Here is a 56,167-nt window from a genome sequence, read left to right as displayed (position 1 = left end):
ACAGCCACGCGGAATCCGCTACTTTAACCACCGCTGGCTTAACCGCTTGGCGGGCACTGGTCGTCGATGGTGGCATTAAAGCGGGCGACAGCGTGCTGGTGCTGGGCACCGGAGGGGTATCCATTTTTGCCCTGCAGTTTGCTCGTTTGATGGGCGCGCGGGTAATCGCTACGTCTTCATCGAATGAAAAGCTGGCGCGGCTGCGTGAGATGGGTGCAGAGCACACCATCAACTATAAAGAGACGCCTGATTGGGGTAAGCGGGTTAAAGAGCTGACCAACGGCGAAGGCGTTGATCATATCGTCGAAGTCGGCGGGCCAGGTACGCTGCCGCAATCCTTTGATGCGATCAAAATCGGTGGGCATATCGCCTTGATTGGTATCCTCACTGGGCGTGAGGGTGAGTTGCCGACGGCCAAGTTAATGGCCAAACAGGCGAACTTGAAGGGCTTGATTGTGGGCAGTCGTCGCCAGCAGATCGAGATGATCCGTGCGCTGGAAACATTCGATATGCACCCGATCATTGACCGTGAATTTCCGCTTACCGAGATCGCCGACGCTTTCCGCCATCAGGAATCTGGCCAGCACTTCGGCAAAATCTGCCTGACGTTCTAACACCTTAGCAGCAAAATAAAAGGCAGTTTGCACGCCTTGTCCTGGTTGCAGGGCGTGCAAGAGTACTACTCAGGCAAGCGGCTGTAGACCACACCCTTCACTTCAAGCTCTAATATCTCGTCGTAGGGAACAGTGACGCCTTCGACATCTCCTGGCGTTTTGTGACTGTTCTTGATCTCCGATTCAGGAATCACCTTTACGCCCATTAGTCCCACATGCTGGATTCTGGCGCTAAAGCGATTGCCCTCATGCTCAATCAGTAGCCGCTCACCGGCAATGCACTTCTCGAGCTTGGCGTGCAACTCTGCTTCGCTAACATGGACAACACTCATCGCTTTCTCCTTTAGCTTTTGCCATTGCTTTGGCAATAAAATAATAGTCCGTTATGTGCGCTAACTACTGTCTATAAAGACTTTATTTTAGACCATAAGTTCGCCTATGAGAGTAGAAGCTGGGCACACCGTGTTAAAGTGAGCGCTTATCGCTAGCCATAGGGGCAATGTCATGGGGGAGCAGTCATCATCAGCCAACACGCCGCTTTGGGCGGTCGTTGAGCTTGAACACTTTCATACCCCCGAGCAGACCCAGGCAAGCCAGTGGCGGCGTTCGCTACGCTCGGTCTCGTCGTGGCTGGGGGGCAAAAACGACGCTGAGCAGCAAGTAAAAGACGAGAGTGAGTTACGGGCACTACCTGAGGTTAGGCTAGCGCATTTAGTACCTCCCATCGATTGGGCGCCCGCCGCAACAGCGTTAGCACATCAGCTAGAAGGCCAGGACGCGCCAGTTACTTTCTTTATTACCACGCCCTACAGCGGCCATGCCTCGGTGGTAACCCATTGGGCTGAAAAGCACCATATCACTTGCTTAGCGCCGCCCACACTTAGCGAGCTCGCCGAGGGAGACACAGAGTGGGTAGAGCAGTGTGTCAATCAACGCGAATGGGCAGTGCCAGCCCTGGAACGCTATTTTTTGCGCCACACCCAGGGTATTCAGGGCATTCGAGAGTTTCTTGAGCGCGCCTTAAGTGGTCGCTTGGGGCAGGGTGTGATTGGCTGTGATAGCTGGACCTATGCCTTTCTTCAACGTGTTATCGGTATTGATGGCGTGCCGGTGTTTACCCTTCAATCCATGGAAGGTGAGCAGCTGTCGCGCTATTTTGCACAAATTGCGACCCATAAGGGCCAGCCCCCGAGTGTTTACAGCACGCGAACAGGTAAAGAGGTACTACCTGACTCACCATTTAAGCAAAACGATAAAGCCCCGAATAAAGAGCTCCAGCGCTTAGCGGCCAACTGCCGCGGTCATATTGGCCTTGCTTGGCACTACTGGCGCGAGCGGCTGCGTGAGCCAAAAGCAGAGGGTGAAGATGAGCTGTGGCTGGTGGATGCTCTCGCCGAGGCGGAACTTGCCGTTGATACCGGAGATGTTGCCACGCTGGTGCTGCATGCGTTATTGGTTCATGGCGGTCTGGATGACCACTCTTTAGGAGAAGTGCTGCCTTTCTCACACCATGAAGCACTGAATGCCCGTTTAGCCCTGCAGCGTAAAGGCATTGTTTCAAGCTGCGAAGGGCGTTGGCAGATCGCACCGTTAAGCTACGCGAGTGTTCGTCAGTTATTAGAGTCGCGTAATTATCTAGTCGATCCGCTCTAGGACGCTATAAGTGACAGGCCCGTGGAGGGCAACCCATGGAAGAACAAAAGAAGTACGCGCGACTGTTTAACGATATCGATAGCCAGGCACTGATTACCTTGGGCCTAGTTTTGCTAGCGACCATTGTGCTGATTATTGTCAGCCAGCGGGGGCTGAACTGGATCGGCAACCGAATGCATGGCCAAGTACGTTTTCGTATTTTTGCCCTGGTGCCGATAACGCGCTTGCTGATATTGATCACTGCACTCGCCATCATCGTCCCCACTATTATTGAGCCGTCGCTCCGTAACATGGTGACCCTGATGGGCGCGCTGGGATTGGCCATTGGCTTTGCCATGAAAGATTACGTGAGCAGCCTGATAGCGGGCGTTGTTTCAGCGGTAGAGCTGCCGTATCGGCCCGGCGATTGGGTACAAATCGAAGATACCTACGGCGAGGTCAAGCACGTTGGCTTACGCACCGTCGACATCCAAACACCTGACGATGATTTGGTTTATGTGCCGCATTTAAAGCTGTGGGATCACGCCGTTTATAACGCCAACAACGGCGGTACCAGCCTGCAGTGCGTGGCGAGCTTTTATCTACACCCTGAACACGAGGCAGGCTGGGTACGTAAAGCGCTGCGTGACGTAGCGCTTACCAGTGCCTACCTAAAATTCGACCAGCCGATCATTGTGGTCGCTGAGGAGAAACCCTGGGGCACCCACTACCGCATACGCGCCTATCCGGTGGATCCCCGTCAGCAGTTTCTGTTTATTACCGACCTCACTTTACGCGGCAAAAAAGTATTGAGTGCTGCGGGTGTGCAGTCAGCGATGTTGCCACCGGATGCGGCCTTGGATACCCGCAACGCGGTGGGATCAGCTTACTCAAGAGGTAATGATTAGCTATCACTCTCTTCGGGTAATTCACCGCTGTGATAGACGTTTTGTACATCGTCCAGCTCATTGAGCATGGCGAGGAATTTTTCAAACATCGCCACGTCGTCGCCTTCAACCGGAGTAGTGGTTTGCGGCAGGAATTGGATCTCGTCAGCCTCAAAGTCAATCTCGCCGAACGCATCCAGCAGCGCTTGTTTGGCTTTGGCGTAGTCGGTATGCGGGGCGAAAACGGTGATGCGCTCGCCCTCTTGCTCAATGTCGGTGACATCCACATCGGCTTCCATCAGCGCTTCCAGCACGGCCTCTTCATCGCTTCCGGCGAAAGAGAAGATAGCGCAGTGGTCGAACATGTGACTGACGCTGCCGGGGGTACCAATTTTGCTCTTGGTTTTGGTGAAGCAGCCACGTACATCGCCAAAGGTGCGGTTGGGGTTGTCGGTTAAACAGTCGACAATCACCATCACATTGCCAGGGCCGAAGCCTTCGTAGCGCGCGGCGGAGAAGTCTTCACCACCGGCGCCGCTGGCTTTGTCGAGTGCTTTATCAATAACGTGAGAGGGTACCTGGTCTTTCTTGGCCCGCTCCATTAAGCCGCGCAGCGCCAAGTTGCCATTGGGGTCGGTGCCGCCCGCTTTAGCGCAAACGTAAATCTCGCGTCCATATTTGCTGTAGACCTTGGTCTTTGCATCGGCCGTTTTGGCCATGGATTCCTTACGGTTCTGAAAAGCCCTGCCCATGTTGCCGTCCTATGTTTTCAAGTCCTAGGTTTTCTAGACTTATGTCTTCTATATGCCCCACGCATTGAGCGGTGGGGCGTGTGTATCTAAAAGAGTGAAAAAAGTGCGAAGAGTCGCATAGAGCGAAAAGAAGAAATTTTACCCAACAGCGTACCATGCTAACAGCGTTATTTAAGGCACTTACCGAAGTGTTGCTTGGCTTAGCGTATACTGGCCGTCAGCCCACACACCGTGATATCGACTCTTCAAGGAGAAACAGGCATGCCGTTGACACTCTGGCTATCACTCGCCGCGATTTGTGCCATGGGTGCTATGTCGCCGGGGCCGAGTTTGGCACTGGTGCTGCGCCATACGTTAGGCGGCGGGCGTTTTATGGGGGTGACTGCAGCCATCTTCCATGCCTTTGGAGTGGGCTTTTATGCGCTACTGACCGTTTGGGGGCTTGGCGCTTTAATCGCCAGTTTTCCGCTACTGTTTCAACTGATTACCTGGTGCGGTGCGGCTTACTTGGCGTGGCTGGGGGTTAAAGCGCTGCGCGCCGGGAAAGCCGGTGCCTTAGAGCCTAATGCGATTATCACTAGCCGCGGGCAAGCAGCCAAAGAGGGCGTGTTAGTGGCGTTAGGCAACCCGAAGCTGATCCTATTTTTTGTCGCGCTACTGAGCCAGTTTGTAACCCCGGAGATGAGTGGGTTGGCCAAGGCTATCATTGTGTTAACGGCGATGATTATTGACGGGGGCTGGTACGTCCTGGTCGCGGTGGTGCTTTCCCACTCGCAGATTCTACCCTGGCTGCAACGGCGTGCCCACTGGATTAACCGCATCACCGGCTTACTGCTAATTGCGCTGGCGCTTCGTGTGGTCGCGGGACCGCTGGTGTAAAAAGCATAGCCGTGGCATGGTGATACTATGCCGTTTGGGGTTTCGTGGGGCTGATTAATGCAAATTTATGACCAAGATTGCTATACCCACCAAGGGCTGCCGTTTAACTTGCGGGCGCTGCGCGGCCAAGTGCTGCTGGTGGTTAACGTTGCCAGCCAGTGTGGTTTTACCCCGCAGCTAAGCGAGCTTGAAACCCTGTTTCAGCGCTACCGGGATCGTGGCTTCACCGTGCTCGGTTTCCCGTGCAACCAGTTTGGCCGTCAATCGCCGGAGAGCGCTCAAGCGTTTTGCCAATTTGGCGAACAGCAGTTTGGCGTCAGCTTTCCGCTACTGGAAAAGGTCAATGTCAATGGTAGTGGTGCCCATCCACTGTTTGTTCTGCTCAAGCGTGAGGCGCCTGGCGTGCTGGGCACACAACTGATCAAGTGGAATTTTACCAAGTTTCTGGTGGGCCGTGATGGCAAGGTGATTGCCCGCTTTGGGCCGCGCGACCACGGGCGCCCCCTGCGGCTGGCGTTGGAAGCAGCCTTGGATCAAAGTTACCCTTAGCTTTGACACACGCTCTATCTATAGCTGCTCGCCCCGTGCGACTGCCACGCGGCTCATGAGTGCGTTCCAGCGGTGACGCACCATCATGGTCGTTAAACCTGAAAACAGTGCCCAGCTTTTGCGGCGCCAGCCCTTCAAACGCATGTTGTGATTGACCAACTGCTTCATCAGCTTATAGTCGTCAAATTGTCGCCACTCGCTGGCAATCGAGAGCTGATGGCGAGACATCACAGGCGCCATCTCCAGCCGGAACATCCACTCAAGCTCATTAAGGGTCATGTCATAGCGTTCTACGACCTCGACCATACGCACGTAATCGCGCTCGCTGGGTTCACGATCCAGCCACAGCGGGGCAAGCGCCAGCCAAAGATCGCCGCGTTCATCTACTAGCTGCTGCGCATTCATGGTCGCCTCATTAGGGAAGTTGTTGCTTAAGCGGTTATCGTGACGCGAAAGTGGCTGCATCTCAATGGTAGACAGTAGCTCAAGAGCGGACAGGGCGCACGTGGACCGCTAGAATAGCCCCACTGAGTCATGACATTGCTATGTCAAAAACCATGTTAAAAACTATGGCAAAACGATATTGCTAGTTATGATGTCAAAAGCAAAATCAATCCGATAAAGAGGTTCTCTGTGATTATTAAACCCAAAGTACGCGGCTTTATTTGTACCACTACTCATCCCATCGGCTGCGAGCAGAACGTCCGCGAGCAGATTGAAGCGACCCGTGCTCGCGGTTTGGATAAGCAGGCTGGCCCAAAAAAAGTACTCGTCATTGGGGCTTCAAGTGGCTATGGCTTGGCCGCGCGGATCACAGCAGCGTTTGGCTACGGTGCCGACACTCTGGGTGTGTTCTTTGAAAAGCCTGCTACTGATAAGAAACCCGGCACCGCAGGCTGGTACAACAGTGCCGCCTTCGATAAGTTTGCCAAGCAGGAAGGGCTATATAGCAAGTCGATTAACGGCGATGCGTTCTCCCATGAAGCACGGGAAAAAGCCATTGAACTGATTAAGCAGGACATGGGTGAGATTGATCTGGTGGTTTACTCACTGGCATCACCTGTTCGCAAACTGCCGGATAGCGGCGAACTCAAGCGCTCGAGCCTCAAGCCAATTGGCGAAACCTACCGCGCCACCGCTATCGATACTAATAAAGACGCGATTATCGAAGCAGAAGTAGAGCCAGCCACCCAGCAGGAAATTGACGACACCATCACCGTGATGGGCGGCGAAGATTGGGAACTGTGGATGGAAGCGCTTGACCAAGCAGGTGTGCTGGCAAAAGGTGCACGTAGTGTGGCGTTTAGCTATATCGGTACTGAAATCACTTGGCCAATCTACTGGCACGGTGCGCTGGGTAAAGCCAAGGAAGACCTTGACCGCGCCGCCGCGGCTATCGACGCCAAGCTGAAAGAGACCGGTGGCGGTGCCAATGTGGCGGTACTCAAGTCGGTGGTCACCCAGGCGAGCGCTGCCATTCCGGTAATGCCGCTGTATATCGCCATGGTCTACCGCATCATGAAAGAGCAGGGCCTGCACGAAGGCACCATCGATCAGTTAAACCGTCTGTTCGGCGAGCAGCTCTACTCACCCCAAGGTAAGCGCGGTGAAATGGTAACTGATGAGGTAGGGCGATTGCGTTTGGATGACTGGGAACTGCGCGACGACGTTCAGCAAGCGTGTCAGGATCTGTGGCCGGAAGTGACGACCGAAAACTTATTCGAGATTACCGACTATGCTGGTTATAAGCACGAATTCTTGAAGCTGTTTGGCTTTGAGCGTGACGACGTAGATTACGATGCCGACGTCAATCCAGAGGTTACGTTTGATGTCGTGAATCTGTAAGCCATTCACAGAGGCGGAAGCGCCGCCGAATTCGACCGGAACGCGGGAGGTGTTTATGGATACTAGGGAAAGCAAAACCCCGGAAGAAGAGAAGCAGCATATTATCAATGAGCGGATACCAGAGGATTATGAAACCTCAAAACCGCATCTACAGCCCGAAGCTAAGCAGCGACCGGGCGGTTTATATAAATTACTCCCTCTGGTGGTCATCATTGTCGGGGTGATTGTGGTCAGTATCATCGTGTTAGGCATTATTAATCGGGGTAATTAGTGCTTAACCGTGCTCTCTTTTTGCCGGGCCCTGCGCCCGGCAAATTGCACTCATGCGTCACGTTTTTGCTGCAATGGTCATAACGCTGCGATCCTCTACGCAATTGGGTAAGATAGTCGTTTACCCACGGCGGATTTTTATGCAGCGCAGTCAGTTATCATGCAGCCCAACCCGTTAACCTCTCAAACAGGCACTCCCCGTCGGCGAGTGGCCTTTCTGCTGCTGCCGGGGTTCTCGTTATTGACCCATGCCAGCGCACTGGAACCGCTGCAAATGGCTAACCAGCTGAGTGGGCAGATGCTTTACCACACCGTCACATTAAGCCTCAACGATGAGCCCGTCCGTAGCAGCGCCCAGCTTTCGCTGATTGCCCAGCACGCATTAGGTGCCGCCTTAGGTCCGCTCGACCTGCTGTTGATATGCGCGCCAACGCCGCTGCCGTATACGCTGCCCGCAAAGCTGAATGAATGGCTGCGGGGGCATCAGGGGCGCGGTGTGGCATTGGGTGGGTTAGCCGGGGGAACTGAGGTATTGGCGCGCTGTGGGTTGCTGGAAGGCTATCGCGCGACGCTGCCCTGGCAGCGGTTTGAGGCTTTTTCTCAGGCCTACCCGCAAGTGACGCTTTCTCAACAGCTGTTTGAAATTGATCGCGACAGACTGACCTGTGCGGGCGGTACCGCGGCCATGGATCTGATGCTCACGCTGATTGGCCAGCATCATGGTCCCCGCTTGGCAGAGCAGGTGTCGGAGCAATTTGTTTGCGACCGTATTCGCTTGGCAGATGAGCGCCAACACGTGCCCCTGCGTAGCCGCCTGGGCCATGCGCCGCAAAGCCTGGTGGATGCCGTCACGCTCATGGAAGCCAATATTGAAGAGCCACTCTCGACCCTGGAGCTTGCCGAGCATCTAGGCATCTCCCGGCGTCAGTTGGAGCGGCTATTTAAGAAGTATCTACAGGCGGTGCCTAGTCGCTACTACCTGGATTTACGCTTACAAGAGGCGCGCAAACAACTGCGCGATAGTGACCGGCCGGTAGGCGATATTGCGTTTGCCACGGGATTTTCCTCGGGCGCGCATTTTTCTACCGCCTACCGTCACCATTTCGGTATGACACCGCGAGAAGAGCGACTTGGTTAGAAGGATAAGGTTAGAAAGATAAGTTTAGAAGCATAAGCTTAGAGGGCTCAGGTTAACGTATCCACGATGCCACCTTCCACGCGTAGTGCCGCCCCGGTGGTGGCACTGGCTTGGGGGGAGGCGGCGTAGACGCTCATGCTAGCGACCTCCTCTGGGGTTGCTAAGCGCTGAATGATGGAGGAGGGGCGGTTCTCTTTTACAAAGCGCTCTTCCATCTCTTGCTGGGAAATACCCTCTTTTTCCGCCATTTCCCCAATCATCTTGAGTACGCCTTCAGAGCGCGTCGGTCCAGGTAGAATGGCGTTCACAGTAACCTGGGTGCCGCTAAGCACTTTCGCTAGCCCGCGTGAAACAGACAGCAGCGCCGATTTAGTCATGCCGTAATGCACCATTTCGCTGGGGATGTTGATCCCTGACTCGCTGGAGATAAACTGAATACGACCCCAGTCGCGTTCGCGCATACCTTGGGCGTAGTGACGGGAAAGCCGCACTGCGCTCATGATATTAATATCGAAAAATTGCTGCCAAGTGTCGTCGTCAACGTCGAAAAAGTCCTGCGGGCCGAAAATGCCTACGTTATTGATCAGGATATCCGCGCTGGGCTGCTGTTTGATAAGCGTTTGGCAGCCTTCAGAGGTGCCAAGATCTGCAGCAACGCCTTCTACTTTGGCATTGGGAGAATCTTTTTTGATCGCGGCGATGGCTTCGTCAACCCGCGACTGGGTGCGGCCTGTTACGACCACGTTAGCGCCCGCATTGGCGAGCCCTTGAGCAATCGCAAAACCGATGCCTGCCGTCGAACCGGTGATAATGGCGTGCTTACCGTTTAGATCAATCTGCATGCGTTGGTCTCCTCTCATCCTGAGTGTCGCTGCTCATCACTATGCAACTCAACTCATCGAATAACCGCATAGCTTGCTAATAAGTATGGGGCTCTTTTAGAGTTCTTCAAGGCGGTTTAGTGGTACGCCGATAAGTCGCTATTCATAATTTGCCGTCCCATTGCTGAAAGCACGTGGACTCTTTGCCACCTTATACTGTTGTCACTACTTTCCTCCACTGGAGCTAGCGTCCCATGAGTCATATCCCAAGCCGTCAAGATTACGACCACTACATGACGCCCAACTACTCACCGCAGCAGGTCATTCCCGTGCGTGGTGAAGGTAGCCGCTTGTGGGATCAACAGGGGCGTGAATATATCGATTTTGCCGGGGGCATCGCGGTTAACTCTCTTGGCCATTGCCATCCGGTACTGGTCAATGCGCTCAAAGAGCAGGGCGAGAAGCTGTGGCACCTCTCCAACGTGTATACCAACGAGCCAGCGCTGAATTTGGCCAAGACGCTGGTCGAGCGCACCTTCGCCGATAAGGTGTTCTTATGCTCTTCCGGTGGTGAAGCTAACGAAGCTGCGCTTAAGCTTGCTCGCCGCTGGGCGGTGGATAATCACGGTGAACATAAAGATAAAATCATCTCGTTCTACCAATCTTTTCATGGTCGCACCTTCTTTACTGTCAGCGTGGGTGGACAGCCTAAGTACTCTCAGGGCTTTGGCCCGGTGCCGGGCGGTATTCTCCACGCCGATTTCAACGACCTAGAAAGCGTGCGCAAGCTGGTGGGCGACGACACCTGCGCGATTATGGTTGAACCCATGCAGGGCGAGGGCGGTATCGTGCCCGGCACTCAAGAGTTCCTCCAAGGGCTGCGCGATCTATGCGACGAGCACAATGCGCTGCTGATTTTTGACGAAGTACAAACCGGCGTTGGTCGTAGCGGCGAACTCTATGCTTATAAGAACTACGGCATTACACCGGATATTCTTACCAGTGCCAAATCCCTGGGCGGCGGTTTCCCCATTGGCGCCATGCTGGCAATCGACTCGGTTGCTAAATCACTGGTGGTTGGCACCCACGGTTCTACTTACGGCGGCAATGCGCTGGCATCAGCCGTTGCCCTGGCGGCGGTGGAGCTTATCGATACCCCTGAGGTGCTCGAAGGCGTTAAGCATCGCCACGACCTGTTCCGCGAGCACTTAGAAACCATCAACCGCAAGCACGGCGTGTTTAAAGAGATTCGCGGTATGGGCTTATTGATCGGTGCGCAAATGTCAGATGCCTATGAAGGCCGCGCCAAAGACATTCTCCCGCTCGCTATTGAAGAGGGCTTGATGGCACTGATTGCCGGGCCGAACGTGCTGCGCATGGCACCTTCTCTGGTCATTCCTGAAGCCGATATCGCCGAGGGCATGGCGCGCTTAGAGCGTGCGATTGAGCGGTTAGTTGCGGCAGGATGAGTGAGCAACAGGCTGCGTCAGTCGTGTTAAATGAAGAGGGGGCGTCGAGGATGCTGGTAGTTCGACCCGTTAAAGCGTCTGATCTCACGGCGCTTGAGCAATTAGCCGAGCATGCAGTGCCGAAGCTGACCAACTTGCCCGCCAACCGTGAGCGGCTTCAGGAGCGCATTGCACGCTCCCAAGACGCCTTTAACGGCGACGTCGAGTTTCCAGAAAACGAGCACTATACGTTTGTGCTGGCTGACGATTCACGCGAGGAAGTGCTCGGTACGGCCACCATTCGCGCCCAGGCGGGAGCCAATGAGGCTTATTACACCTATCGCCAGGAAACGCTGATTCACGCTTCTCAGCAGTTGAACGTACGCCGCGAAGTTCAGACGTTGGCGCTTTCCCATGAAGTTTCGGACGCCACCCTGCTGTGCGCCTTTTCGCTTAATCCCCGCTATAAAGGCACCAGCGCCGAGAGCCTGCTGCGCCGGGCGCGGCTGATGTTTATCGCCCAGTATCCCGAGCGCTTTTCGCGCATTCTGGCGGTGGCGTTTCCCGGCTATCTCGATATCCGCAATGAGTCGCCGTTCTGGGAGAGCGTCGGGCGGCACTTTTTCGCTCGCAGCTTCCAGGATATGAATCATATTGCCGGGGTACGCTCGAAAAGTTTTATCGCCGAAGTCATGCCCCAGTTTCCACTCTATTTGCCGCTGCTAACGCCCCAGGCACGGGCGGCGATTGGCCGAGAGCACCCCGCCCACGAAGAGGCGCTGGAAGAGATGCTGGCGGAGGGCTTTGTGCGCTCGCGACATGTGGATATTTTCGACGCCGGGCCGATTGTTAAAGCCGAGCGCGAACGGCTGGAAACCTTCCGCAGTGCCGCCTGGCACCCGGTACGCATTCGCCCTGAACACGCGTTGCCCGATGCCGAGCCCGCGCTGGTTGCCAATCAAAAGCTGGGCGAGTTTCGTTGTATCGTTGCGCGCTACGCGCTGTCACCCACGGGCCAGTTGATGCTCTCCGCGGAGCACGCCGAGCGGTTGGGCGTCACGGAAGGGCGGGCGGTGCTTGCCGCGCCGCTGACGCTACCCAGCGTGGTAGACGCGCTCGACGAAGGAGAAATGTAATGCGCATTCGACCCATTGCCCGGGATGATCTGGATGGGCTTCAGGCGCTTGCGCAGCAGGCAGGGGTTGGTTTTACCTCGCTGCCGGATAACCGCGAGTTTCTAGCCGGTAAGATTGAAGCGGCTGCCAGTGCCTTTGAAGAGCGCACCCCGGTGGATGACCGGCTTTATTTCTTTGTACTGGAGGATGAAATAAGCGGCGAGCTGGCGGGCTGCTGCGCCATTGAGGGGCAGGTTGGCCGTGAAGTGCCGTTCTACAACTATCGTCTGGGCACTTTGGCCCATTCCTCGGTTCAGCTGGATCTGCACCGCACCATCGATACACTGTTTTTAAGCTCCGACCATACCGGTGACGCTGAAGTGTGCTCTTTGTTTCTGCGACCAGAATACCGCGGCGAAGCCAACAAGCATTTGCGCAACGGCGCGTTGCTCTCCAAAGCACGCTGGCTATTTATTGCCCAGTTTCGGGACCGTTTCCCCGAAAAAGTATTAGCGGAAATGCGCGGGGTGTTTGATGAGAACAACACCAGCCCTTTCTGGGAGAGCCTGGGCAAACACTTCTTCCCTATGGATTTCAGCGAAGCTGACCGCCTAACCGGCCTGGGGCAGAAGAGCTTTATCGGCGAGCTGATGCCCAAGTTCCCCATTTACACCACCTTTATGGCCGAAGAGGCGCGGGCCTGCATTGGTCAGGTGCATCGTCATACCCGCCCGGCGTTGGAAATGCTTAAGAAAGAGGGGCTGCGCTGGGAGGGCTATATCGATATTTTCGATGGCGGCCCCACGGTGGAAGCTTACATTGACGACGTACGCGCCATCCGCAACTCACGGCTTTGCCAAGTGGAAGTATCTGCCGGGGCAAGCGAAGAGAGCGTCAGCCGCTGGCTGGCCGCTACCACCCAGATGCTGCACTTTACCGCCAGTTGGATAGGCCGCGCGCCCACTGAAGACAACACTATCGTGCTTAGCGAACAAGAAGCGAAGCGCTTAGGCGTTGTCACCGGCGATAGCCTACGGCTACTCGAGACCTAAGGAACCTCTGATTAATGTGATGAGCGCAGGCCAGACAAGGCAAAAATCAACGAAAAAGCGGAGTTTACGGGGTGTAAATGAGCATTTTGAGGCGATTTTTAACGCAGTATGGCCAAGCGCAATAGTTAATCAGAGGTTTCCTAGGCGATGTTTACAGGAGAGTTTTTATGCACGCCCAACAGCAGCAACTGATCAATGGCGCCTGGGTCGCAGGCGACGCAGAGCCTTTGAGCAAGCACGACCCTGTTTCTGGCAAGTCGCTATGGCAAGCAGCGACGGCTAGCTCTGAGCAGGTCACGGCCGCTGTGAAAGCCGCCCGCGGTGCCTTCCCCGGCTGGGCGCGCACACCTTTTGCCGAGCGTCAGGCGCTTGTCGAGCGTTTTGCCGAGGTGCTGAAAGCTCGCGGTGAAGACTTGGCCGTGGCGATTGCGTCTGAAACCGGCAAACCGCTCTGGGAAGCACGCACCGAAGCGGGCGCTATGGTGGGTAAGGTGGCGCTGTCGGTTAAAGCGTATAACGAGCGCACCGGCGAACGGGAAAAAGCGGTGGGTAGTGCAAACGCGGTGCTGCGCCACCGTCCTCATGGTGTGATGGCGGTGTTTGGCCCTTACAATTTCCCTGGCCACCTGCCCAACGGGCATATGGTGCCTGCGCTATTGGCGGGTAACTGTGTGGTCTTCAAACCCAGCGACCAGACCCCGCTGACCGCGGATTTGACCCTTCAGTGCTGGCTGGAAGCCGGGCTTCCTGCAGGCGTCATTAACCTGGTGCAGGGTGGTGTGCCGGTAGGCCAAGCGTTGGCAGGTAACCCTGATATTGATGGTCTGCTGTTTACCGGTAGCGCCAAAGTGGGTGGCATGCTGCACCAGCAGTTTGCCGGACAGCTGGATAAAATCCTTGCGCTGGAGTTAGGCGGCAATAACCCGCTGGTGGTGAAGGATGTCGACGACGAGCGTGCCGCGGTGTTGGCCATTCTGCAGTCGGCGTTTCTCTCCGGCGGCCAGCGCTGCACCTGCGCGCGGCGCTTAATGGTGCCGGAAGGTGCCGTCGGTGATCGCTTGATCGATGCGCTTTCAGAAGCAATCACTAAGCTACACGTGGCAGGCCAGTTCGAAGAAAACCCTGCCCCATTCTATGGTGGCTTGGTCAGCGTAGCGGCGGCGGACGGCCTGCTTAAGGCGCAAGATGAGCTGGAGTCTATGGGCGGCACGGTGATCAATCGCATGCAGCGCCTGGAAGAGAACACCAGCCTGTTAAGTCCCGCACTGATTGACGTGACCGGTCTTGATGTGCCGGACGAGGAGCACTTCGGCCCGCTGCTGAAAATTCACCGCTATCGCGATTGGGATGAAGCGCTTGAGCTTGCCAATAACACCCGCTATGGGCTCTCCGCCGGTTTAATCGGCGGCGATCGAGCCGATTGGGACGACTTCCTGCTGCGTATTCGCGCCGGAATCGTCAACTGGAATCGCCAAACCACCGGCGCATCCGGCGATGCACCATTTGGTGGTGTGGGTGACAGCGGCAATCACCGTCCCAGTGCTTTTTATGCGGCAGACTACTGCGCCTACCCGGTGGCCTCCATGGAAGCCGACAGCCTGGAGATGCCCGAGACCCTGCCGCCGGGAGTCAGCCTATGAGTACCGTCGACATCAGCAGCGTTAGGGAAGTCAATTTTGACGGACTAGTCGGCCCAACCCACAACTACTCTGGGTTGGCCGTGGGCAATGTCGCATCCATGAGTCACGGTGGTCTGGTCTCCAACCCAAAAGAGGGCGCGCTGCAGGGGCTGCTTAAGATGAAGTCGCTGATGGACGCAGGCTATGCCCAGGGCGTGCTGCCGCCCCAACAGCGCCCGGACATTGGCGCACTTCGCGATTTAGGTTTTAGCGGTAGCAACAGTGAAGTGATGGCACGCGCCGCTAGTGAGGCCCCACAGTTGCTGCGGGCGGTATGCTCGGCTTCCAGTATGTGGACGGCTAACGCGGGCACTATTACCCCCAGCATGGATGCACCCGATAGCCGGGTACACTTCACCCCAGCCAATCTACAGTCCAGCTTTCACCGTTACCTGGAGCCGCAAACGACTGGCCGCGTGCTGCAGGCAATCTTCCGTGACGAACAGCACTTCTCTCACCACCCAGTGCTGCCCGCCACCCCAGCTTTTTCAGATGAAGGTGCGGCCAATCACACCCGACTATGCGGTGAGCACGGCGAACCCGGCGTTCATCTGTTTGTGTATGGCCGCCAGACGTTTGGTGACGTGCGTAGCGGAGAGCGCGAACCCCAGCGCTTTCCTGCTCGGCAAACCTTGGAAGCTAGTCAAGCGGTGGCCCGCCAGCATGGGTTAACGGAGGCACAAACGGTATTTGCCCAGCAGCACCCGGATGCTATCGATGCGGGTGTATTCCATAACGATGTCATTGCAGTGGGCAATGGCCCCGTGCTGCTCTACCACGAAATGGCGTTTCTGGACGAAGAGGGCACGCTTGACGAACTTCGTGCCAAAATGACCAGCCCGCTGATACCGGTGCGCGTGCCCTTGGAAGCGGTGAGCATGGAAGACGCAGTGGCCTCATATCTCTTCAACTCGCAGCTGCTATCCAACCCCGACGGCACTATGACCCTAGTGGTACCCGGCGAATGCCAGGAGCGAGAATCAGTATGGCGCACTATTCAAGACCACTTACTGGCGGGCAATAACCCGATTAGCGAAGTGGTCGTCAAAGACGTCAAGCAGAGCATGCGCAACGGCGGCGGCCCCGCCTGCCTGCGCTTGCGCGTGGTGCTAACGAACGCCGAACGTGCAGCGCTCACCGGCCGTGTGCTGCTCACCGATGCTCTGTACGCTGATCTGACCGCGTGGGTGGAGCGCCACTACCGCGAACGCCTTGCCCCGGATGATTTGGCCGACCCACAGCTGGCGGAAGAGTCGCTGGTTGCTCTGGATAAACTGACGCAGTTACTGCAGATTGGTTCGGTCTACCCGTTTCAGTTGGGGTAGGCTGTGAGAACTGATGAAGGCGTCCTTCGGTAGCTACACATTCTCGTTAAGTCTGCAATAAGCAGTAAAAAGCGTTAGCTAGCAACACAAGTGCCCGTCCGTAGTTTAAGAATATCTAGTGCATCCTCTAGGCGGCCGATACCACTGATGCCTCCGCTTTCAGCGAAATTGCACGCGGCGTCTATTTTTGGCCCCATAGAACCAGCTGGCAGGTTCAGCTTGCGAGCTTCATCCAGCGTTAATTTATGGATAGGTGTAGCGGTGTCCTTACCGAAGTCACGGTAGATGGCGTCCACGTCAGTGAGAAGGAGCAAAGCGTCTGCGCCCAGCTGGCTGGCCAGAAGCGCGCTGGCGGCGTCTTTGTCGATCACGGCTTCGATGCCGATCATGCTGCCGTTCTCTCGGCGAAGAACGGGGATACCACCGCCTCCGGCGCAGATCACCACAACGCCCTGTTCCAGCAGCAGCTGGAGCACCCTCATGTCGGGTATCTCCAAGGGCTTGGGCGAAGGCACTACCCGCCGCCACTTGTCACCATCCTGGGCGATGTGCCAACCGGCGGCTTCGGCTTTGGTCTCAGCTTCTTCCCTTTCGTAAACTGGCCCGACAAACTTAGTGGGATTGCTGAAGGCGGGGTCATCCTTGTCGACCAGAACCTGGGTAAGCAGGGTGGCCACAGGTCTGTTATGGTCCAGGGCGTTTTCCAGTTCCTGCTCGATGATGTAGCCGATCATACCTTCTGTTTCAGCGCCCAGTACATCCAGGGGATAAGCTTCGTCCGGCTTATAGGCGGCGCCCTGAAGCGCCAGCAAGCCTACCTGGGGGCCATTGCCGTGAGTGACTACCAACTGGTGGCCGGCGCGGACGATTTCGGCCAATGATTCGGCGGCAATTTTCACGTTGGCGCGCTGGGCCTCGGCGGTCAGGGGCTCTCCTCGCCGTAACAGGGCATTGCCTCCCAGAGCTGCTACTACAAGCATGTCATGCTCCTCGAATCAGTTTCCAAGAGTGGCGACGAGCACCGCCTTAATGGTGTGCATTCGGTTCTCCGCCTGATCAAATACGATAGAGGCGGGACTTTCAAAGACGTCGTTGGTGACTTCCATGGCGTCGATGCCGAACTCGGCCTGTATTTCCTTGCCTATGGTGGTCTCGGTGTTATGGAAGGCCGGCAGACAATGCATGAACCTTACGCGGGGGTTGCCGGTTTTCTCCATCAGGGCAGTATTGACCTGGTAGGGTTGTAACAGTTTGATTCGCTCTGCCCACTTTTCCTTCGGCTCACCCATGGACACCCACACATCGGTGTAGACAAAATCTACGCCTGCCACCGCAGCATCAATGTCTTCCGTGATCATGATTCGTGCGCCGGTCTCACTGGCAATGGTCTGTGCTTCATTCTGAATAGCCTCGCTGGGCCAACAGGCCTTGGGCGCACACAAGCGCACATCCATTCCCATCATGGTGCCGCCGATCAGCAGGCTGTCGCCCATGTTATTCGCAGCGTCCCCGATAAATACAAAGGCAACATCCCGCAGCGGCTTTTCCACGTTTTCCTGCATGGTCAGGAAGTCTGCGAGGATCTGTGTGGGGTGGAATTCATTGGTCAACCCATTGTAAACCGGCACTCCGGCATATTTCGCCAGCTCCTCAACCACCGTCTGGCCGAACCCCCGGTATTCGATGGCATCGTAAACGCGGCCGAGCACACGGGCGGTATCTTTGACGGATTCCTTGTGGCCGATATGGGTGCCCGTGGGGCCCAGATAGGTTACTCGGGCGCCCTGATCAAACGCTGCAACCTCAAAGCCTACGCGGGTTCGGGTTGAGTTCTTTTCAAAGATCAGCGCTATGTCCTTGCCCTGCAACTGCGGTACTTCGGTGCCGGCATACTTGGCTGTTTTCAGGTCGGTGGAAAGCTTGAGCAAAAAACCGATCTCTCGGGGCGTAAAGTCCCTCAGGGTCAGGAAGTGCCGGTTCTTGATATTGAAAGCCATGGTTCTGCTCCTTCCTTGTCAGACTGTATCTCGTATTGTCGGGCAGCTCATGCAACGCCCACCGCCCCGGCCCCGGCCCAACTCCGCTCCGGGTATGGCCAGTACCTCTATGCCAGCGGCTTCCAGCGCAGCATTGGTATCGTCGTTGCGGTCATAACCGATGACGACCCCCGGACTCAGTGCTAGCACGTTATTGCCATCATTCCATTGTTCTCTCTCCCGTTCGGCAGGGGTATCGCCACCCGTGGCGACCACTTCCAGGGACGGGTAACCAAGTACATCGGCAACAACATCAAACAGCGGGCGACTATCCTGGAAGAACGACAGGTGCTTGCTGCCTTCCCCCGGACGCAGGTCGTAGCAAACCATTTCATCTGCGACTTCCTTGAAAGTGGTCACTACATTGCCGCCACAGAAGGTAAACACGGTATCCAGGTGCATGGCAGAACGGGTCTTGGGAATCTGGCAGGCAATTATCCGTTCTGCAGTGCCGTTAGCAAAAAGCGTCTTGGCCAGCTGGCCAATGGCTTGCGGTGAGGATCGTTCCCCCATTCCCACCAGCACGACACCATTACCCACCGGCATGATGTCCCCTCCTTCCAGGGTCGCCAGCGCATGATCTTCAAGCGGGTCGCCCCAATGCACGTTCACCTTGCCGGCAAACTTTGGATGGAAACGGTAGATCGCGCTCATTAGTAGCGTCTCTGGTTTGCGCGCAGCCCAGTACATAGGGTTCAGGGTGACACCGCCATAAATCCAGGCGCTATTATCTCGGGTGAACAGTAAGTTGGGCAGTGGCGGCAGCACAAAACCGTGAGGCCCCAGATGGTTACCGAACAGCCCAGATGGGTCGAAAGGCAGGTCTCCTACTTCCAAACCACCAATGAGAAATTTCGCCAGCGTATTACCTGGCAGTTCGTTCATCCATGCGCGAAGGTCGGATACCATGCCTACCCCGATATGATTCCAGGTAATCCTGTGGTCTAGAACCCAAGTACGCGCTTCGGGGATATCAAGCGTTGTCGCTAGCAGGTCGTTAACGTCCAGAACCTCCACACCACGTTCACGCATTACCTCGGCGAATATGTCATGGTCTTTCTGTGCCTGCTTGACCCAGAAAACATCGTCGAACAATAACGCATCGCAGTTTGAGGGAGTCAGTCTTCTATGGGCTAGCCCAGGGCGGCAGACGATAACTTGCCGTAAAGTCCCAGTTTCCGAGTGAACGCCCAAAGTGTGTTCTGACATGTCGGATACTCCTTTTCCCTGTTTATAGAAATGCACCAATGCTAATAACTGCACTGATAAAAACAGTCAAAATAAGAAGGAGAGGCCAGATAAATACTAGCCAACGGTCATAAGAAATACGGCCTATCGCTAGGCCACCGACCACTACAGCAAAGGTCGGGTTTATCAGATTAACCAGGCCGTTGGCTGATTGGTAAGCAGTTACCACTAAGTCACGTCCCACGTCAGCAAAGTCGCCCAAGGGCGCTAAAATAGGCATGGATAGCACGGCAAGTCCGGATGAGGAGGGTACGAAGAAACTCATTCCTACCTCGATCCAGAACATCAAATTGATAAAGGTTAGTTCAGGCAGTCCACCTAATGTGCTTTCGGCGCTATGCAAGATGGTATCGGCAATCATGCCTTGTTCCATGATCACCACGATGCCGCGGGCCAGACCAACGACCAGGGCTACGCCGAGCAGATCGCGGGCGCCGTCGACAAAACTACTGGTCAGCTTTTTCTCGCCCAGCCGAGCGATGATGCCGATCACAATGGCGGAACCAAAGAAAAGTGCGCCCATCCTAGCCATCCACCAGCCTTGGGACGAGACGCCCCAAATCATCGCGATGAAGGTCAGAGCAAAAATAACAAGGGTAATTTTCTGAGTGCCTGAAAGATCAAAATTTTCCAGCTCGTCGTGTCCCTGTAGAAAGAGTTTGCGGTGTGCATTCAGTTGTCTGGCCACAACGGAGCGAGCAGGATCCGACTTAATGCGTTTGGCGTAGCGCATCACGTAGACTGAACTAATCACCAGCCCGCCAATCAGCAGCACTAGCCGAAGTACAATTCCATCTGTAAAAGGAATATCCGCTGCGTTAGAGGCAATGACAGTAGCGAAGGGGTTGATGGTGGAGCCCAGCACACCAATACCAGCGCCGATCAGAATCACGGCGACTCCTGTGATCGCATCATAGCCAGCAGCGATGATGATGGGGATTAGAATGGCATAGAAGGCCAGAGTCTCTTCTGCCATTCCGTAGGTGGTGCCTCCGAGGGCAAACAGCGTCATCAGGATGGGGATCATCCAGATCTCTCGGCCTTCCAGCCGATGCATCACGTTACGTATCCCCGTGTCGATTGCTCCGGTAGCATTGATAACGCCTAAGAAGCCACCCAAAAACAGCACAAATAAGGCAACGTCGATGGCATTGGCGACATAGCTGTCGGGATCATAGAAACCCGCCGTGGGGGCCAGCATGACGTCCACAAAACCTTGCGGGTTTGAATCAACCGTTACATAGGTGCCAGGTACTGCAATTTCGCGTCCGACCTCTTCGTTCATCGTACGTTCGTATTGCCCGGCAGGAATGATCCAGGTCAGCGCCGCTACAAGAATAATTAGCAGGAAGAGAATTGAGTAGGCTGTAGGGAACCGTGTCGCTAGATCTTCTTCAGGATTTGATGAAGTGAGCTTTTCATCTGACATACGCTGTCTCCGACCTATGATTAAGAAGCAATCAACCATATTCAGTGTAGGCCCATTACAATGTCTTGAATTGATTTAGATCAATCACACAAAAGTACATGCAGCTACAGCTAATAAATGGCGATAAATATAATTGGTCGAGCCGTGCTTGCTGCTGTAACGGGCAATGCAGATTTTGAGATTTGGTATGTTCTGAAGACGAGCTGGTAAGTTTTTCGTAGCTTTAGCTATTATTAACTTTTACGTTTTTTTGGAAGCATACTAAGTTTGGTTTTGTGATTTATTCATTAGTGGTTTTTATATCTCGCTACAGCACATCGGTTTGATAAATTTCGGGGCTTGAAATAAACGCTGCGATCTTTTTCCAGAAACAGGTCCTCTACAAGTGAGATTTTCAGCTACGTTTACCCTGAAAGTAAAAAGCCTAGTGATGAGGCGATGCCGACTGACGATGGGCCGCTTTGGGCACGTCTGTAAGCCTTGGATGATTAAAACGTCTATAGGAAGAAAAGGGTTGGTCTGAAGCTGACATGGGCCTCGACTCCATGTCAGCCTCTCTGCTGTGTGGGTCTCGATCCAGCGGGGCGCCGAAACCGGGCCCGCCTTTCATGGTGTTGAGATAGAGATCGTAGTCCTTGTACATCTCCTCGGTGGTGATTGCTTGCTTGTCACGCTTGACCTTGGCATCGGGGATCAGGCTCTCGTAGACGGGATTGCCCGGGTCGATGTCGCCGCCGCCCTGCAGCCAGTTGGAGGTGTTGGCATTCCCGGCGTTGACCTCTTCGAGGTAGCCGCGTCCAAAGTAGGAGCGGGAGAGGCCGCGCCACAGTACTGATGCGCTGACTCTCGTGAAGCCAGTCGCAGAATAGCGTGTCGTTGGCACCGATCTTGCGGCAGGTGATGGAGTAGCCGTCGCCGAAGCGTTGCACCTTGTAGAGAATAGGGCGCTTGTCGCGCAGTTCGAGGGTCTCCAGGCCGGCGAAGTGCCGCGATTGCCGGGTGTTGGCCATAATTCGGTCACGGTGAGCCTTGAGGGTTTCGCCGCCGCGGACGATGCCCAGGGTGTGCTGCCGCCTCAACAGCGCCCGGACATTGGCGCACTTCGCGATTTAGGTTTTAGCGGTAGCAACATGAAGTGCTGGCACGCGCCGCTAGTGAGGCCCCACAGTTGCTGCGGTTCCAGTATGTGGACGGCTAACGCGGGCACTATTACCCCCAGCATGGATGCACCCGATAGCCGGGTACACTTCACCCCAGCCAATCTACAGTCCAGCTTTCACCGTTACCTGGAGCCGCAAACGACTGGCCGCGTGCTGCAGGCAACCTTTCGTGACGAACAGCACTTCTCTCAACACCCGTAGCGGCGAGCGCGAACCCCAGCGCTTTCCTGCTCGACAAACCCTGGAAGCCAGTCAAGCGGTGGCCCGCCAGCATGGGTTAACGGAAGCACAAACGGTATTTGCCCAGCAGCACCCGGATGCTATCGATGCGGGTGTATTCCATAACGATGTCATTGCGGTGGGCAATGGCCCCGTGTTGCTCTACCACGAAATGGCCTTTCTGGACGAAGAGGGCACGCTTGACGAACTTCGTGCCAAAATGACCAGCCCGCTGATACTGGTGCGCGTGCCCTTGGAAGCGGTGAGCATGGAAGACGCAGTGGCCTCATATCTCTTCAACTCGCAGCTGCTCGGCCGTGTGCTGCTCACCGATGCTCTGTACGCTGATCTAACCGCGTGAGTGGAGCGCCACTACCGCAATCGCCTTGCCCCGGATGATTTGGCCGACCCACAGCTGGCGGAAGAGTCACTTGCCGCACTGGATGAACTCACTCAACTGCTGAAAATTGGCCCGGTTTACCCGTTTCAACTGGGGTAGTGTGTCATGTAGCGAGGGAAAATAATAAACGCCATGGCAGTGCCTTGGCGTTTTGGTTTAAAGTTTGTAGCGAAAGCTTAGCCGTCGCTTTGCCCGGCGTATGCGGTCAGGAGAGAGCAGTGCGACAATATATGCTGGCCTTGGTGATAGGAGTATTTTTAATAATGTCGACAGGCACTAATGCGAACGGCTTGGATTTCGAAGCGTTAGTGTCTGAGCAAGGCGCAACAGGCACACTGCCAGCACTTCAGCCGTTTGAAGCAAGGGATGGCACCACACTTTCATATCGGCATTATTCAAGTGAATCCGACACGACGCTGGTGCTCGTGCACGGCTCAGGTACCGACAGTCGATATCTGGCAACCTTTGCTCGCGGATTGGCAGCTTCAGGCGCCGCCGCTGTTTACACCCCTGATATTCGAGGGCATGGGCCATCTCCTGTTCGGCGCGGCGATATCGACTATATCCATCAGCTTGAGGACGATCTGGCTGATTTTATTTATCACGTCAAAACGGAAAACTCAGCAATAAACAGATTAGTGGTAGGTGGGCATTCGTCAGGCGGAGGACTTGCTATACGCTTTGCTGGTGGGGAGTACGGGCACCTTGCCGCTGCATACCTCCTGTTGGCACCCTATCTGGGGCACGACGCCTCTACCGTTCGTAATAACTCGGGGGGATGGGCTGAGCCGAGTGTGGCTAAAATTATTGCGCTATCTATTCTCAACAGGCTTGGCGTGAAAGGCTTGAATAGCGCGACCGTGCTGCGATTTAACTTACCTCCTGAGTATCGGGATGGGTCAGAGACACTGGCTTATTCTTATCGGCTGATGACGGGGTTTAATCCCTCTAACTACCCCGATGACCTTCGTTCTATCAATGTGCCGAGCCTTTTCCTAACCGGCGCCGAGGATGAAGCCTTTTTCGCCGATCGCTTTGAGTCTACCGTTCGACCGCATGTCCCTGACGCCGATATCGTCACTGTCCCCGGCACATCGCACTTGGGGCTGTTAGTGAATGAAGAAGGCATTGAAATAGTGCGTCAGTGGCTTCAAGCGCGAAGCAGGACATCATCGACGTCTACTTTTGAAAACAGCTAAAGTTTGATGGGTGATAATAAGAAGAGAGCACTCAGTTAAGGGCATATGAAGTATCAGTTTTAAGTTAACCACCGTACTGGAGACCGGCAATTTGAGAAAAGTATTAATGAGCGCCTATCTTTTGGGTAAAAAGGTTCGCTATGATGGTGGTGCCCTTTCCGTGGATGATCAGATCGTTGAGCGATGGCGTTCGGAAGGTCGAATTGTTTTTGTCTGCCCTGAAGTCGAGGCAGGGATGAGCATTCCCAGACCACCCGCAGAGATTTTCAATGGCAGCGGTGAGAGCGTATTAAATGGCGAGGTCGATGTTATCGAAAAAGCTGGGGGCAAGGTAACCAATGAGTTTTTAGCAGGTGCTTCTATCGCCTTGAACTTGTGTCATAAATACAATATCGATATTGCAGTGCTTGCTGAGTTCAGCCCTTCATGCGGAAGCTCCGCTATTTATGACGGTACTTTCTCTGGCAAAAAAATACCGGGCATGGGGGTGACAGCTGCCCTGCTCCGTGAACATGATATTCAGGTGTTTAATCAGTATGAGATAGCGGATGCCAATAAAGTGCTTATTGGAGAAATTGTCTGAACGAAGTAGTTAGAGAATGGATATAACCCCTATTATTCGGCCGACAAATGACAAAGCGTTCGCGGAAAACATAATTCTTCAGAATATGTCAGCCTACTACAAACAGTTGGATATGCGCTGGGATACAGCGCTGTTTGATAAACAGTGGGGTGAGTTAGATAGCTACGAGTTAGTCATAAACGCTTCACGAGTGGGGCTGCTATGCATAAATCACGATGAAAACGCTTACTATATTAGAGAGCTGCAGATTGCCCCACTGTGGCAGCGTCAAGGCTTAGGTTCAGCGGCAATCCGCTACACGAATGAAATCGCCCAGCAGTCGGGCATCCGCTTACTTCGGCTGCGTGTGTTTTGTATCAACCCAGCAATCGCGCTATACGAGCGTATGGGGTTTCGCGTGCGTAAAACCGAGGGCGGGACTCACTATATGGAGCGGAGCGTTCTTTAGCTATACAACTAACATCGTTTAATGATTCTGCTGAACTCTTCTATTCCCGATTCTTGCCAAATTCTATACCCATTAATTAACGAGCCCATATTGCTTTTGCAAGCGCTTCTAGTCACTCCTAATAACACCCTCTTCATCCTATTCCTTAGCTTGGCCGCTTGGAAAACGCTTGGCTTTGCCAATATTAAGCAGGGCAATACCTGCACCAATTAAAAGAGTACCTAGTAGCAAGCCCTCGGGGGCGGCTTCTCCCTGCAACACGATGGCGACCGGGACACCCACTATGGCGCCCACGGAGCCCAACAGGCTCAGAAACACCGGGCCACCACTTTTCTGCAACAGGAAGAGCAGTAAAAACTGGCCTGCGAAGACCAACGCTTGAACGGCTATCAGCATGATCGGCAGGGAGCGGTCTGTCGTAACGTTCAGTGAGAAGCCCGGCAGAAACCCCACGCTGAGTAGAATAACGGCAGCGGCAATGAGCATCCCCGGCGCCAGTGCATCGCTGGATACGCCTTCTGGCCAGCGCAAGGTTCTGTAAAGATTGCCGATGGCTAGCAGTACGGGCCCGATTAAAGCGAGGAGAATCCAGAGATAATCAGCATCAGGCGCAGAAAGTTTATGGAAGGCTAGGGTGACGGCCCCTGCCAGGGCTGATATTACTCCCGCCGCACGCAACAATTGGAACCGCTCCATTTTTAATACTAGTGCGCCGACATAGGTGAGCAGAGGTGGCAGGGTGATGATTAATGCCACGAACCCAGCACCCACATGGGGGACCGCAGAGAAAAACAGCAGGTTGGCACCCGCTACGCCCAGCAGCCCTGAAATAGCGTAATACTCAACGGTGCGAACGTTGACCGGCGGCAGATTGCCGCGGAAGGCGGCGAGAACTAATAGAATAAGCGCCGCCCCTGAAATTGACCAAAACAGAAAAGCGAGCGCCGGTAGCTGAATGTCACCGGCAAGTTTCGCCAAATTAGTCGATAGACCCAGCAAGGCACCGCCGGCTAGCAGGTATAGCAGTGGGGCAAGCCAAGATTTTTTAAGTGAGTGAGTTGTGCGGGCAGTGCTTGATAACGTCATTGGCGAAGTTCTCATTCGTACCGTTTTTTGAAAATATCTTGATATCAAGGTATGTGCGATTAATCTTGACGTCAAGATAATTAGGCGCAGAATACGCTGATGGATCATGTAGACAACATTCTTAAACAGTGGCGACAGGAGAGGCCCGACCTTGACGTTTCGCCGATGGGTACCATTGGGCGAGTCAAACGGCTGAACCATACTTTAATGCGCGCAATGGAAAAGACCTGGGCGAAATATGGTCTTAATGACGCGAGCTTTGATGTGCTGGCAACTCTTCGCCGTGAGGGGGCACCCTACGCGCTATCGCCGGGGGATTTGATGGCGTCCACAATGGTGACATCGGGCACCATGACTCACCGTATCAACCAGTTGGAAAAGTCGGGCTTGATCGAGCGAGTCAAAAACCCTAATGATGGTCGTGGCTTTTTAATCTCTCTTTCTCAAGACGGATTTGATTTGATCGACGAAGCAGTGGCCGCCCACGTGGACACACAGGCGCAGCTAGTGGGTTGCCTGACTGAAGAGCAACGAGCGCAACTCGATGATCTGCTTAAGCAGTTTTTAGCGGGATTTGAGCAGAAGTGAGGTGTGCTGTAGCAGCAGGATAGTCATTATTTAATCCGCACATTTTCCATTAAGTGGTAAGCGTCCTGCCTCGAACCCCCTCTGTTATCGCCTCCATAAACGCGCGAACCCTGGCCACATGGCGCATATCCGGATGAGTGAGGAGCCAAAGTTGGGTAGTGAGTGCGTCAATGGGCTCGCTTAGCCTGAGAAGCGCTGCATCGGCATCGCCAAGGTAGCAGGGCAGTATCGCAATACCTGCCCCGTGGCGTACCGCTGATTGCATGCCCAGCATGCTGTCCAGCCGGTAGGCGGTGCTTTTATCCATCATCCACTTTTCAAGTTTTGCATCGCCCAGATGAACATCCGGACCGATCCAGCTTTCTGATGTTAGTGACGCTGGCTCTAGCGGATGCGGGGCGTTTTGCCAGAGCGCCTTTTGGCCATAAATTGCCTGGTAAATATCGCTTATCTTGCGGCCTACCAGAGTTTCGGGTGGCTGTTGAGTTGGGCGGATTGCGATATCGGCCTCCCGCCGAGACAGGCTTTGCAACTGATTGGAGATGACTATCTCCAGCGTAATTGCCGGGTAGCGCTGACGAAAACTTGCCATTAGAGGCGAGAGCATCCCAGCAAACAGCGTATCCGTAGTGGTGATGCGCAGACTGCCGGTTAGATTGAGATCCTGCCCGATAATACGGCGTTCGGCGCCGATGATTTCGCTTTGCACGCGCTTGGCTGACGCCACTAAGTCTTCCCCAGCCAGCGTTGGTATGTAGCCGTTTCGGTGGCGCTCAAACAATGCCACCCCCAGTCGTCGCTCCATCTCGCTTAAACGCCTAAATACCGTAGCATGGCTGATACGTAGCTCACGGCTGGCGCCTGATAGCGAGCCCCTCTGGGCAACCGCTAATACAATTTGTAGGTCGTCCCATCGTATGTGCTGTTCATTCATGCAAGCCAGGTTCTCATTTTTGGCTAATGTGTTTGCGCTTACGAACAGGTTAGCCTGTTGTCGAACCAACCAACAGGGGAAGGCACCGTATGAATGTATTAATCGTATTGGCCCATCCAGAACGCAAGTCGTTTAATGGGGGGCTGGTGAATGTGGCGGTAAACCAGTTGGCGGAGGCTGGGCACTCGGTAGAGGTGGATGACCTTTATGCCGAGCAGTTTGATCCGGTTGAGCGTGCAGAGCACTATCCGCATCAATCCGTGGACGCGGACTACTTCTATCCCCTCAATGAGCAACGGGCTCACTATCAGCAAAACACCCTGCCGCTGGACGTTCAACGTGAGTTGGCGCGGCTGGAGTGGGCGGATTTGGTGATTTTCCAGTTTCCTCTATGGTGGCATGCCACGCCCGCTATCCTGAAAGGCTGGCTTGATAGGGTGCTGGTGTATGGCGGGCGCTATACAAGCCGCATGCGTTACGACCGGGGCTACTATCGTGGTAAGCAGGCGATGCTTTCAGTTACCACGGGTTCACCGGAAGAAACGTTTCAGCCTTTCGGCCGCGCTGGCAACATGGTGCACTGGCTGTGGCCCATGCACGCATCGCTGTACTACGTTGGTTTTGACGTGTTAGCGCCTCAAGTGAGCTACGGCATTCAGGGCGGTGGTATCCGTTATCAAGAGGAAACCGACATCGCTGGCCATCTAGCGACATGCAAAGAAACCTTGGCCTCTCGTCTGGTAAGCCTGGATAGTGAGCGACCCATTCCCTTTACCGGGTGGAATGACTGGGACGATAACGGCGTTTTACGCCAAACGAGCCCGCTGCGCTGGCGACTGGGTTGAGCTCGTGTAGACTCTGCAGTGTCTATAACATTGATCAGCAAAAGGCCTCGCCAGCGCAATGACTCATTCGAACTACCATTTTTCCGATGCTGAGCGGCGTGGGCTTTATCGCGCTATATATGAGCGGCGCGATGTACGCTCGCAATTTCTGCCCGACGCCATTCCTCCCGAGGTATTAGCGCGGCTGCTCAACGCGGCACACCATGCGCCTTCGGTGGGGTTTATGCAGCCTTGGGATTTCATCGTGATTGAAAGCCGTAGCGTCAGGGAAACGGTGCTGGCACTGTTTGAGCAGGAGAACCAGAAGGCCGCCGAGCAGTTTGAGGGGGAGCGCCATGAGCGTTACTGCAGTCTCAAGTTACAAGGCATTATGGAAAGTCCGCTTAATCTTTGTATTACCTGCGACCGCAGCCGGGGTGGCCCCCATGTACTGGGGCGCAATAGCATTATAGAGACCGACTTATTTAGTACCTGCTTAGCAGTGCAAAACCTTTGGTTGGCGGCGCGGGCCGAAGGCATCGGCGTTGGGTGGGTGAGTATTCTTGACCAAGAGCAGCTACGTACGGCGTTGAACTTGCCTGAACACGTTTATCCGCTGGCGTACCTTTGCCTTGGCTATGTCAGCGAATTTTTAGGCCAGCCGGAGCTTCAAGCGAAAGGGTGGCGCTCGCGACTGCCGCTGAATGAGTTAGTGCACAGCGATAGCTGGGGGCAGCCGCTCGGGGATAGTCCCCTTGAGGCAGCGCTGAGTGAGCCGCAAGAGCGTTTGTGACCACTGCCTTACTCTATCGGCACTTTGGGATGAGTGGCTAAAGCAGTTCCTGGCGGGGGGTGAGTAGGAGAGCTGATTACCACGGGAGCATTAGCCATTATTACGCCATCTATTAAGCAGACTGATAAAACGGTTACGTCTTAGGAAGGCCTTCTCCTGTAGACTTGGCGTCTAAAAAATAACGCACTGAGTGGGAGTTAATCAGTATGTCCTTACATTTTCGCTGGTCGCGGTTCGATGAACTCAGCACGCGTGATTTTTATGAGGTTGTCAAAGCGCGTGAATCGGTGTTTGTGGTGGAACAGGAGTGTGCTTATCAGGAAGTGGACGAACTGGACCCGCTCGCCTGGCACCTCTTGGCAACCGAAAGTGGACAACTGGCTGCTTATGTCCGTCTGGTAGGGCCTGACGACAAGTTCGCCGAGCCCTCGATTGGCCGAGTGATAACCCTCAAAGCCTTTCGCGGTCGCCAGTATGGGCGTGCGTTAATGAGCGAAGCTATTCGCTTTACTGAACAGACTTATCCTGGCCTGGGCATCAAGATTGGTGCTCAGGTTTATCTTACTGCCTTCTATGCATCTTTCGGTTTTGAAGCTGTTAGTGCCCCCTATGATGAGGATGGCATACCGCATGTCGATATGTTGAAACCTCCCGCATGCCCTTAAGTGAACTCATGCATGGCGATAAGCAGGGGCAGCCACTGAAACGTGGTTGATGAGAAAGCCTCTATAAAGAGGGTCTGCTCTTTGTGCCTAGATCATCTGTGCTGTGTTTGCGTCGTTTACTCTTATCTTCGTACATGCGCTCGTCTGCCAGCTCAAACACCTGCAGAGGAGGCACTTCGCTGGAGCTGGCGAATCCCAGGCTCAAATGAAGCGGCAGTTCTTCATGCTCACCGGTAACAGTGTCTATGGTGCAACGCTGTTCAGGTAAATTCTCTCTGATCAGGCTGGCCATACGCTTGGCTGCCGTCAGATCGGCAGAGGGATACAGAATGACGAATTCATCGCCACCGTAGCGTGCCAGTATGTCGCTGTCTCTGCAGTGAAGTTGCAGGTATTTGGCAACGCTAGAAATCAGTTGGTCGCCTGCGACATGTCCATAATGGTCGTTCACTGCCTTGAGCCTGTCGACATCCATCATCAGCACAGCAAAATCCAGGCTCGGCGCCTGGGCCTTGCCCTGAATACTCATCTCCAGCGCCGATTCCAAGAAGCCTCTGTTATAAAGGCCGGTTAGCCCGTCACGCTCAGCGGTTTTCTTTAACTCCAAATGCAGCAATTTGTTCTCGGTAGCGGCCGCCAGTTGGTCGGCAAATAGCGAAAGTATTTCCTCCAAACCGTCGTCCCGACTGGGAGCTTTCACTATCAACCAACCTTCGTAAAAGCTTAGGCGCCCGTCCATGGAAGCGGCATATAGTCTCGCACCTTCGTCTGTTTGTGGCAGTGTGTTTGACTTTCCTCTTTGGCCATGAACGTTAGCCAATAGGCGCTTTAGCCGCTTTTCATCCTTTGGATCTAGCCCTGCAACCGTCGCGTAGCGTGTCATTTCAGAGCGTTGCCGCTCTTGTAAAAAAACAGCAAAACCGTAGTCGGGGAAATGGGCATATAGGTGGTTTAAGGAGGCATCCAGCAGGGAAGGGATATTGGTAGCGCGATTTGCGACCGTGCCTAGATCCAGTAGGGCATGAAAGACTCGGTTCTGAAACTTAATCTCGCCAATGCTGCGGACGATCTGACGATTCTGACTGTACATTACGCGGCCTATGGTTAGAAAATAGACCAGTGCCCCCGCCCATTGGTAGATATCTAAATGGTTGCTCACATAGGGACGAAAATTGAACCCTGTTAGAGCGCTTCCGATCATGGCCGCGCTAGAAAAAAGTGCAGCTGAAACAAACATCTTTCGCAGTCCACCGACCACTAAGTTGTTCATCAAACAGGCAAGCCCCATGGTGATGGTGGCTAAAGCATAAAAATCCAGTACGCCGCACCAAAACCCGAACAGCAAGCAGTCGAAGAGAAGGTTCCTGAACTCGGCACGCTTAGAATTCTGGGCGCTTGCCGCAAGCGCATAGGCGACTCCAGGCCATAGCAACAGCAGCATCCCAGGCAGAATCAATATCCAGCCGCTGCCTTCTATTACTGCTATCCATACGATTAAGCCGAATGTATGGCAAATGGCAAAAATGCGCGGGGCAATGGTCGCCAATGCAAGACGGTGTGGGCGTCTGAATGAGAGTTGCATTCGTGAGTCTTTACTCAACGTTATTTGATTAACAGACTAGCACCTAAGAGGTTAAGGCGTCCTGTTCTAACATTAGGTGGGGAGCGCTTTATTTCCTAATGCTTTAGTCTCTGTAAGGGCGTATCTATTGGTTATGACCAAACATACTCGTAACGGGCTAGTAAAGGCTTGCATGCTCGCGAACTGCTTATTTGATGCCCTCTGGCTTAAGGACGGTAAATTGAAACGGGCGCTTTGCTTATAATCTTAATAAGAGGTTTCTCAATTGCATTGCTGCCTTGTCTTAAGTGTGCAAGTACTTTCAAGTTGAGATAAACCCAATCTGGTTGCAGTTTTGTAAAAGTTAACAGCGTTAAAACCTCTGGCTAGCGGTGCGTTTGGGAGGTATTGGTGCTGGTCAGCCTTACCATATATCGCTACTGTGTTTTATTTTGCTAAATAAGTCAGGACGATATCATGCAAAGCGATATTACCCTTCAGCGGCTAAGCGCCGAAGACCCTAATGCTGCAGTCGTTGCAGGCTGGATATTCGAAGCCTGGGGTCATTTGCACCCTGGGCTCACACTGGAACAAGCCATTGATCGCACTAAAGCCAAATGCGGCCAGGCTGGCGTACCTTCCATCTTTGTTGCAACACAAGGCGCTGTCCCCGTTGCCACCGCCAGCCTAGTTGCTGATGATATGAGCATACGTCATGAACTTACCCCTTGGCTGGCCTCCGTATTTGTCTTGCCTAAATGGCGAGGGCAGGGTATTGCCTCTGCGTTGGTACGCCGAGTGGAAGCCGAAGCAACTGCGAGTGGTTTTGATCGCTTCTATCTCTATACGCCTGATCAGCAGGCGCTCTATCGGCAATTGGGTTGGCAGGATGTAGAAAGGCTTGAGTACCGAGGTGAAAACGTAACAGTGATGTCACGGCAGATGGAGCTTTAAGGGGGCTTATGATCAGTGGCCGTGCATTACGCTACTTCGATACTGTGGCTCGGTGCCGTTCGCTGCGCCAAGCCGCTGCACAACTGCATATTGCCCCCACGGCGATTAGCCGCCAGATTGATTTACTGGAACATCAGCTTGGCGCACCACTTATCGAGCGCGGCCCCAATGGCATTAGCCTAACGGCGGCGGGAGAGTTGTTGGCTGCCCAGGCGCAACGTACTCTGCGCGACCTAGAGCGAGTGCAGGAGCATATTGCCGACCTCAAAGGTTTACGTACTGGCCGGGTAAGTTTGCAGGTGGCAGAAGGCGTTGTCGCTGGCTTGCTAGCGCCTACGTTAGCCAAGATGGGGCAGCGCTATCCCCATTTGAGTTTTGATATCGGGATCGTCAGCGCTAGCCAAATGGTGTTGGCGCTGCGCCGAGGCGATGCAGATATTGGCCTGACGTTTTTTATGCCCCGGCATGATGACATTGTGCCCTTTGCTAGCGCCGAGTTGCACCACCATGCAGTGATGGCTCCAGGCCATCCATTGACCGCAGCTTCTGAGGTGAGTCTTCACTCCCTGGCAGCGCACCGGCTGATCCTGCCTGATGAATCTTATGGCGTGCGCCAAGCGCTGGAGCACGCCGCTCACCAGGCCGGGATAGTTCTGGCTCCCACCTTTAGAACCGCTTCACTGGAAACTCAAAAAGCACTAGCCCTTAACGGTGCAGGTGTTCTGGTATTGCCACCGATGGCGGTAGCCCGGGAGTGCCAATTAGGTCAACTCGTGAGTATTCCCTTGGCTTCTTCAGAGCTTGAGGCCGCGCGGATTGATCTTTGCGTTTATCGCCATCGCCAGCGCAGCTTTGCCACCGAGGCGTGCCTTTCGCTGCTGGCAAGTGCCCTACAAACATTGCCAGACTCGTCCTTCTGAAAGATGTTGAAAGCGTAGAGTGCACACAAAAAGTGGACACGCTGCGGTCAAGATTGAAATAGCAGAAGACACGGTGTGGGTTCATGCTGAGACTGTTGATAACGAAAGCCTGAAAACAACAGTTTTAAAACAATAGCAAAGGGTAATGTGATGCCTGAACTACACCAACTCACCGCCACTCAATTAATTGATGGCTACCGAGCCCATAGGTTCTCGCCAACTGAAGTAGCCTGCGCACTGGTTGAACATATCGACGTCTGGGAACCGCACATTAATGCGCTGTATGCCTATCAGCCTGATGCGTTCATTAAAGCAGCCGAAGCCTCCACCCAGCGCTGGGCTAAGGGGCAACCTAGCGGCGCGCTAGATGGCGTGCCGGTGACCCTTAAAGAGTTGATTGCCACCAAAGGGATGCCAGTCCCGGTGGGAACCGGGCTTGGCGAGCAGCCCGTTGCCAGCGAGGATGCTCCCCCCGCTGCCCGATTAGCGGAAGATAACGCTCTGCTGCTGGCGAAAACTACCTGCCCCGACTTTGGCATGCTCTCATCCGGGCTCTCGTCGTTTCATGGTTTGACCCGCAATCCATGGGATTTAGCTTGTAATACCGGCGGCTCAAGTGCGGGTGCAGGCGCTGCGGCTGCTGCTGGGTTTGGGCCGCTACATGTGGGCACCGATATTGGTGGCTCGGTACGCCTCCCTGCGGCGTGGTGCGGTGTGGTCGGCTTTAAGCCCACGTTGGGCCGGGTACCGATAGACCCTTATTATGTAGGCCGTTGTGCCGGGCCAATGACCCGAAGCGTAACGGATGCCGCGCTGATGATGACGGCGCTTGCCCGCACAGATCGACGCGATGCGATGCGCCTGCCGCCGGAAACGATTGACTGGATGGATTTGGAGCTCGACGTTAAAGGTTTGCGAGTGGGTGTGATGATGGAGGCGGGTTGCGGGTTACCTTTGGATGATGAGATTCGCCACCACGTGGAACTGGTCGCACAGCAATTGGAAGCCGCTGGGGCAACGCTGGTGCCGATGGCGCCAGTGCTGAACCGCGAAATGTTAGATGGGCTGGATCACTTCTGGCAGGCCCGTCAGTGGGGCGAGCTGTTAAAGCTCTCGGCTAACGAGCGTGAGCAAGTATTGCCTGCCATTTTAGCCTGGGCCGACGGTGGTGCACACTTAAGTGGCGTTGACGCGGTGCACGGTTTTCAGCAAACCATGGCGATGCGACGCGCCACCGAAGCCGTGTTTGATGAGGTCGATGCGGTGATTTCGCCCACCACACCCAATATCGCCTTTCCGGCTGAGTGGCCATCGCCCACCAATGATCCTCGCCAGCCCTTTGAGCACATTGCTTACACCGTGCCCTGGAACATGGGTGAGCAGCCTGCTATTTCACTTAATGCTGGGGTCAGCCGTTCCGCTATTTCCGCCAATATGCCGATAGGTGTGCAGTTGGTTGGCCCCCGCTTTGCCGATCACTTTGTATTGAAGCTGGCGCGGCAGTTAGAGGAACGCTTAGCGCTGCCAATACGCTGGCCTACGCTGCCAGTCGTTAAATGAAGTTTGAAGTTAATTAAAAAAATCGGTCTTTAAAAAACTAAGGGGAACATTCATGCGACGTTTATTGGTACTGCCTACCTCCCGGGCGGGCTGGGGGCTGTTAATTGCTTTTTTGGCACTGGTGCTGGCAGGTACGTGGCCGGTGATTGGTTGGGTAAACAGAGCCACCTTAGTGATGGGGCTGCCGTTGTTAGTGGTGTGGAGCTACCTGGTGATTTTTGCCTGCGTCGTGGTGATGCTGATCGGCAATCACATTGTGGAGCGAGACGATCATGAATAGCCCTTGGCCACTTTTGATTACCTTGACCTATGTCGCCATTGCCATGGTGATTGGCCTACGTGCCAAAGCAGGGCGTTCCATGAATAGTTTGGAGGAGTGGGGCGTGGCGGGCCGCAGCATGGGGCCGGTGACGCTTTATTTACTTATAGCCGCCGGTAGTGTGAGTGCTTACACCTTTATGGGAGCGCCCGGTTGGGCTTATTCAAAAGGCGTCGCGGTATTTTATGTAGCGATCTACCTTGCTTACCTGGCATTGATAGCGTGGTACTTCGGGCCGAAGGTGTGGCAGTTCGGCGAGCAGTTTGGCCACGTTACCCAGGCAAGCGCCATTGCTGACCGCTATCAAAGTCCTGCGCTGGGAGCACTGGCAGCGCTGGTGATGGCGATCGGCTCTATTGCCTATGCGGTACTGCAAACCATTGGTTCAGCGTATATCTTGTTCGTGATGAGCGGTGGTTTGATTCCCATTTGGTTGGGGGTTGTGCTGGTGCTGGCCTGCATTGCCGTCTATCTCTACGCCAGCGGTCAGCGGGCGATTGGGCGCACCAATGCCTTTCAAGGTGTGTTGATGTTGATCGTCGCCTGGGCCGTTGGCCTGTGGGCAGTGCACAGCGCTACCGGTGGCTTAAGTTTTGCGGGAGTATTCGAGCGTATCCAAACTGAGCATAGCGAGTTTCTGACGCTGCCGGGGGCTGGCGGCGATATGAGCTTTAGTTTCTGGACGACCTCGATCATCGTTTCAATGTTCTCGTTTATGCCGCCGGTGTGGACACAGTGGATGAGCGCTTCCTCTGCACGCACTATTCGCCGTAGCGCAACTTGGCTGCCCACTTATTACGTGGTTATTTTGCCCATGGTGGTTGTCGGCTTTATCGGAATTTTTTCGCTGCCCGAGCTGGCCCGGGCCGACACTGTGGTACTCGAATACGCCATGCAGCACTTGCCGGTGGTATTAGTGGGACTGCTCGGCGCGGGTACCCTGGCAGCCTCAATGTCTTCCAGCGAACCGTTTATTCATTCGGTATCGCTATCACTCAGCAAGGATGTACTTCAGCCGGTGTTAAAACTCTCTAATGGTGTTACCGGTAAACTCGCACGGCTGCTGATCCTACCCATTATGTTCTTAGTCGTAGCGCCGCTCGCCATTGCTGAGCCTGGCAGTTTGGTAATGATTCTATTGGTGGGGCTGGGATTTGCCTCGCAGGTGCTGCCTGCTTTTATCGGCATGTTCTTCTGGCCGCGGGCTTCTCGCTTGGGCGTCATGGCGGGGATCGTGGTGGGCTTTCTGATTACCGTCGCGTTTACTACTCTTTGGCCACACCCAATGGGTATTCACGCGGGCTTCTGGGGGCTGATGCTCAATCTGCCGGTATTTGTCGCCGTCTCATTGATGACGCCTGCTACCGGCGCTGAGGTGGTGGAGCGCTTCTTTCGTATTGCCGCCCCACGAGGTTTTACCCAACGGGGACGTCGAGCTGTGGTGTGAGTGCTGACTTAATCTATTCATGGTTATCGACTACCTTTGTACCAACGCATTTTTTTGCATCCACAAAGGCAATTCGATGAGCCATGCATTGACTGAACATAACCGCCCTCAGCAGGTGATTGAGGCTACCCAGCAGGCGAATAACGCCTTACCAACGGCCACCCGCCAAGCCAAGTACGCCAAAATGGCCGCGTCGCCTTACCGCTTTTTCCGCGGTAGTAATCATTTGTATTGGAATGACGTATGGCACGATTGGCGTTTTGCCCTGTTTGGCGGCTGGCCGGAGACCCAAACCTGGCTGCAGGGCGACGCCCACGTCTACAATTTCGGTGCTTATGGTCACCACGATGACCAAGTGCGCTACGGCATGGATGACTTCGATGATGCGCTGATTGGCGACTACCAGTATGACCTGTGGCGGCTGGCTATCAGCGTCGTATTAGATGCTCGTGAAAATGCTGAACTGGATCCAAAAGCGATTGATAAAGCGCTTAAAAAGTTAATAAAAGGCTATTACCAAACGCTGGTCAATCATGTTGATAGTCAGCCCGTACACGCTGTGACCCTTGAGAGTGCCAAGGGACTGCTTAAGCCTTTTATGAGTAAAGTCGCCGATAAGCAGAGCCGTGCTCGCATGCTCGAAAAGTGGACGACTCTAGATGAGCAGAAAGGCCGCCAGTTCGCCGAACGGCTTGGTAAGCTCGCTAACCTGCCGGCGGATGTGGCCAGCCAACTACGCCGCTTGATTGAGCAGGAGTATCAGCAAACGCTGCAACACGCTATTAAAGAGAACGATCCCCACCATTTTCGCGTCAAAGATACAGCGCGACGCTTGGATGCAGGCACCGGTTCGTTGGGCGTGGAACGCTATTACGTCTTGATTGAAGGGGGCGTCGAGCACGAGCACGATGACATCATCCTGGATGTTAAAGAGCAAGTACCTCCAGAAGCGTTTCGGTTAATGGATAAAAAACAGCAGCAGGCGTGGCGTAAGCTGTTTCCTAACGAAGCCATCCGCCATGCGGCGGCTTTCCACGCTATTGCCGAGCACCCAGACGCCTATCTCGGCTGGCTAACCATGAATGGAAAGGTGTTTTCGGTGCGTGAGCGCTCGCCCTTCAAGAAAGACTTTCCAACCCATAAACTCTCTGGTGGTAAGTCATATCGAAAATTGGCCCGGCAGTGGGGAGAAATTCTCGCCCGTGAACACCTGCGCGGTGCCCAGGCGCTTAACCAGGGTGACCCAACACGCTTTGCCAAGGCCGTTTGCCAACGATTGAAAGGGCGTGAAGACCTGTTTGTTGAGGTAGTGTCGACACTGGCGGTAGCTTACGCCGATTGCACAGAGCAGGACTATGCTGTGTTTATTGATCACTTTCTGTCGGCGGAGTCTGCTTAATTAACCAACACCATGAGAGATTATTGCGGCTGTTGCTTAGCGAGCATATATCCCTTCTCTTCTAGTGTATTTTCCCATACTACACAGCGGTTCCGGCCGCTGTGTTTGGCTTGATAAAGCGCTTCATCGGCAAGACGTAGCAGTTTCTTAGGGTCTTGAGTGTGATCTGGATACGTTGCAACACCGCAGGAGAGCGTGATTTTCCGCATTGGGGTACCTTGATAGGCAAATGCCTGATGAGCAATGGATGTTAGCAGCGCCTTTGCGCGAGATTCGGCAGCGATCCGAGAGGTGGCGGGTAGCAAGGCAACAAACTCTTCACCTCCAAAGCGACAGATCACGTCCAGATCCCGTAGGTGGTGACGTAGTAATAGGGCGATTTCGACCAGTACAGCGTCACCTGCATCGTGACCAAAATCGTCATTAATCTGTTTGAAATGATCCACATCCAACATTAATACGGACAGTTGACTGGCATGCTGCTTAACTCGCTGACACTGGTGCTCGAATGCCGTGTCGAAATGGCGTCGGTTGTGCAAGCCTGTTAACGGATCTTTGCGTGAGAGCCCTTCCAGTTCCTGAACTAACCGGTCGAGGTCGGCCGTTCGCGCCGCTACCTGCTGTTCAAGGGTCTCATTGGCCATCGCAAGCTGTTGCTGTGTATGCCGGTAGTGCCATAGAAAAATAGCCGCGTTAGCTAACGAAAAAGCCAGCGTGCCGTAGCTCAAGGGCACACTGCGCCAGCCCACAAAACCGTGGGCGACTGCCATGTCAGCCAATAGCAGCGGGGCAAAAAAAGTGAAACTCACTACTAAAAGCCGTTGTTCAAGGGTGAGCCGTTGAAAGCGCATGAGCGCAAGCGCCAGCATTATGGGAAGCGTTAAGGCTAGCATGACATCAAATACGGGGAAGGTTAGTGAAAGACTCACCATCCCAAGTTGAACCAAACCAATCGCAAGCACCAAGTACACCAAGTGAATGACCCATAGGTGCGTTATCCAGCGCTTAGCAGTCCCTTCCAGCCAGTAGCTAAGCAACAGCCCTAATGCCACAGGCAACGTGTAGTAGCTGCCCGCTCGGAGTGTGTCCCAGGCCAGTGGTCCATCGGCAATGAATTGACGCGCTGGCGTCTCCGCAAGCAGCATCAGTCCCGAAGCGTAGGCAAATAACGCAATAGACCCAAAACCACGGCGTTCGGGGCCTATTATGGCGAAAATGGTAGCCAAAACAGCGAGTACTAAAACCAAGGCACTCACGCCGAGATCCTGGGCGGAGTCATGGATAACTTGCTTAAGGACCTCAATACGCTCCATTATCTGGACTTGGCCCCATAAGCCAATACTGGTGTAGTTAGAGTAAAAGCGAAAGGTGAGCGTCTGCCCGGCGGCATTTTCTGGTAGGTCAATCATGTGCCAGGGCCAGCCTGCAAAATCGCCTTTGCCCTGATCGTCAAATTCACCATATTGATAGATCAGTTTGTCGCCGAGATAAACTTGCCCAATCAAATTGATACTGGTGATAAAGAGCACTGGATCGCTCCAATCACCGGCGGGCACTGTGGTGCGTAGCCAGAGATGTTCGTGCCCCTCGCGGCCCGGTGGGTTGGAAGGGGAAGCAATCGACTGCCAACCGGTTGAGCCACTTTGCAGCCATTGAGGACGCTTATCGGCATCGTAAGGAGAGTCGCCCCAGCGATACTCCCAGCTCTGCAGGGGATATGGCGGAGAAGCAGCTTGGAGGCTGCTTGAAGAAACCAACAGCATGGCAATTGCCATCACAAACAGAAGGCCATAATGAATGGCGTACCCACGAAGCAGCATGGTGAACGTCCTGATTTCCAACAATATTGCATTCCACCGATAAAGGCATCAACCAACGACACAAGCAACGAGTGATGCTGCATGATGCCCGTGCATCTGGGCATTGGCGCTCAGTTTAGCTAAAAATTGGTTTAGATGATGAGTGTTGCTTCAACGGTTGGCTGTGGGTAATAGAGAAATAAAATCAGCATTAAAAAAACCGAGCCTTTTAGGGCTCGGTCGATCGCATTTTTAGCCTGTGCTTTGATAATGCGGTTAGGAACCGCTAGCGGCGCCGCCTACAATTCCACTGCGAAAATCACTGTCAACGTGATTACGGTTCTTAAGATGGTTAGCCACAGTATCTTCGGGCGAACCTGCCATTTCTCGGAACATACCCATAGAGCCAAGCAGGGCAGAGGATTCGTAGGGCACGAATACCCGCTCACCATCTTTCGCCATATTGGGTAATACCTTGATATAGCTCTGACCCAGCAGGTAACCCACTACGGTGCGCTTATTCTCTTCGCTATCGCCAATCGCACTAAGCACCAGTTTAATCGACTCCTGCTCACCCTGGGCGCGCAGAATCGCCGACTCTTTATCACCTTGTGCGTTGAGGATCGAGGATTCACGCTGGCCCTGGGCCATCGCAATCGCCGCTGATTTTTCACCCTCTGCTTCGGTGACGGTGGCACGGCGTTTCCGCTCGGCGGCCATTTGCAGACGCATGGCGGTTTCCACTTCTTCGGGCATGGCGATGTCTTGTACTTCAACCCGGGAGATTTTGACCCCCCATTTAGACGCAGGCTCTTCCATCGCGGCCTGAATTTCATTATTCACTTCCGCGCGGGACTCAAACAACTTATCCAGTTCCATCTTGCCGACCACCGAGCGTAGCGTGGTTTTGGCCAGTACTTCGACGGCTTGGCTCATGTTCTCGACTTCATAGACCGCCCGCTTGGGGTCAATGATCTGATAGTAAAGGGCGCCGTTAATGCGCACGGTGACGTTATCGGTGGTAACAACCGGCTGGCCCGGGAAATCCATCACCGTTTCGCGGCGATCGATACGCGTTTCGTCTGAGGTGATGGCTGTGTACTCCTCACCCATTTTGCGGTAACGCAGCATGGTGATCGCACGAGGTTGTTCTATAAACGGGATAATAATGTTAATGCCGCTTTCTAAAACGCGGTGGAACGAACCAAGACGCTCCACCACCATGACTTCCGATTGGCGAATAATAATCAAGCCTTTAGAGATGATCAGTATGGCAATCACAACAATAATAAGGCTTATTAATAAACCTGGGCTTATAGGTAAATCCATCGTTAAGGCTCCTTGCGTTGGGAATTTTCATCTTGAGGGTCGATTTCTACAGGCTGGGGCAACGTGACCAGCGCAGTGGTGCCCTCAAAACGTTGGAACACGACCGGTGTTCCATTGGGTAAATCCGTTTCACCGCTTTCAAGCACGCGTAAACGGTAGAAATCGCCGTTTACCTTAATGCCGGTGGCATCGTCAAAATCCCGGCGCAGCGTCTTATAGCGATTGCCTTTTTCGACGCCAGTACCTGTTGTGCCATAAGCAACGCCGCGGGGTGAGAAGCGTGGACGAATGATCATGATGCATAGTGGCAGCAGTACACCCGCAAAAATAGCCATGCTGAGCAGTTGCCAGGGGAGCGTTAATCCCAACGCTGTAACGGCGGCGGTAAGTGCCGCGGCAATGCCCAGCGCAAGCAGCACCATTGCGCCAGAAGTCAGCTCTGCCAAACTTAATAGTAGGGCGAGTACCAACCAGCTATAAGCCGGGTTCCAGTCCATGTGCTCTCCAATGCTAGCGACGAGGGTTGCTCAACAGAGTAACGCACTTAGTATCAATATTGCTGGTAACAGCATTTAAATGTTATCGGGGTTTTTCTGCGGGAATTCGTCTTTGGCGTCAGCACGATCAACGAAGCGGTCCGCCTTGTTGGGCATAGGATACATCCGGCTCAGTCATCTATTCCATGGAGTTAGCCTAGGTAGAGGGCATTGATCTTGCCCTGCTGTTCATCGACATGGCGCTGATAGGTGGCGTCGTCCATATCTCGCCAGAAGCGCGGATCACGACCGCTGTGCCGGTCATGCTCGCGGGTGGTGGGGTCGGCCGGCCGATCCTGTTCTAACATGGGCAAGTCCGGCAACGGCTGGGAGACGTCCATATAGCGCTGCAGCATGTCCCAGGTGGCGCGTTGCTCGAGGTGGCTCTGGGTGGCGCCGAACATGCCGACCAAGCGCACCTGCACCTCATCGATGTAATGCACCAGGCTCAGCGAGTACAGGGGTGAGCCCTGGGGGTCCGGGGTACTCAGCAGATGGCAGTCGAACTCATGGAAAGGCAGCGTATAGCCGACCTTCCAGGCGGTGCGCTTCTTGCTGGAATCGGCGAAGACGGTCACCTGGCCGGTGCGGCGATTCAGCTCCCACATGGGGCCCGGCTGCATGCCGGCGGCGAAGTTGGGAGCAAGGCGTTGCACCAGCGATGCCCCCCCCATATAACAAAGAAGATCATGAACACAACAAGGGGGATTAACCAACCATGGAACCCTAAAAAGCTGGAGATAAAGCTACTGCCTCTTACTTGATTCGCCGAAACAATAGCTAAAACTATTGTGGTAACTAAAAAAACAGGAAAAGCAAAGAACAACCCTCCTAGCCCTAATATCCTTGCTATACCGAAGAAAAAGGCGCGCTTGGTATGGCTGGTAAAGCGGATACACTCCTCGTCCCAGCGCAGCGGCTGATCGGCACGGTATTTGGGATCTTCTAGCCTGACCATGGCCGGATCGGCCTCACGCTCGCGCAGCTCCTGCGGCTTATTATGCTGCCACCCGTGCATCGGGCTGATATCCACGCTGGGCTCACGATGTGCCAGGCGCTCGCCACCCGCGGCGAAGGTACGGAACTTACGCGAGTGTTGGCATTCGCCTGCAGGGCGTCGATGCAACTGGTCGGGGGTGTAGGCCTCCTCGGCGTAGGCATGGGGCGTATTAGCCATCTGTTACTTCGTCCTTGTCAGTCATCTCGTCGGCCCAATAGGGGCGGTCAACTTCGGTAAAGTCCGGCGTGAGGCGTGTGCTCTGCGGGATATCGGCGGGATCTTTCAGCGGCGCCGGGGCCGGCAGCACCCGGGGAAGGTGAGGCACGCCACGTGGCGCCTGTGCTTGTTCCCATTGCACCCGCACCGCCCAACCATGGCGGGTCCGTGTCCTGCGCCTCCCCGTGCCGCGAGTCTCGTTGTTTGGGGTATGCACGTAATATTCCACGCCGTGGGCGGTATCACGCTGGAAGAGGGGTTGACTATCCCTGTCATCGGACTCCATATCGCCCGACGACCAGCCAAGCTGCACTCCCTTCGAGATCAAAGGTTCATCGACTGCCTGTTGTCTGCGGAGGTGCGGCTGAATCTCCCAACCGGCGGCGAGGCCAGCCAAGTTGCTCTCGACCGTAATGCGGGTATTGGCGGTGGGAGAGCGGGCCTCCTGGTAGCGCCCAGCTATTAAGTGACCACATCAACGGCAGTAATAAAACGAATAGCAGACGCGTTGCTTTTGCCATATCTCTACTCAGAAACCAAAGCGTTGTGGAAATCTAGAGAGCGGTGGCTGACGGCCTATCCATTCCGCTTCCGCTAACGCCTTAGCCTCCTGGCGTTCACTTTCATCCAACTTATCTTGGTTTCGACTCATAAGGCTGCTTGGAGCATTATCGCCATCCAGCTCATGTGATAGGGCATAAAGTATTGCCCATCCTTTAATAGGATCTTCTTCATTAATACAACGTTGATCGGGGGGGTAGGACGGATCAAGGTAACACCAGCCTAAGCCAAAACGGTTACTATAACTTCCGTTATCTGATGCTTGCACCATCCACTGCCAGCTAGCCTCGAAGTCTTCTTGCTCTCGATTGACACGCTCCATTTGTTCCATAGCGGGTACATAACCCTGCTCGGCCGCACGGCTAAACCAGCTCTCGGCAGCTTCTAAGCGGCGGTTTTTCGTAAAATACCAGCCTCTCCCGCCCATGATTCGGCGGCCCCACGTGTTTTGGGCTTCGGGAAGCCCGGCTTCGGCAGCTCGCTTTAGCCACTTGCTTGCCCGGGTTGGAATGCCCAGGAAATTGTACACAGAGGTTACCCAAGAGGTATCGAGGTTGGCGTAGATGTAGTACATCGCCAGCATGGCCTCCGGGTCACCTGCTTCAGCTTTGGGTTGGGTGATTTCCAGCGCGGCTTCACGCCAGCCTTTTTCTTGCCAATCATCGCTGCCCTCGGGGCATCTGTCGCCGACGATACAGGCGCCGCCTTGAAATAAGCGAAGCATGGCATAGGGATCGCCTTGTTCGGCAGCCTTTAAATACCACTCCATGGCTTCAGTCGTTAAGCCCATATTACGCAAACGATGTACTTCAGCCAGGTAGTACATCGCTTCCACATCACCCGCTTCTGCTGCGGGTTCCAAATATGGAATGGTTTCTACCGATATGCCAAGGCCATAGAGGCGCATACCTTCATCTTTGGCGGCCTGGATGTCCGCTGGCAGCGCCCAGCTATTCAGTGACCACATTAATAGCGCAGCAAACACACTTTTTTTTAATAACATAACGTAAAGTACCTCTTTAATTTTCACGATAACGAACCCGCCTACCACGCGCAGAGGAGTAATATCCACGATAGTCATCAATATCCGATCCTAGTCGGCGAGAGATCGTAAAATAACTTTGTTTTGCGTCATCTACTCCATTCTCTCCTTTGCCATTTCTTCGCATAAACTCATCCAACTCTTCGCGATTATGGCAGTAAGCCTCCACCCAGGAAGAGTTGCTATCAAACTGACCTGTTTGGGACATTCTTGCCACGGCCCGTTCAAACAGATGCTCAGCGGCCTCTCGACTGTAGCGATTGTCCAAATATCCTTGCTCCAGCCACTCCACATACTGGGCAATCGCGATTTGCTGTAGATCGATTGCCCGTCCTCTATCAATTTCATCCCCGTTGGCGTCGACCGGATGATTAAACCAACCGGGAGAGGTGGTCAGCGTATTCAGTAGCGGCCCCAATGCTTCCGGCGGGAGATGCTGCACCCAGGAACACATTTCTTTTTGCCGAGGGTCGTTTACAAATGCATAAGGCACCATCCCCGCTCGGTCGCTTTGGGTCATTAACTCGTAAAGGCGCTTAATACCGTCGATGCCTCGGGCGGCCAGTAGGCTCACATCCAGCAGGGTGGTGGTGGCCAGATAGGAGAGGTGGCTAAAGCCTTCAAAGGCATCAGCATCTACCCAGTCGACAAATCCGTAGTCATTGTCGCGCAGTGCCTGGCTCAGCATCATCATCCACAGATTAAGCTGCCGCGGGTCTAACTCAATCGCGAGTTGTCCGCCAACGCCTACCCCGGCAACCAGTTTGGCGCGAACATAAGCAATAAACTTGCCTTAATGGCTGCATTGCTAATCCAATTGTGCTCTGTGTGTGAAGCTATGTATCAGCGAATACTTTCTTCGCACACCATCCAAGGGAGGGGGTGGCTTTAACGCAAGCGAATATTCTTTTGGTACTTCTCTTCCTGTATTTTCTCTACTTCGGCTTCGCTCATATCCCGCCAATAGCGCGGATTGCGGCCTTTGCGTTTGTCGGAGGCTGCCGTGGTAGGGTCTTTGTGGCGATGGATTTCCAAGGCAGGTACATCCGGTAGCGGCTGGGAAACATCCATATAGCGTTGGATAAACTGCCACGCGGCCACCAATTCACCGGGCATATTGGTAGGCGGAAACTGCGCATCCAGCTTCTGGCGAAGCCCTGTTTCAGGGTGAAAAAGCATCAGCGAATAGGTAGGGCTACCTTGGGTATCCGGTGAGATTTCAAGGTAGGCGTCGAATTCGTAGATGGGTGCTACTAAGCGCTCTTCCCAAGCTCGTTTTGGGTTATAAATTGTGAAAAATCCATTCTGACGGTTTAGTTGCCAGAGTGGGCCTTTCCTTGCCCCCAAGACAGTAGGATGTTTTTTTGTTAATAGCTCGCACCCTTTCCATAGTAACAAGAGAATCAGCGCTATTGGCAAAGTGAGCTCAGCCATACCTATTATGGCTAAGAAAGAATCTTTTATTCTTCCATTAAAAATAGCCATAATGGAAATTAAAACAAAAGAAACGGCTAGGACAAAAATACTTAAAAACATCCCACCTTTACCAATTGCCATCATTGTAAAAATAATATTAGCAATGGTTTTGAAATTCGGGGGCATAATAGACTGTTGGTCGTAACGAACTTTCATATTATTAAAAACATCATCATTTATCCCTCCCGTTTCCGCTCTTCGTGCCTCCCATGTCAAAGAAATAGAAATATTATTATAACCATATTCTTCTTTAGTGCCGTTGTCTTGAGTACGTCTTTGCCATCCTAAGCAATATCCATTTTTACGTTGACGACCAGGATTAGCCTCATCCCACGCTACTCGTTTCGCTGGTTTATATGCCGTATCAGCGTAGTAATCTTTCGGGTTAGGTTGTTCAGACATTTAATGTTTCCTTTACCCAGTAATCACTATTAGATGATGTGCTGTCAAAGACTTCTGCCATATTGTTGGGTGTTTCCTTTAGCGGTTCAGGCGCGGGATAGAACCGATCATTGGATAGAAAAGGGACTTGCGGTACTTCTCGAAACTGCACTTGCACATTCCAACGGTAACCGATGCCTGTATGAGGCCCCCATGCACGTTTACCCACAGGTGTATAAACAAAGTAGCGAATAGAATTTGCAGATAGCTGGGTCAGTAGTGGCGTAATCTGCGTTTCAGATTCTTTCGCCCAGCCACTATAGGCCGGTGTATTGTGAGTTTTTCCTTCTAAGCGCTTAATGATTGCGATATCTTGTAGCTCAACACCCATACGAGGCAGTCCGCTTTTTACTTCAATGACCGTATTGATAGGTGTCTGCTGAAGATGCTCTTGCCACATTTGGCCCATGAGAAATGACGTAGGCGTGGGGCGGTTATGGGTATCGCCAAGCTGGGTCGTTAATGCTTCGCGATCATGTGGCTTTCGGCAATTCATACCATCACTCACTGGGATTAATTTAACCCATTAAGCCACGCTACCGCCGAGGCAGGCGCGTAGTAGCGACTTCCTTGAGAGTGTTGTTTGATACAATGACTGGACTGCGCCTACCGGCTAACGCAAACGAATATTCTTTTGGTACTTCTCTTCCTGTATTTTCTCTACTTCGGCCTCGCTCATATCTCTCCAGTAGCGCGGGTTACGGCCTTTGCGCTGGTCAGCGGCTGCCGTGGTAGGGTCTTTGTGGCGATGTATTTCCAGAGCAGGCACATCCGGTAGCGGCTGGGAAACATCCATATAGCGCTGGATAAACTGCCACGCTGCAACCAATTCTCCGGGCATGTTGGTAGGCGGGAACTGCGCATCCAGCTTCTGGCTAAGTCCTGTTTCAGGGTGATAGAGCATTAGCGAATAGGTAGGGCTACCTTGGGTATCCGGCGAGCTTTCAAGGTAGGCGTCAAATTCATAGATAGGTGCCGCTAAGCGCTCTTCCCAAGCTCGTTTTGGGTTATAAATCGTAAAAAAACCATTCTGACGGTTGAGTTGCCATAGGGGAGCTTTTCGCATTCCATAAAAAAATCGAGGGAATTTACTCTCTAAAAAGCGACCACCCTTCCAAATAACCAATGAAATCAGTGCTATTGGTAAAAAAAACTTAGTATTAGAAAGCATCGACGAAACAAAATATCCAAGGTCATTTTTACCAAAAATCAAAGAACTCAAAAATATTAAGGATATTAAGAAAAAAAACATATTAAAGACATCCATAAAAAAACTATTCCAAAACCCATTAAAACATATATGCATTTCGATAAAAAACTATAGTGTGGAGGCATGACTGATTGATGATCATATCGAACTTTTAACGCATTAAAAACACTATCTTCTGCTCTTAACTTCGCTCTCCTTGCTTCCCAGTTCTTAGATATAGCTAAATTATTATGACCATACTCATCCTTTGTACCATTATCTTGAGTACGGCGATACCATGTTAAATGTGAACCGCTGATACGTTGATGATCTGGATTAGCTTCCTCCCAATCCACCCGTTTAGCAGGTTTGTAGGCAGTTTTCGTGTAGTAGGCTTTTGGGCTAGGTTGATCAGACATTTAATGTTTCCTTTACCCAGTAATCACTATTAGATGATGTACTATCAAAAACTACTGCTATATTGCTGGGTGTGGCTTTAAGCGGTTCAGGAGCAGGGTAGAACCGATTAGTGGGCAAATTAGGCACTTGCGTTGCCTCCCGAAATTGTACTTGCGCTTCCCAACGGTATCCGGTGCCCGTCTGAGGCCCCAAGGCACGTTTACCTACTGGCGTATAAACAAAGTAGCGAATGTAATGCGCAGAAAGCTGAGTCAGCAGTGGCGTAATCTGCGTTTCAGATTCTTTCACTCAACCGCTAAATACCGGTGTATTGTGAGTTTTTCCTTCTAGGCGCTTAATGATTACTACATCTTGTAGCTCAACCCCCATGCCGGGTAGGCCGCTTCTTACTTCAATCACCGTATTGATAGGTGTCTGCTGAAGATGCTCTTGCGACATTTGGCCCATTAAAAATGACGCAGGTGTGGGATGATTATGGGTATCGCCCAGTTGGTTCATTATGCATCGCGCTCTTGTGGCTTTCGGCATTTCATGTATTCACTCAAGAGAACTAATTTAAAACATTAAGCCCACGCTACCGCCAAGGCAGGCGCTTGGTAGCGCCTGCCTTAATAATTTTGTTAGATTAAATGACTGGTCGCTGCCCCCTACGGGCCTTAGCGCAAACGAATATTCTTTTGATACTTCTCTTTCTGGATTTTCTCTACCTCGGCTTCGCTCATATCCCGCCAATATCGCGGATCACGGCCTTTGCGTTTGTCAGCGGCTGCCGTGGTAGGGTCTTTGTGGCGGTGTATTTCCAGAGCAGGCACATCCGGTAGCGGCTGGGAAACAACCATATAACGCTGGATAAACTGCCACGCTGCCACCAATTCACCGGGCATATTGGTAGGCGGAAACTGGGCATCCAGCTTCTGGCGAAGCCCTGTTTCAGGGTGAAAAAGCATCAGCGAATAGGTAGGGCTACCTTGGGTATCCGGCGAGCTTTCAAGGTAGGCGTCGAATTCATAGATGGGTGCTACTAAGCGCTCTTCCCAAGCTCGTTTTGGGTTATAAATCGTGAAAAAACCATCCTGCCGATTGAGCTGCCATACTGGGGTTTTTCGCATTCCATAAAAAAAATCAGGAGACAATTTCTCAAGCAACCTCCCACCTTTCCATAGGAAAACTAAACTTAAAAAAACAGGTGAAACAAAAATGAATACAGCACTTATATCTTTTATAAGCTCTTCTAATTCACCCATCAAGATTGATTTAACTGATAGGCCTAAACTCATAATAAAAAAAACCCACAAGCTAAGAAAAGCCCCTCCCTTGCCTATGCCCATGGTGGTAAACAATATTCCCGAAATTTTCTTATAACTAGGCGGAAGGATAGCCTCATGGTCATAATGGACTCCAATTTCCTTAAACGTCTCGCTGCCCTCTAAGTTACCCTCAGCTTTTCTAGACTCCCACCTTTCAGAAATTTCAATGTTATTATATCCATACTCGTCTTTAGTACCATTATCCGGAGTACGGCGATACCACGTTAAACGCGAACCTCTAATACGTTGTCGATCTGGATTAGCCTCCTCCCAATCTACCCGTTTAGCTGGTTTGTAGGCAGTATCAGCATAGTAATATTTTGGGTTAGTCTGATCAGACATTCAATGTTTCCTTTACCCAGTAATCACTATTAGACGACGTACTATCAAAGACTTCTGCTATATTGCTGGGTGTGGCTTTAAGCTGTTCTGGAGCAGGGTAGAACCGATTAGTGGGCAAATAAGGCACTTGCGTTGCCTCCCGAAATTGTACTTGCGCTTCCCAACGGTATCCGGTGCCCGTCTGAGGCCCCAAGGCACTTTTACCCACTGGCGTATAAACAAAGTAGCGAATGGAGTGCGCAGAAAGCTGAGTTAATAGTGGCGTAATCTGCGTTTCAGACTCTTTCACCCAACCGCTAAATGCCGGTGTATTGTAGGTTTTTCCTTCTAGGCGCTTAATGATGACTATATCTTGTAGCTCAACCCCCATGCCGGGTAGGCCGCTTTTAACTTCAATGACCGTATTAATAGGTGTCTGCTGAATATGTTCTTGCCACATTTGGCCCATTAGAAATGATGTAGGCGCGGAGCGGTTATGGGTATCGCCCTGATGGGACGTTAATGCTTCGCGATCATGTGGCTTTCGGCAATTCATACAATTACTCACTGGAACTAATTTAACGGATTAAGCCACGCTACCGCCGAGGCAGGCGCGTAGTAGCGACTGCCTTGAGAGTGTTGTTGGATACAATGACTGGACTGCGCCTACCGGCTAACGCAAACGAATATTCTTTTGATACTTCTCTTTCTGGATTTTCTCTACCTCGGCTTCGCTCATATCGCGCCAATATCGCGGATCGCGGCCTTTGCGTTTGTCAGCGGCTGCCGTGGTAGGGTCTTTGTGGCGGTGTATTTCCAAGGCAGGTACATCCGGTAGCGGCTGGGAAACATCCATATAGCGCTGGATAAACTGCCATGCTGCCACCAGCTCGCCGGGCATATTAGTAGGCGGGAACTGCGCATCCAGTTTCTGGCGAAGTCCTGTTTCAGGGTGATAGAGCATTAGAGAATAGGTAGGGCTACCTTGGGTATCCGGCGAGCTTTCAAGGTAGGCGTCGAATTCGTAGATGGGTGCTACTAAGCGCTCTTCCCAAGCTCGTTTTGGGTTGTAAATCGTAAAAAAACCATTCTGACGGTTTAGTTGCCAGGGAGGGAATTTTTGCATTTTATAAAAGAATCTCGGAAATTTTTTTTCAATAAATCGGCCTCCTTTCCAAAAAAATAAAGAGATTGAAACTATTGGAAAACAGAAGAGAAAACTCGTAGCAAAGGCTGACTTAAAATATTCAAAATCTTGACCTCCTATAAGCCAATGTGCCGCTATAACTAGGACAAGAAAAAAAATGCAACTATGAACATATAAAAAGAGCCTTTGCCAAAGGCCATGGAAATAAATAAAACTTGAGATAAAGCACTATAGCTAGGAGGTATGATTTTTTTATTATCATAATGAACTCTCATGACTTTGAAAGCATCAGCCCCCTTCACTATCAACTCAGAGCGCCTATTCTCCCAATTATTTGAAATGGCAATGTTATTATAGCCGTACTCATCCTTAGTACCGTTATCCTGAGTACGACGATACCACGTTAAACGTGAGCCGCTGATGCCTTGACGATCTGGATTAGCTTCCTCCCACGCTACCCGTTTAGCAGGTTTGTAGGCAGTATTGGCGTAGTAGTCTTTTGGGTTAGGTTGATCAGACATTTAATGTTTCCTTTACCCAGTAATCACTATTAGATGATGTGCTGTCAAAGACTTCTGCCATATTGCTGGGTGTTTCCTTTAGCGGTTCAGGCGCGGGATAGAACCGATCATTGGATAGAAAAGGGACTTGCGGTATTTCTCGAAACTGCACTTGCACATCCCAACGGTAACCGATGCCTGTCTGAGGCCCCATGCACGTTTACCCGCAGGCGTATAAACTAAGTAGCGAATAGAACTTGCAGATAGCTGGGTCAGTAGTGGCGTAATCTGCGTTTCAGATTCTTTCGTCCAACCGCTATAGGCTGGTGTATTGTGAGTTCTTCCTTCTAGGCGCTTAATGATTGCGACATCTTGTAGCTCAACCCCCATGCCGGGTAGGCCGCTTTTAACTTCAATCACCGTATTGATAGGTGTCTGCTGAAGATGCTCTTGCCACATTTGGCCCATGAGAAATGACGTAGGCGTGGGGCGGTTATGGGTATCGCCCAGTTGGGTCATTAGTTCATCGCGCTCCTGTGGCTTTCGGCATTTCATGTATTCACTCAAGAGAACTAATTTAAAACATTAAGCCCACGCTACCGCCAAGGCAGGCGCTTGGTAGCGCCTGCCTTAATAATTTTGTTAGATTAAATGACTGGTCGCTGCCCCCTACGGGCCTTAGCGCAAACGAATATTCTTTTGATACTTCTCTTTCTGGATTTTCTCTACTTCGGCTTCGCTCATATCTCTCCAGTAGCGCGGGTTACGGCCTTTGCGCTGGTCAGCGGCTGCCGTGGTAGGGTCTTTGTGGCGGTGTATTTCCAGGGCAGGCACATCCGGTAGCGGCTGGGAAACATCCATATAACGCTGGATAAACTGCCATGCTGCCACCAGCTCGCCAGGCATATTGGTAGGCGGGAACTGCGCATCCAGTTTCTGGCGTATCTGCTGGAAGGGATGATAGAGAATCAGCGAATAAGTGGCACTGCCCTGGGTATCGGGGGAGCTTTGCAGAAAGGCGTCATACTCCCAAAAGGGAGCTTCCAGGCGTTTCTCCCAGGCTGTTTTGGGGTCATAAATAGTGAGTAGGCCTGTTTGCCGGTTTAGCCGCCAAAGGGGGGCTTTCCGCATGCCATAAAAAATAGACGGGTGTTTCCCCTCCAAGTATCTCCCCCCTTTCCAAAGAACCAAGCTCGTCATAACAACAGGAACAAAAAACTGAGCACTAACCAGCATGGAGGACAAGAAGTAATCAACATTATTCCCACCAAATAACCAATGAAAAGAAATAATTAAAAAGAGGAGAAAAAAACTAGCAGTCGACATAAAAAAGAACACTATTCCAAAAGCTGTTGCAACATGAAGAACTCTGGTTAGTGCTGTGTGATGAGGAGGCATAATAACCTGATGATCGTAGCGCACCTTCATTCCCTTGAAGATGTCATCTCCTTCCAAGCTTTTTTCAATACGCTGATCCTCCCAGTTCTGAGAGATAGCGATATTATTATGACCATACTCTTCATTCGTTCCATTATCCTGCGTACGCCGGCTCCAGGATAGCCGCGACCCGATAATGGTATCCCGCTCAGGATTCGCCTCTTCCCACTGCTGGCGCTTGGTGGGCGTATAGGCAGTGTCGGCGTAGTAATCACCCAGGTTCTCTTTAGCGGACATTAAGCCTTTCCTTTATCCAGTAGTCATCTGCGGCTTCCTCAACGCTGAGGATGGTCGACATATCTTCCGGCATTGCCGTCAGCGGTGCAGGTGCAGGGTAGATGCGTCTGCTGGGGCGCAGCGGTACCTGTGTCACTTCACGAAGTTGTACCTGAATGTCCCAGCGGTACTCGGTCACGCTACCAAAGCCTCGCATTGGCTCGTTGGCCGGAGAGTGCACATAGTAGGTGATGTGCTGTGATCCCAGCTGTGTAAGTGCAGGATGAATTTGCTTCGAGGATACTTCATCCCAACTGCTGCCGCCTGGTGAGCGATAGTGGGCACCTCGTACTAAACGTAGCACTGCCACATCATTCAACTCGATACCCATCCCAGGCAGGGCGCTGCGCACCTCGATGGCGGTATTGATGGATTGGCGCGTATCGAAATGCTCCTGCCATAAGCGCCCGATCGGCATGGCCGTTTCATTGGGGGAAGTATGCGTCTGACCAAGCCGGGCCAATAAGGCATCGAGCTCCACAGGGGGGACTCTGCGCAGCGAAACCTGAATATTGGCGAGCAGGCTTTGCAGGCGATAGTAGGCTTCCTCCGCCTCCTCCAACCATGGAGCCGTGCCACGCTGGTTGCCGAAGGGGCCATGCTTTATCCACTGTTCTAGCGGCCCGTCAGTCAGCAATACGCCGACTATGCCACCACCAAGCAGTAGCGCCAGACCGACCCAGCCCACTGGACCGCTAAATAACATCAACATCGTCGCACCAGCCGCCGCCACACCGAAGGCCATGGAGGCATCAGTATCACCTTTGCGCATTCGTTCAATAGCTTCCCAGGCCATTGATACAGCCACTAGTAACGCTGCGCCTTTGGAAACCACCCAATTGACGCGAATGATACTCGGGAAAAAACGGCTAATAATGTTAGCCTGTCCATTGCGCAATAAAACTTTCTGACTGAAATTACTTGTACTCTCAATAGCTCGAAATGTTCGATTCCGTCGAGTCAAGTAATCACTAATATTTAATATAGCAAGACTTAGATCAACCGAGGCTGCGAAGAAGCCAACAACTTCCTTTAACCTTAACTCGTCCTTAAAAACACTAGCACTCTGCCCCAAATTTACCGACTGAATAACAACCATCATATAGGGCAATCGAGTAACATTAGTGGCACGTTCGACAAAGCCTATTCGACTCCGACCTCGACGCACTAGCTCAACAGCGCGCGAGTCGGCAGGCGCAAATACAAAGCGTACGTCGCGCGCTTCGCCTACCTCTCCCATGGCGTCTATCCGTTGCTTACTAGTGCCGCCTAGCAACTCACCGCTGGAGGTACGGTAGATCTCGCCATAGAACTGGCGATGGTTATTGCGAGCGATGTACTCCCTTTCAGCGGCATCGACACCAAACCGCATGCCGGTTTTTACGTCTTCCACGCCGATCAGTATGTAGCGCCCCAGGTCGACGTCTCCCATCGGCTGGAAAGTGAGGTCGCCGAGCAAGCGATGCAGAGCCCCGCGGGAGGCATTGAAGGCAGGCATGTATAGTTTACCCGCTACGGCTGTGCGTTGACTTTCATCTGCCACTTGGGCTAGTAGGTTCTGGCCGCTTTCGGCTATTTTCGCGAACACGGTATCCAGGGCATCGGCCCAGCGCTTAAGCTCGCTTGGCGCACTGGTACGCGCCATGGCAGCCAATAAGGATGCTTCAAAGGTCTGCAGGTCGTCCTTGCCCGGCACCTCGCTGCGCTCACCTTCCTCGGCCAGTGCTTTAGCTCGGAAACGGCCACTACCGTCATTAACCTCATCCTCTGGCAGTATGAAGGGGTACTCGGCGGGGTGGGCATGACTGTCGGGGAAGCACATGGCGTGCAATGGCTCGCGGCTGTCCTCCTCCAGCAAGGTAAGCAGTGTGCGCTGAGCTTTTCCGGCATTCGCAGTATGGAACAGACTGGGGATATCCTCATCCACTAAAGTGTCGACACGCTTTGGATCGAGACTCAGAGCGGTGAAGCACTGCTCCGCGAAGCAGAAGCCGCTGACGTAGTCGCTGCCCTCAAGGCTGAAGTAGTCGGCCAACACCCGCTGGTAGTCTGCGCTAGCCAGCAGGTCAGCTAACCGAGTCTGGTGAAACTCCCAAAACCGATGTGCAATGTCGCGAGACAGCGTGGCTACGCTGGTGTGGAACTCCCCACCTAGGTAGTTTAGCGCTGGTTCCGAGGCGAAACGCCGCAACGGATTGTTTTCACCGCCGATGCGCTCGGGCATGACGCGCTTTTGAAGCAGCACGGCGCTGCGATAATGCGGCCGAGAGGCGCAGCGCTCAAGCAGCAGCGTCAGGTAGTTTTGGGCCAGCTGTGCCTGACTAAGCGCATGGCGTAGTTCGAACAGGGAATCGTTAATGACAAGCCCTGGTATTTGGCGTTCTCGTGCATCCGCTAGGATATCGTTACCTTCGGGAAGATCGTCCCACACCGGTGGTTCGTCGTCCTCTTGCAACTGTGTGGCATCGCGATTGGGTTGGCATACCACTTCAACGGCGGCGCTACGCAGTCCAACGTCACGCCTTAAGGGTGAATTGTCGCGATTGGCTTCGTTCCAGGCGCCGTTTACCGCCTCCGAGCCACCACTATCAAAGCGTTGCTGCTCGCTCAAGGCTTGCTGATAGCGTTCAGCGACGCTGCTGCCCGAAATATCCTCGGTCCAGAGCGGCGGGTGCACGAGTTGCGTTTCGAGGCTGGAGCTACGCCCTCTCTGTGGCACCAGCCCTTCGGCCGCAAGCAACTGACCACTTGCGATACGTCCGGAGGGATTACGCAGAGAAACAGGCTGGAAGCGCTGATTGATGGCCGTGGGATCGGATTCCAAGCAGTTCAGTCTGGCCGCCGACCATTGAACATCTGAAAAGGCTACCTTGATCTCACTGCTTAGCCAGCTAGAAGCACAACGTGCAGGAAGCCAAATTTCAGTTAAGGGCTGGCCCGTAGACGAGCGTTGATCATCAATGAACCTCGCACTTTCATCGCGATGCTTAGCGAGATCTACGTCCCGAAATTGCCATTCGTCGGACTCGGACACACCCACCTCAATTTCTCGCCATATAGATCCTTGATAGTGGATATACAGGTAGCCGGGGCGGCTCGGCAGGGCATGAGAGGCATCATCAACAAGGGATTGCCAAAGGGCGAGCGGCACAATGGGCTGAACAACATACTGCTGGAAAACCGTATCACGTTCATGCTCCTGCCAGGGGGTTTGGCCCACACCCGCAAACAGCGGTACACGTATTGGATCACCTTCTTCGCTGGCAATCTCTAACCAGACATTACGATCTGGTTCTGCCTCCCACTCCCAGCTGTGGATACGGCTTATCGGTTCTGGCAGATCCTCTTCTTCTACAGCATCTGTTAACCCAGGCTGCTCTTGCTCGTCGTGT

General features: G+C 53.3%; 61 protein-coding genes (2 of these 61 only partly in view). 29 read left to right on the top strand and 32 right to left on the bottom strand.

Translation table 11 applies throughout. The annotated features are described in order from the left end of the window. Positions 1-614, top strand: partial view of a zinc-dependent alcohol dehydrogenase family protein gene (locus QEN58_RS13965; RefSeq protein ID WP_280104231.1) — the 3' portion only. It extends 394 nt beyond the left edge of the window; 614 of the gene's 1,008 nt are visible here — the last part of the coding sequence; the start codon falls outside the window, past its left edge; the stop codon is at positions 612-614. Between the two features lie 65 nt (positions 615-679). Here QEN58_RS13965 and QEN58_RS13960 read toward each other — a convergent pair whose 3' ends face one another. Then, complete coding sequence (locus tag QEN58_RS13960; protein ID WP_280104230.1) at positions 680-946, bottom strand: hypothetical protein; 267 nt, start codon at positions 944-946, stop codon at positions 680-682. Positions 947-1,118: 172 nt separating this feature from the next. Here QEN58_RS13960 and QEN58_RS13955 point away from each other — a divergent pair, with 172 nt between their 5' ends. Together QEN58_RS13955 and QEN58_RS13950 are read left to right on the top strand one after the other, a co-directional pair. Next, complete coding sequence (locus QEN58_RS13955; protein ID WP_280104229.1) at positions 1,119-2,267, top strand: hypothetical protein; 1,149 nt, start codon at positions 1,119-1,121, stop codon at positions 2,265-2,267. A gap of 35 nt (positions 2,268-2,302) precedes the next feature. Continuing rightward, positions 2,303-3,154, top strand: a complete 852-nt coding sequence (locus QEN58_RS13950; RefSeq protein ID WP_280104228.1) for a mechanosensitive ion channel family protein — start codon at positions 2,303-2,305, stop codon at positions 3,152-3,154. Here the strand turns inward: QEN58_RS13950 and QEN58_RS13945 are convergent. Further along, on the bottom strand, positions 3,151-3,885 hold the full coding sequence (locus QEN58_RS13945) for a YebC/PmpR family DNA-binding transcriptional regulator (protein ID WP_071693941.1): 735 nt from the start codon (positions 3,883-3,885) through the stop codon (positions 3,151-3,153). The two genes, QEN58_RS13950 and QEN58_RS13945, sit on opposite strands and share 4 nt — an antisense overlap. Before the next feature lie 261 nt (positions 3,886-4,146). Here QEN58_RS13945 and QEN58_RS13940 point away from each other — a divergent pair, with 261 nt between their 5' ends. Both QEN58_RS13940 and QEN58_RS13935 read left to right on the top strand, forming a co-directional pair. Beyond that, positions 4,147-4,764 (top strand): LysE family translocator, encoded by a 618-nt coding sequence (locus tag QEN58_RS13940; RefSeq protein ID WP_280104227.1) that lies wholly within the window; start codon positions 4,147-4,149, stop codon positions 4,762-4,764. A gap of 57 nt (positions 4,765-4,821) precedes the next feature. Continuing rightward, entirely contained in the window at positions 4,822-5,313 is a 492-nt protein-coding gene (locus tag QEN58_RS13935; RefSeq protein ID WP_280104226.1) for a glutathione peroxidase, read from the top strand. A gap of 18 nt (positions 5,314-5,331) precedes the next feature. Here the strand turns inward: QEN58_RS13935 and QEN58_RS13930 are convergent, their stop codons facing one another. After that, the gene (locus QEN58_RS13930; protein WP_280104225.1) at positions 5,332-5,718 is read right to left on the bottom strand and encodes a DUF7079 family protein; all 387 of its coding nucleotides are present in this window, start codon (positions 5,716-5,718) and stop codon (positions 5,332-5,334) included. A 228-nt stretch (positions 5,719-5,946) separates the two neighbouring features. On the opposite strand from QEN58_RS13930, the gene fabV reads away from it, so the two are divergent. The 3 genes from fabV to QEN58_RS13915 all read left to right on the top strand — a co-directional run bounded on the left by fabV (position 5,947) and on the right by QEN58_RS13915 (position 8,566). Further along, entirely contained in the window at positions 5,947-7,158 is a 1,212-nt protein-coding gene (gene fabV, locus QEN58_RS13925; protein WP_133730020.1) for an enoyl-ACP reductase FabV, read from the top strand. Between the two features lie 55 nt (positions 7,159-7,213). Next, entirely contained in the window at positions 7,214-7,429 is a 216-nt protein-coding gene (locus QEN58_RS13920) for a hypothetical protein (protein WP_280104224.1), read from the top strand. A gap of 159 nt (positions 7,430-7,588) precedes the next feature. Beyond that, positions 7,589-8,566 carry a GlxA family transcriptional regulator gene (locus QEN58_RS13915; protein ID WP_280104223.1) on the top strand — a complete coding sequence of 326 codons (978 nt, stop codon included), beginning with the start codon at positions 7,589-7,591 and terminating at the stop codon, positions 8,564-8,566. A 47-nt stretch (positions 8,567-8,613) separates the two neighbouring features. On the opposite strand, the gene QEN58_RS13910 is transcribed toward QEN58_RS13915, so the two are convergent. Continuing rightward, positions 8,614-9,408, bottom strand: coding sequence for an SDR family NAD(P)-dependent oxidoreductase (locus tag QEN58_RS13910; RefSeq protein ID WP_280104222.1), 795 nt, complete (start codon positions 9,406-9,408; stop codon positions 8,614-8,616). Positions 9,409-9,641: 233 nt separating this feature from the next. Between QEN58_RS13910 and QEN58_RS13905 the strand changes: the two genes are divergently transcribed. The 5 genes from QEN58_RS13905 to astB all read left to right on the top strand — a co-directional run bounded on the left by QEN58_RS13905 (position 9,642) and on the right by astB (position 16,006). Further along, positions 9,642-10,856, top strand: coding sequence for an aspartate aminotransferase family protein (locus QEN58_RS13905; protein WP_280104221.1), 1,215 nt, complete (start codon positions 9,642-9,644; stop codon positions 10,854-10,856). Positions 10,857-10,906: 50 nt separating this feature from the next. Beyond that, complete coding sequence (locus QEN58_RS13900) at positions 10,907-11,971, top strand: arginine N-succinyltransferase (RefSeq protein WP_280104220.1); 1,065 nt, start codon at positions 10,907-10,909, stop codon at positions 11,969-11,971. Beyond that, positions 11,971-13,002, top strand: coding sequence for an arginine N-succinyltransferase (astA, locus tag QEN58_RS13895; protein ID WP_280104219.1), 1,032 nt, complete (start codon positions 11,971-11,973; stop codon positions 13,000-13,002). Before QEN58_RS13900 ends, astA begins: the two co-directional genes overlap by 1 nt. A gap of 167 nt (positions 13,003-13,169) precedes the next feature. Further along, positions 13,170-14,642, top strand: coding sequence for a succinylglutamate-semialdehyde dehydrogenase (gene astD / locus QEN58_RS13890; RefSeq protein ID WP_280104218.1), 1,473 nt, complete (start codon positions 13,170-13,172; stop codon positions 14,640-14,642). Further along, the gene (astB, locus tag QEN58_RS13885; RefSeq protein ID WP_280104217.1) at positions 14,639-16,006 is read left to right on the top strand and encodes an N-succinylarginine dihydrolase; all 1,368 of its coding nucleotides are present in this window, start codon (positions 14,639-14,641) and stop codon (positions 16,004-16,006) included. Before astD ends, astB begins: the two co-directional genes overlap by 4 nt. Positions 16,007-16,080: 74 nt before the next feature. Here the strand turns inward: astB and arcC are convergent, their stop codons facing one another. The 5 genes from arcC to QEN58_RS13860 form a co-directional block, all read right to left on the bottom strand. After that, entirely contained in the window at positions 16,081-16,986 is a 906-nt protein-coding gene (gene arcC, locus QEN58_RS13880; RefSeq protein WP_280104216.1) for a carbamate kinase, read from the bottom strand. A 15-nt stretch (positions 16,987-17,001) separates the two neighbouring features. After that, complete coding sequence (gene argF / locus QEN58_RS13875; RefSeq protein WP_280104215.1) at positions 17,002-18,003, bottom strand: ornithine carbamoyltransferase; 1,002 nt, start codon at positions 18,001-18,003, stop codon at positions 17,002-17,004. Positions 18,004-18,021: 18 nt separating this feature from the next. Then, on the bottom strand, positions 18,022-19,251 hold the full coding sequence (locus QEN58_RS13870; protein WP_280104214.1) for an arginine deiminase: 1,230 nt from the start codon (positions 19,249-19,251) through the stop codon (positions 18,022-18,024). 22 nt (positions 19,252-19,273) lie between these two features. Beyond that, positions 19,274-20,719: a YfcC family protein gene (locus tag QEN58_RS13865; protein WP_280104213.1), complete on the bottom strand. Its 1,446-nt coding sequence runs from the start codon at positions 20,717-20,719 to the stop codon at positions 19,274-19,276. A gap of 424 nt (positions 20,720-21,143) precedes the next feature. Continuing rightward, positions 21,144-21,602, bottom strand: a complete 459-nt coding sequence (locus QEN58_RS13860) for a hypothetical protein (protein WP_280104212.1) — start codon at positions 21,600-21,602, stop codon at positions 21,144-21,146. A 100-nt stretch (positions 21,603-21,702) separates the two neighbouring features. On the opposite strand from QEN58_RS13860, the gene QEN58_RS19470 reads away from it, so the two are divergent. From QEN58_RS19470 to QEN58_RS13835, 6 genes are all read left to right on the top strand, one after another. Further along, the gene (locus tag QEN58_RS19470) at positions 21,703-22,080 is read left to right on the top strand and encodes an N-succinylarginine dihydrolase (protein WP_341870822.1); all 378 of its coding nucleotides are present in this window, start codon (positions 21,703-21,705) and stop codon (positions 22,078-22,080) included. After that, a complete protein-coding gene (locus QEN58_RS19465) occupies positions 22,049-22,459 on the top strand; it encodes an N-succinylarginine dihydrolase (RefSeq protein ID WP_341870821.1) in 411 nt (136 codons plus the stop codon). The genes QEN58_RS19470 and QEN58_RS19465 overlap by 32 nt, the downstream gene beginning before the upstream one ends. Further along, positions 22,460-22,597: an N-succinylarginine dihydrolase gene (locus QEN58_RS13850; protein ID WP_280104211.1), complete on the top strand. Its 138-nt coding sequence runs from the start codon at positions 22,460-22,462 to the stop codon at positions 22,595-22,597. A gap of 164 nt (positions 22,598-22,761) precedes the next feature. Then, a complete protein-coding gene (locus QEN58_RS13845; protein ID WP_280104210.1) occupies positions 22,762-23,697 on the top strand; it encodes an alpha/beta hydrolase in 936 nt (311 codons plus the stop codon). A 76-nt stretch (positions 23,698-23,773) separates the two neighbouring features. Continuing rightward, positions 23,774-24,280, top strand: coding sequence for a 2-thiouracil desulfurase family protein (locus QEN58_RS13840; protein WP_425270333.1), 507 nt, complete (start codon positions 23,774-23,776; stop codon positions 24,278-24,280). Positions 24,281-24,296: 16 nt separating this feature from the next. Further along, entirely contained in the window at positions 24,297-24,728 is a 432-nt protein-coding gene (locus QEN58_RS13835; RefSeq protein ID WP_280104208.1) for a GNAT family N-acetyltransferase, read from the top strand. Positions 24,729-24,866: 138 nt separating this feature from the next. On the opposite strand, the gene QEN58_RS13830 is transcribed toward QEN58_RS13835, so the two are convergent. Next, positions 24,867-25,814 carry a DMT family transporter gene (locus tag QEN58_RS13830; RefSeq protein ID WP_280104207.1) on the bottom strand — a complete coding sequence of 316 codons (948 nt, stop codon included), beginning with the start codon at positions 25,812-25,814 and terminating at the stop codon, positions 24,867-24,869. Between the two features lie 99 nt (positions 25,815-25,913). Between QEN58_RS13830 and QEN58_RS13825 the strand changes: the two genes are divergently transcribed. Next, complete coding sequence (locus QEN58_RS13825; protein ID WP_280104206.1) at positions 25,914-26,402, top strand: MarR family winged helix-turn-helix transcriptional regulator; 489 nt, start codon at positions 25,914-25,916, stop codon at positions 26,400-26,402. A 49-nt stretch (positions 26,403-26,451) separates the two neighbouring features. Here the strand turns inward: QEN58_RS13825 and QEN58_RS13820 are convergent, their stop codons facing one another. Next, positions 26,452-27,336 carry a LysR family transcriptional regulator gene (locus QEN58_RS13820; protein ID WP_280104205.1) on the bottom strand — a complete coding sequence of 295 codons (885 nt, stop codon included), beginning with the start codon at positions 27,334-27,336 and terminating at the stop codon, positions 26,452-26,454. An 89-nt stretch (positions 27,337-27,425) separates the two neighbouring features. On the opposite strand from QEN58_RS13820, the gene QEN58_RS13815 reads away from it, so the two are divergent. The 3 genes from QEN58_RS13815 to QEN58_RS13805 all read left to right on the top strand — a co-directional run bounded on the left by QEN58_RS13815 (position 27,426) and on the right by QEN58_RS13805 (position 29,618). Further along, complete coding sequence (locus QEN58_RS13815) at positions 27,426-28,181, top strand: NAD(P)H-dependent oxidoreductase (protein WP_280104204.1); 756 nt, start codon at positions 27,426-27,428, stop codon at positions 28,179-28,181. A gap of 58 nt (positions 28,182-28,239) precedes the next feature. Then, on the top strand, positions 28,240-28,953 hold the full coding sequence (gene bluB, locus QEN58_RS13810; protein ID WP_280104203.1) for a 5,6-dimethylbenzimidazole synthase: 714 nt from the start codon (positions 28,240-28,242) through the stop codon (positions 28,951-28,953). 206 nt (positions 28,954-29,159) lie between these two features. Then, positions 29,160-29,618 (top strand): GNAT family N-acetyltransferase, encoded by a 459-nt coding sequence (locus QEN58_RS13805; RefSeq protein WP_280104202.1) that lies wholly within the window; start codon positions 29,160-29,162, stop codon positions 29,616-29,618. Between the two features lie 61 nt (positions 29,619-29,679). Here the strand turns inward: QEN58_RS13805 and QEN58_RS13800 are convergent, their stop codons facing one another. After that, positions 29,680-31,200: a sensor domain-containing diguanylate cyclase gene (locus tag QEN58_RS13800; RefSeq protein ID WP_280104201.1), complete on the bottom strand. Its 1,521-nt coding sequence runs from the start codon at positions 31,198-31,200 to the stop codon at positions 29,680-29,682. Between the two features lie 456 nt (positions 31,201-31,656). Here QEN58_RS13800 and QEN58_RS13795 point away from each other — a divergent pair, with 456 nt between their 5' ends. The 6 genes from QEN58_RS13795 to QEN58_RS13770 all read left to right on the top strand — a co-directional run bounded on the left by QEN58_RS13795 (position 31,657) and on the right by QEN58_RS13770 (position 37,778). Then, entirely contained in the window at positions 31,657-32,133 is a 477-nt protein-coding gene (locus QEN58_RS13795; RefSeq protein WP_280104200.1) for a GNAT family N-acetyltransferase, read from the top strand. A gap of 8 nt (positions 32,134-32,141) precedes the next feature. Continuing rightward, positions 32,142-33,053 (top strand): LysR family transcriptional regulator, encoded by a 912-nt coding sequence (locus QEN58_RS13790; RefSeq protein WP_280104199.1) that lies wholly within the window; start codon positions 32,142-32,144, stop codon positions 33,051-33,053. A 150-nt stretch (positions 33,054-33,203) separates the two neighbouring features. Continuing rightward, the gene (locus QEN58_RS13785) at positions 33,204-34,613 is read left to right on the top strand and encodes an amidase (RefSeq protein ID WP_280104198.1); all 1,410 of its coding nucleotides are present in this window, start codon (positions 33,204-33,206) and stop codon (positions 34,611-34,613) included. Positions 34,614-34,665: 52 nt separating this feature from the next. Next, positions 34,666-34,893: a hypothetical protein gene (locus tag QEN58_RS13780; protein WP_280104197.1), complete on the top strand. Its 228-nt coding sequence runs from the start codon at positions 34,666-34,668 to the stop codon at positions 34,891-34,893. Then, positions 34,886-36,379, top strand: a complete 1,494-nt coding sequence (locus QEN58_RS13775; RefSeq protein WP_280104196.1) for a sodium:solute symporter family protein — start codon at positions 34,886-34,888, stop codon at positions 36,377-36,379. Before QEN58_RS13780 ends, QEN58_RS13775 begins: the two co-directional genes overlap by 8 nt. Before the next feature lie 76 nt (positions 36,380-36,455). After that, complete coding sequence (locus QEN58_RS13770; RefSeq protein WP_280104195.1) at positions 36,456-37,778, top strand: DUF2252 domain-containing protein; 1,323 nt, start codon at positions 36,456-36,458, stop codon at positions 37,776-37,778. Positions 37,779-37,798: 20 nt separating this feature from the next. On the opposite strand, the gene QEN58_RS13765 is transcribed toward QEN58_RS13770, so the two are convergent. The 20 genes from QEN58_RS13765 to QEN58_RS13670 all read right to left on the bottom strand — a co-directional run. Continuing rightward, positions 37,799-39,598, bottom strand: coding sequence for a GGDEF domain-containing protein (locus QEN58_RS13765; protein ID WP_280104194.1), 1,800 nt, complete (start codon positions 39,596-39,598; stop codon positions 37,799-37,801). 255 nt (positions 39,599-39,853) lie between these two features. Next, positions 39,854-40,906, bottom strand: a complete 1,053-nt coding sequence (locus QEN58_RS13760) for an SPFH domain-containing protein (protein WP_280104193.1) — start codon at positions 40,904-40,906, stop codon at positions 39,854-39,856. Positions 40,907-40,908: 2 nt separating this feature from the next. Beyond that, entirely contained in the window at positions 40,909-41,403 is a 495-nt protein-coding gene (locus QEN58_RS13755) for a nodulation efficiency, NfeD-like protein (RefSeq protein WP_280104192.1), read from the bottom strand. Between the two features lie 191 nt (positions 41,404-41,594). Beyond that, positions 41,595-42,050 (bottom strand): hypothetical protein, encoded by a 456-nt coding sequence (locus tag QEN58_RS13750; RefSeq protein WP_280104191.1) that lies wholly within the window; start codon positions 42,048-42,050, stop codon positions 41,595-41,597. After that, positions 42,038-42,619 (bottom strand): hypothetical protein, encoded by a 582-nt coding sequence (locus tag QEN58_RS13745; protein ID WP_280104190.1) that lies wholly within the window; start codon positions 42,617-42,619, stop codon positions 42,038-42,040. The genes QEN58_RS13750 and QEN58_RS13745 overlap by 13 nt, the downstream gene beginning before the upstream one ends. After that, positions 42,612-43,055, bottom strand: a complete 444-nt coding sequence (locus QEN58_RS13740) for a hypothetical protein (RefSeq protein WP_280104189.1) — start codon at positions 43,053-43,055, stop codon at positions 42,612-42,614. The genes QEN58_RS13745 and QEN58_RS13740 overlap by 8 nt, the downstream gene beginning before the upstream one ends. Before the next feature lie 132 nt (positions 43,056-43,187). After that, the gene (locus QEN58_RS13735; protein WP_280104188.1) at positions 43,188-44,300 is read right to left on the bottom strand and encodes a tetratricopeptide repeat protein; all 1,113 of its coding nucleotides are present in this window, start codon (positions 44,298-44,300) and stop codon (positions 43,188-43,190) included. Further along, positions 44,239-44,949 carry a hypothetical protein gene (locus QEN58_RS13730; RefSeq protein ID WP_280104187.1) on the bottom strand — a complete coding sequence of 237 codons (711 nt, stop codon included), beginning with the start codon at positions 44,947-44,949 and terminating at the stop codon, positions 44,239-44,241. Before QEN58_RS13730 ends, QEN58_RS13735 begins: the two co-directional genes overlap by 62 nt. Positions 44,950-45,149: 200 nt before the next feature. Continuing rightward, positions 45,150-46,139 (bottom strand): hypothetical protein, encoded by a 990-nt coding sequence (locus tag QEN58_RS13725; protein WP_280104186.1) that lies wholly within the window; start codon positions 46,137-46,139, stop codon positions 45,150-45,152. Next, positions 46,132-46,674, bottom strand: a complete 543-nt coding sequence (locus QEN58_RS13720; RefSeq protein ID WP_280104185.1) for a hypothetical protein — start codon at positions 46,672-46,674, stop codon at positions 46,132-46,134. Before QEN58_RS13720 ends, QEN58_RS13725 begins: the two co-directional genes overlap by 8 nt. Before the next feature lie 117 nt (positions 46,675-46,791). Continuing rightward, positions 46,792-47,244 (bottom strand): hypothetical protein, encoded by a 453-nt coding sequence (locus tag QEN58_RS13715; RefSeq protein WP_280104184.1) that lies wholly within the window; start codon positions 47,242-47,244, stop codon positions 46,792-46,794. Between the two features lie 170 nt (positions 47,245-47,414). Further along, on the bottom strand, positions 47,415-47,786 hold the full coding sequence (locus QEN58_RS13710) for a hypothetical protein (protein WP_280104182.1): 372 nt from the start codon (positions 47,784-47,786) through the stop codon (positions 47,415-47,417). A gap of 289 nt (positions 47,787-48,075) precedes the next feature. Next, positions 48,076-48,285 carry a hypothetical protein gene (locus QEN58_RS13705; protein ID WP_280104181.1) on the bottom strand — a complete coding sequence of 70 codons (210 nt, stop codon included), beginning with the start codon at positions 48,283-48,285 and terminating at the stop codon, positions 48,076-48,078. Between the two features lie 158 nt (positions 48,286-48,443). After that, on the bottom strand, positions 48,444-49,436 hold the full coding sequence (locus QEN58_RS13700) for a hypothetical protein (protein WP_280104180.1): 993 nt from the start codon (positions 49,434-49,436) through the stop codon (positions 48,444-48,446). Further along, on the bottom strand, positions 49,429-49,971 hold the full coding sequence (locus QEN58_RS13695; protein WP_280104179.1) for a hypothetical protein: 543 nt from the start codon (positions 49,969-49,971) through the stop codon (positions 49,429-49,431). The genes QEN58_RS13700 and QEN58_RS13695 overlap by 8 nt, the downstream gene beginning before the upstream one ends. 117 nt (positions 49,972-50,088) lie before the next feature. After that, positions 50,089-50,541 (bottom strand): hypothetical protein, encoded by a 453-nt coding sequence (locus QEN58_RS13690; protein WP_280104178.1) that lies wholly within the window; start codon positions 50,539-50,541, stop codon positions 50,089-50,091. A 161-nt stretch (positions 50,542-50,702) separates the two neighbouring features. Continuing rightward, on the bottom strand, positions 50,703-51,083 hold the full coding sequence (locus QEN58_RS13685) for a hypothetical protein (RefSeq protein WP_280104177.1): 381 nt from the start codon (positions 51,081-51,083) through the stop codon (positions 50,703-50,705). A gap of 78 nt (positions 51,084-51,161) precedes the next feature. After that, positions 51,162-51,617, bottom strand: a complete 456-nt coding sequence (locus QEN58_RS13680; protein ID WP_280104176.1) for a hypothetical protein — start codon at positions 51,615-51,617, stop codon at positions 51,162-51,164. 123 nt (positions 51,618-51,740) lie between these two features. Beyond that, on the bottom strand, positions 51,741-52,736 hold the full coding sequence (locus QEN58_RS13675) for a hypothetical protein (RefSeq protein WP_280104175.1): 996 nt from the start codon (positions 52,734-52,736) through the stop codon (positions 51,741-51,743). After that, positions 52,726-56,167 carry the 3' portion of a hypothetical protein gene (locus QEN58_RS13670; protein WP_280104174.1) on the bottom strand. 107 nt of this gene lie beyond the right edge of the window, so 3,442 of the gene's 3,549 nt are visible here — the last part of the coding sequence; its start codon lies beyond the right edge, outside the window; its stop codon occupies positions 52,726-52,728. The genes QEN58_RS13675 and QEN58_RS13670 overlap by 11 nt, the downstream gene beginning before the upstream one ends.

Origin of the sequence: Halomonas alkaliantarctica, assembly GCF_029854215.1 — a bacterium.
Taxonomy (GTDB): domain Bacteria; phylum Pseudomonadota; class Gammaproteobacteria; order Pseudomonadales; family Halomonadaceae; genus Vreelandella; species Vreelandella alkaliantarctica_A.
This window is presented reverse-complemented; position numbering and strand designations above follow the sequence as displayed.

Bases quoted from the DNA above. Each gene is read 5' to 3' on its own strand.
- QEN58_RS13960 (WP_280104230.1), bottom strand. From the start codon at position 946: ATGAGTGTTGTCCATGTTAGCGAAGCAGAGTTGCACGCCAAGCTCGAG.
- QEN58_RS13955 (WP_280104229.1), top strand. From the start codon at position 1,119: ATGGGGGAGCAGTCATCATCAGCCAACACGCCGCTTTGGGCGGTCGTT.
- QEN58_RS13950 (WP_280104228.1), top strand. From the start codon at position 2,303: ATGGAAGAACAAAAGAAGTACGCGCGACTGTTTAACGATATCGATAGC.
- QEN58_RS13945 (WP_071693941.1), bottom strand. From the start codon at position 3,885: ATGGGCAGGGCTTTTCAGAACCGTAAGGAATCCATGGCCAAAACGGCC.
- QEN58_RS13940 (WP_280104227.1), top strand. From the start codon at position 4,147: ATGCCGTTGACACTCTGGCTATCACTCGCCGCGATTTGTGCCATGGGT.
- QEN58_RS13935 (WP_280104226.1), top strand. From the start codon at position 4,822: ATGCAAATTTATGACCAAGATTGCTATACCCACCAAGGGCTGCCGTTT.
- QEN58_RS13930 (WP_280104225.1), bottom strand. From the start codon at position 5,718: ATGAATGCGCAGCAGCTAGTAGATGAACGCGGCGATCTTTGGCTGGCG.
- QEN58_RS13920 (WP_280104224.1), top strand. From the start codon at position 7,214: ATGGATACTAGGGAAAGCAAAACCCCGGAAGAAGAGAAGCAGCATATT.
- QEN58_RS13915 (WP_280104223.1), top strand. From the start codon at position 7,589: ATGCAGCCCAACCCGTTAACCTCTCAAACAGGCACTCCCCGTCGGCGA.
- QEN58_RS13910 (WP_280104222.1), bottom strand. From the start codon at position 9,408: ATGCAGATTGATCTAAACGGTAAGCACGCCATTATCACCGGTTCGACG.
- QEN58_RS13905 (WP_280104221.1), top strand. From the start codon at position 9,642: ATGAGTCATATCCCAAGCCGTCAAGATTACGACCACTACATGACGCCC.
- QEN58_RS13900 (WP_280104220.1), top strand. From the start codon at position 10,907: ATGCTGGTAGTTCGACCCGTTAAAGCGTCTGATCTCACGGCGCTTGAG.
- astA (WP_280104219.1), top strand. From the start codon at position 11,971: ATGCGCATTCGACCCATTGCCCGGGATGATCTGGATGGGCTTCAGGCG.
- astD (WP_280104218.1), top strand. From the start codon at position 13,170: ATGCACGCCCAACAGCAGCAACTGATCAATGGCGCCTGGGTCGCAGGC.
- astB (WP_280104217.1), top strand. From the start codon at position 14,639: ATGAGTACCGTCGACATCAGCAGCGTTAGGGAAGTCAATTTTGACGGA.
- arcC (WP_280104216.1), bottom strand. From the start codon at position 16,986: ATGCTTGTAGTAGCAGCTCTGGGAGGCAATGCCCTGTTACGGCGAGGA.
- argF (WP_280104215.1), bottom strand. From the start codon at position 18,003: ATGGCTTTCAATATCAAGAACCGGCACTTCCTGACCCTGAGGGACTTT.
- QEN58_RS13870 (WP_280104214.1), bottom strand. From the start codon at position 19,251: ATGTCAGAACACACTTTGGGCGTTCACTCGGAAACTGGGACTTTACGG.
- QEN58_RS13865 (WP_280104213.1), bottom strand. From the start codon at position 20,719: ATGTCAGATGAAAAGCTCACTTCATCAAATCCTGAAGAAGATCTAGCG.
- QEN58_RS13845 (WP_280104210.1), top strand. From the start codon at position 22,762: ATGTCGACAGGCACTAATGCGAACGGCTTGGATTTCGAAGCGTTAGTG.
- QEN58_RS13835 (WP_280104208.1), top strand. From the start codon at position 24,297: ATGGATATAACCCCTATTATTCGGCCGACAAATGACAAAGCGTTCGCG.
- QEN58_RS13830 (WP_280104207.1), bottom strand. From the start codon at position 25,814: ATGACGTTATCAAGCACTGCCCGCACAACTCACTCACTTAAAAAATCT.
- QEN58_RS13825 (WP_280104206.1), top strand. From the start codon at position 25,914: ATGGATCATGTAGACAACATTCTTAAACAGTGGCGACAGGAGAGGCCC.
- QEN58_RS13820 (WP_280104205.1), bottom strand. From the start codon at position 27,336: ATGAATGAACAGCACATACGATGGGACGACCTACAAATTGTATTAGCG.
- QEN58_RS13815 (WP_280104204.1), top strand. From the start codon at position 27,426: ATGAATGTATTAATCGTATTGGCCCATCCAGAACGCAAGTCGTTTAAT.
- bluB (WP_280104203.1), top strand. From the start codon at position 28,240: ATGACTCATTCGAACTACCATTTTTCCGATGCTGAGCGGCGTGGGCTT.
- QEN58_RS13805 (WP_280104202.1), top strand. From the start codon at position 29,160: ATGTCCTTACATTTTCGCTGGTCGCGGTTCGATGAACTCAGCACGCGT.
- QEN58_RS13800 (WP_280104201.1), bottom strand. From the start codon at position 31,200: ATGCAACTCTCATTCAGACGCCCACACCGTCTTGCATTGGCGACCATT.
- QEN58_RS13795 (WP_280104200.1), top strand. From the start codon at position 31,657: ATGCAAAGCGATATTACCCTTCAGCGGCTAAGCGCCGAAGACCCTAAT.
- QEN58_RS13790 (WP_280104199.1), top strand. From the start codon at position 32,142: ATGATCAGTGGCCGTGCATTACGCTACTTCGATACTGTGGCTCGGTGC.
- QEN58_RS13785 (WP_280104198.1), top strand. From the start codon at position 33,204: ATGCCTGAACTACACCAACTCACCGCCACTCAATTAATTGATGGCTAC.
- QEN58_RS13780 (WP_280104197.1), top strand. From the start codon at position 34,666: ATGCGACGTTTATTGGTACTGCCTACCTCCCGGGCGGGCTGGGGGCTG.
- QEN58_RS13775 (WP_280104196.1), top strand. From the start codon at position 34,886: ATGAATAGCCCTTGGCCACTTTTGATTACCTTGACCTATGTCGCCATT.
- QEN58_RS13770 (WP_280104195.1), top strand. From the start codon at position 36,456: ATGAGCCATGCATTGACTGAACATAACCGCCCTCAGCAGGTGATTGAG.
- QEN58_RS13765 (WP_280104194.1), bottom strand. From the start codon at position 39,598: ATGCTGCTTCGTGGGTACGCCATTCATTATGGCCTTCTGTTTGTGATG.
- QEN58_RS13760 (WP_280104193.1), bottom strand. From the start codon at position 40,906: ATGGATTTACCTATAAGCCCAGGTTTATTAATAAGCCTTATTATTGTT.
- QEN58_RS13755 (WP_280104192.1), bottom strand. From the start codon at position 41,403: ATGGACTGGAACCCGGCTTATAGCTGGTTGGTACTCGCCCTACTATTA.
- QEN58_RS13750 (WP_280104191.1), bottom strand. From the start codon at position 42,050: ATGTGGGAGCTGAATCGCCGCACCGGCCAGGTGACCGTCTTCGCCGAT.
- QEN58_RS13745 (WP_280104190.1), bottom strand. From the start codon at position 42,619: ATGGCTAATACGCCCCATGCCTACGCCGAGGAGGCCTACACCCCCGAC.
- QEN58_RS13735 (WP_280104188.1), bottom strand. From the start codon at position 44,300: ATGACTATCGTGGATATTACTCCTCTGCGCGTGGTAGGCGGGTTCGTT.
- QEN58_RS13730 (WP_280104187.1), bottom strand. From the start codon at position 44,949: ATGCTGAGCCAGGCACTGCGCGACAATGACTACGGATTTGTCGACTGG.
- QEN58_RS13725 (WP_280104186.1), bottom strand. From the start codon at position 46,139: ATGTCTGAACAACCTAACCCGAAAGATTACTACGCTGATACGGCATAT.
- QEN58_RS13720 (WP_280104185.1), bottom strand. From the start codon at position 46,674: ATGAATTGCCGAAAGCCACATGATCGCGAAGCATTAACGACCCAGCTT.
- QEN58_RS13715 (WP_280104184.1), bottom strand. From the start codon at position 47,244: ATGCGAAAAGCTCCCCTATGGCAACTCAACCGTCAGAATGGTTTTTTT.
- QEN58_RS13710 (WP_280104182.1), bottom strand. From the start codon at position 47,786: ATGTCTGATCAACCTAGCCCAAAAGCCTACTACACGAAAACTGCCTAC.
- QEN58_RS13705 (WP_280104181.1), bottom strand. From the start codon at position 48,285: ATGAACCAACTGGGCGATACCCATAATCATCCCACACCTGCGTCATTT.
- QEN58_RS13700 (WP_280104180.1), bottom strand. From the start codon at position 49,436: ATGTCTGATCAGACTAACCCAAAATATTACTATGCTGATACTGCCTAC.
- QEN58_RS13695 (WP_280104179.1), bottom strand. From the start codon at position 49,971: ATGAATTGCCGAAAGCCACATGATCGCGAAGCATTAACGTCCCATCAG.
- QEN58_RS13690 (WP_280104178.1), bottom strand. From the start codon at position 50,541: ATGCAAAAATTCCCTCCCTGGCAACTAAACCGTCAGAATGGTTTTTTT.
- QEN58_RS13685 (WP_280104177.1), bottom strand. From the start codon at position 51,083: ATGTCTGATCAACCTAACCCAAAAGACTACTACGCCAATACTGCCTAC.
- QEN58_RS13680 (WP_280104176.1), bottom strand. From the start codon at position 51,617: ATGAAATGCCGAAAGCCACAGGAGCGCGATGAACTAATGACCCAACTG.
- QEN58_RS13675 (WP_280104175.1), bottom strand. From the start codon at position 52,736: ATGTCCGCTAAAGAGAACCTGGGTGATTACTACGCCGACACTGCCTAT.